Source organism: Halomonas sp. 3H, from assembly GCF_024206005.1.
Classification (GTDB): Bacteria; Pseudomonadota; Gammaproteobacteria; order Pseudomonadales; family Halomonadaceae; genus Halomonas; species Halomonas campaniensis.
In genome coordinates, this window is sequence record NZ_CP100360.1 from 1 (window position 1) to 55,984 (window position 55,984).

The window sequence follows — 55,984 nt, forward strand, 5'->3', positions numbered from 1 at the left end:
TTTTTAAATGTGAAACAAGTGGTTGTATTCAGTGAAAATCGGTGGAGAAGTGGCGTGAAAGGCGTGTCAAAGCTGTTTGCGACCGGTGGACCCTATCGGCAGCGATCCACAGGCCCCAGATATCCCCAGGGCTGGGGGGCGGCTGTCCTGCCGTAAGGCGCAGAGTTTTCCACAGCCACCAAGGTCGTGGGCAAGCGTGTGGATAACCCGTGCCGTCAACGATACAATATGCGGTCGTTTTCCAACCGATGGTGAGGTCGCGTGTCGCTAGCTCTCTGGCAACAGTGTCTGGACACCCTGCAGGATGAATTGAGCTCCCAGCAGTTCAACACCTGGATTCGCCCGTTGCAGGCGGAGGAGGGAGAGTCGAACGAGCTGTGTCTGCTGGCACCCAACCGCTTCGTGCGGGACTGGGTCAGCGACAAGTATGCCAAGCGCATCGGGGAGCTGATGCGTGAGCTCTCGCCGGCCAAGCCCCCCAAGGTGGTGCTGTCGGTGGGCAGCCGCCGCACGGCCCCCAGGCCCCAGCCACGAGAGCTGGGCAACCCGGTATCGGCGAGCCCCAGGCGCCCTGCAGCCCCGGCGGTGCAGGTGCCGCCGCGAGGTGACGTGGGGGACGAACGCGAGATCGAGGCGCTGCGCGAGGAAGGGGCAGCCAGCCGGCGCGCCGGCGGCGAGCGTCAGGTGCAGGTCGAGGGTAGCCTCAAGCACAACAGTGGCCTCAACCCCAACTTCACCTTCGAGACCTTCGTCGAGGGCAAGTCCAACCAGCTGGCCCGGGCGGCCTCTCGGCAGGTCTCCGAGAACCCCGGGGGGGCCTACAACCCCCTGTTCCTCTATGGCGGCGTCGGTCTCGGCAAGACCCACCTCATGCACGCCGTGGGTAACGCCCTGGCCGGGCGTCGCGAGAACGCCCGGGTCGTCTACCTGCACTCCGAACGCTTTGTGGCCGACATGGTCAAGGCGCTGCAGCTCAATGCCATCAACGACTTCAAGCGCTTCTACCGAAGCGTCGATGCGCTGCTGATCGATGACATCCAGTTCTTCGCCGGCAAGGAGCGCTCCCAGGAGGAGTTCTTCCACACCTTCAATGCTCTGCTGGAGGGTGGCCAGCAGATGATCCTCACCTCGGATCGCTATCCGAAGGAGATCAGCGGCGTAGAGGAGCGGTTGAAGTCGAGGTTCGGCTGGGGGTTGACCGTGGCCATCGAGCCACCCGAACTCGAGACGCGGGTGGCGATCCTGATGAAGAAGGCCGATCAGGCCAAGGTCGAGCTGCCCCATGATGCCGCCTTCTTCATCGCCCAGAAGATTCGCTCCAACGTGCGTGAGCTCGAGGGCGCGCTGAAGAAGGTGATTGCCGACTCTCACTTCATGGGCAAGCCGATCACCCAGGACTTCATTCGAGAATCCCTGAAGGACCTGCTGGCCCTTCAGGACAAGCAGGTGGGCGTCGACAACATCCAGCGCACCGTGGCCGAGTACTACAAGATCAAGCTCTCCGACCTGCTCTCCAAGCGTCGCTCGCGCTCGGTGGCGCGGCCACGCCAGGTAGCCATGGCCCTGGCCAAGGAGCTGACCAACCATAGCCTGCCGGAGATCGGTGATGCCTTCGGCGGTCGTGACCACACCACGGTGCTGCACGCCTGCCGCAAGGTCCAGGCCCTGCAGGAGGAGAGCGCGGATATCCGCGAGGACTACAAGAACCTCCTCCGACTTCTGACCAGCTAGCGCTGCGAGCGTAGCCACCTGCCCCTGTTCCTGCTCGCCTGTGTTTAAATAACCGCCATGCCGTTCGGCCAGAGCCGCGCCGGCTGCAACCCTTCAGGACAAGACGTGGAGCCGACATGAAATTTTCCATCTCCCGCGAAGCTCTGCTGCGACCGCTGGCGCTGGTCGCCGGCGTCGTCGAGCGGCGCCAGACCCTGCCGGTCCTCTCCAACGTGCTGATCCAGGTGGACCAGGACCAGCTGGCACTGACCGGAACCGACCTGGAGGTCGAGCTGATCGGTCGGACCGTGGCCAGCCAGGTCGACGAGCCGGGTGCCGCCACGGTACCGGCGCGCAAGCTGATGGATATCTGCAAGTCCCTTCCCGACCAGGCCGAGATCCAGCTCTCCCTGGAGGAGGGCAGGGCGGTGCTGCGCAGCGGTCGTTCGCGCTTCACGCTCTCGACCCTGCCGGTGGCGGAGTTCCCCAACATCGAGGACAGCCAGGGCAGCGTCGAGCTGAGCCTGCCGCGGGGAGTCCTCAAGCAGCTCATCGATGCCACCTCCTTCGCCATGGCCCAGCAGGACGTGCGCTATTACCTCAACGGGATGCTGCTGGAGATACGCTCGAACCTGGTGCGCGCGGTGGCCACCGATGGCCATCGCCTGGCGGTCAGCTCGCGCCCGGCCGAGGTGCAGGTCGAGCCCGCCCAGAAGCTCATCGTCCCCCGCAAGGGCATCCTCGAGTTGGTGCGCCTGCTCGATGACGGCGAGGAGCCGGTCAGCCTGACCCTGGGGGCGAGCCATGTGCGCGCCCACACGGGCGACTTCACCTTCACCTCCAAGCTGGTGGACGGCAAGTTTCCCGACTACGAGCGGGTGGTGCCGCGGGGTGGCGACAAGGTATTCATCGCCGACCGTGCGGAACTGCGCCAGGTGCTGTCGCGAACCGCGATCCTCTCCAACGAGAAGTATCGTGGCGTCAGGCTCAACCTGGAGGAGGGCAACCTGAGGGTCATGGCCAACAACCCCGAGCAGGAGGAGGCCGAGGAGAATATCGCCATCGAGTACAGCGGTCCCGCCATGGAGATCGGCTTCAATGTGGGCTATCTGGTCGACGTGCTCAATGCCATCGATGAGGACCGCGTGCAGATGACCCTGGCGGACCCCAACAGCAGCGCGCTGATGGAGGAGCCGGGTGGCGGCGACGCCCTCTATGTCGTCATGCCGATGCGCCTCTGAGGCCCGGGTGGCACCCTGCGGGGTGCTGTTCCCCTGTGAACATGCCTCTAGACCGTCTCGTCTTCCAGGGCCTGAGGAATCTACAAGCCATTGATTTTGAACCCGGATCCCGGATCAACCTGATCAGTGGCGCCAACGGCAGCGGCAAGACCAGCCTGCTGGAAGGCATCCATATCCTCGGCATGGGCCGTTCGTTCCGCACCCGCAACATGCGCCATGTCATTGCCCATGACGGCGATGGCATGGTGCTTCACGGTCGTCTGGGCGGTGAGCCCCCGATACCCTTCGGCGTGCGCCGCCTGCGCAGCGAGAGCGAACTCGAGATGCGGCTGGCCGGGGAACGTATCACCCGTGTCTCCCGCCTGGTCGAGACCCTCCCCCTGCAGTTGATCAACCCCGATGCCTTTCGCCTCCTGGAGGGGGCGCCGGCCGGTCGGCGCGAGTTTCTCGACTGGGGTGTGTTTCACGTGAAACACGACTTTCTCGACGCCTGGCAGCGTGCCCGACGGGCACTGAAACATCGGAATGCCCTGCTCAGGCATGGTAGAATGGACGATGCTTCCCTGTCGGCCTGGGAGCAGGAGCTGGTGCAGTGGAGCGAGCGGATCGACGCCCTGCGCAGCGCCTGGGTCGAGGCCTTCCTTCCGGTCTTCGAGGAGACGCTGGATGGCCTGCTGCCGATCAGCGGGCTGCGGTTGCGCTACTCGCGCGGCTGGGACAAGCGCCGTGATCTCGCCGAGATCCTGCGCCAGGGGAGGGAGACCGACAGGCAGATGGGGTTTACCCAGCAGGGGCCTCAGCGGGCGGACCTCGCGATACGACTCGATCGGCGACCCGCGGTGGAAGTGCTCTCCCGCGGCCAGCAGAAGCTCGTGGTCAGCGCCCTCAAGCTGGCCCAGGGACGACTCCTGGAGGCCATCACCGGACGTACCTGCATCTACCTGATCGATGATCTCCCGGCGGAGCTGGACAGCGCACATCGACGCGTGTTCTGTCACTGGCTGGAAAGCATGCACTGCCAGGTGTTCATCACCAGCGTCGACCACGATGCCCTGGCAGATCTGTGGCAACCCGATACGCCTATCTCGGTGTTTCACGTGAAACGTTCGAGTGACGGGGCGGGGCACCTGGAGCCACTGGAACGACAGACTTCATGACGGAGCAGTCAATGAGCGAACAGGCCTACGATTCATCGAGCATCAAGGTACTCAAGGGGCTGGATGCCGTACGCAAGCGTCCCGGCATGTACATCGGTGATACCGATGACGGCACGGGCCTGCACCACATGGTGTTCGAACTGGTGGACAACTCCATCGATGAAGCGCTGGCCGGTCACTGCAGCGAGATCCGGGTGGTGATCCATCCCGATGAATCGGTCACCGTCAGCGACAATGGACGTGGCATTCCCACCGATATCCACGAGGAGGAGGGCGTGTCGGCGGCCGAGGTGATCATGACGGTCCTGCATGCCGGCGGCAAGTTCGATGACAACTCCTACAAGGTCTCGGGTGGCCTTCACGGCGTCGGTGTCTCGGTGGTCAACGCCCTCTCCGAGGAGCTCAAGCTCACCATCTGGCGGGCCGGCGAGGTCTTCGAGCAGGTCTATCATCATGGCGTTCCGGCGGCGCCGCTGGCGGTCGTGGGCAAGACCGAGAACAGCGGAACTCGCGTGCACTTCCGCCCCTCGCCGGAGACCTTCGCCAACATCGAGTTCCACTACGATATCCTCGCCAAGCGCCTGCGCGAGCTCTCCTTCCTCAACTCCGGTGTCGCCATCCGCCTGATCGACGAGCGTAGCGGCAAGGAGGAGCTCTTCCACTACGAGGGTGGCCTGGAGGCCTTCGTTCACCACCTCAATACCAACAAGGCGGTGCTCAACCCGGTGTTCCACTTCAACGCGGAGCGTGAGGATGGGGTGAGCGTCGAGGTGGCGATGCAGTGGAACGACTCCTTCTCGGAGAACATCTTCTGCTATACCAACAATATCCCCCAGCGAGACGGCGGCACCCACCTGGCGGGGTTCCGGGCCGCGCTGACCCGGACGCTGAACGGCTACATCGAGTCCGAGGGGCTGCTCAAGAAGTCCAAGGTGAACACCTCCGGCGATGATGCCCGGGAGGGCCTGGTCGCGATCATCTCGGTCAAGGTTCCCGACCCGAAGTTCTCCTCGCAGACCAAGGAGAAGCTGGTTTCCTCCGAGGTGAAGACGGCGGTCGAGCAGGAGATGGGGCGCCTGTTCTCCGAGTACCTGGTGGAGAAGCCCAACGAGGCGAAGGCGATCGTCAATAAGATGCTCGACGCCGCCCGAGCCCGGGAAGCTGCCCGCAAGGCACGTGACATGACCCGTCGCAAGGGTGCCCTTGATATCGCCGGTCTGCCTGGCAAGCTGGCCGACTGCCAGGAGAAGGACCCGAGCCTCTCCGAGCTCTTCCTGGTCGAGGGTGACTCGGCGGGTGGTAGTGCCAAGCAGGGGCGTGATCGGCGCACCCAGGCGATTCTGCCGCTGAAGGGCAAGATCCTCAACGTCGAGAAGGCACGATTCGACAAGATGCTGTCGTCTGCCGAGGTGGGTACGCTGATCACCGCGCTGGGCTGCGGTATCGGCCGCGAGGAGTTCAATCCGGACAAGCTGCGCTACCACTCGATCATCATCATGACCGATGCCGATGTCGACGGTTCCCACATCCGCACGCTGCTGCTGACCTTCTTCTTCCGCCAGATGTCACAGCTGATCGAGCGCGGCCATGTGTTCATCGCCCAGCCGCCGCTCTACAAGATCAAGCGCGGCAAGCAGGAGCTCTACCTGAAGGACGAGCAGGCGATGATCGACTACCTGACCACCACGGCGCTGGATGGCGCCCGCCTGCATGTCAATGCCGATGCGCCCGGCATTGCCGGCTCCCAGCTCGAGGCGCTGGTCAACGAGTATCGTGACGTCATGCGGCGCATCGATCGGTTGTCTCGCGTCTATCCCAATGAGGTGCTGCGCAAGGTGGTGCATGCGGCTCGCCTGGAAGGGGAGGCGAGCCTGCGCGACCGGGTCACCATGCAGCACTGGATCGACCAGCTGCAGGGCGAGATGGATGACCTGGTGGCCTACGAGGGCGGTCCGCGCTATACCTTCCGGCTGGAAGAGGACGCGGAGCGCAGCCTGTGGCTGCCTGCCGTGACCCTGGCGGCCCATGGTGTGACCACCGACTATGTCTGGGGGCTCGATTTTTTCACCAGCGCGGATTATCGCGCCATTGCCGGTCTCGGCGAGACCCTCGATGGCCTGCTGGAAGAGGGAGCCTACGTGGGGCGTGGCGAACGCAAGAAGCGGGTCACCACCTTCTACGAGGCCCTGGAGTGGCTGATGAGCGAGGCCCAGCGCGGACTTTCCCTGCAGCGCTACAAGGGGCTGGGTGAGATGAATCCGGATCAGCTATGGGAGACCACCATGAATCCGGACACCCGCCGCATGCTGCGGGTGACGATCGAGGATGCGGTCGCCGCCGACATGATGTTCAACACCCTGATGGGTGACGAGGTCGAGCCACGCCGTGACTTCATCGAGCGTAACGCCCTGGTGGCCAACCTCGACGTGTGATTCCGTGTTTCACGTGAAACACCACTGAGCGCCAAGCGCCAAGCGCCAAGCGCCAAGCAAAAGCCCGCCATCGTTGCCGATGGCGGGCTTTTGCTTGGCTGGCAGGTGAGGTCACAATCCTGCTGCAGCTTGCAGCTTGCAGCTTGCAGCTTGCAGCTTGCAGCTTGCAGCTTGCAGCTTATCCCTTCTCCTCGAGCAGCCAGTCGACGAAGCCCTCCAGGTCATCAAAGACCCGCGTCTCGGTGTGAGGTGAAGCCAGTTCGGGGTGCTTGGCCAGGGTGCGCTCACCCTTGCCGGTTCGGACCAGCACCGGATGGCAGCCCAGGGCATCACCGGCCTGGAGATCGCGAAGGCTATCACCCACCATCCAGCTCCCCTCGAGGTCTTCGAGGTCCAGGGCGTCACGAATCTGCACCAGCAGGCCCGGGAGCGGCTTGCGGCAGTCGCAGCCGTCATCGGGACCATGCGGGCACCAGGCGATGTGGGCAATCTCGCCGCCCGCTTCATGCACCAGGCGGTCCAGCGCGGCATGCATCTCGGCGAGCGCAGCCTCGTCATAGTAGCCCCGGGCAATCCCGGACTGGTTGGTGGCGATGGCCACCGTCCAGCCCGCACGCGTCAGCCTGGCGATGGCAAGGATGGCGGAGGGGTAGGGGATCCATTCGTCGATGGACTTCACGTAGTCATCGGAATCCCGGTTGATGACACCGTCTCGGTCGAGGATCACCAGGCGTTCGGCTGAGGACATGGGGAAGGGGTCTCCGGGTATCGGTGCATGACAAAACAGAGTGTTTCACGTGGAACACGCCACGCCAAGCGGCGAGGAGATCATGAGGAAGGAAGGTCAGCGACTGTCGGGGCAGGGCGAGTCCTGCCAAGGAGGGCTCGACTCCGGGCGGCGATGTTCCACGTGAAACAGTAGGTGGACAGGCGCGCATGAAAAAGGCCGGCAACGTTGGCTGCCGGCCTCGTGACACCGCAGGGCGGTTACTGCTGGAGCTGGGCGATATCCGCCACCTCGAGGAACAGCGCCCTCAGGCTGGCCAGGAGGGCGAGTCGGTTGTTGCGAACGGCCGTGTCATCGGCCATCACCATGACCTGGTCGAAGAAGGCATCGACCGGCTCGCGCAGGCTGGCCAGGGCGTCCAGCGCCTCAGCGTAGCGCCCCTCGGCGAACAGCGGCATGACGCCTTCGCGGCGGGAGCTGACGGCCTCGTACAGGGCCTTCTCGGCGGGATCCTGGAGACGTGCGACGTCCACCTCCTCGCCGACCGGACCCTCCTGCTTGGCGAGGATGTTGGAGACACGCTTGTTGGCGGCGGCGAGGGCGGCGGCCTCCTCACGGCTGGCGAAGGCGTGTACGGCGCGCAGTCGCCGTGCGAAGTCCAGCGGCCGGTTGACCGGGCGGGCACGTACGGCCAGGTAGACCTCGGCCTCGATGCCCTCGTCCTGCCCCCAGGCTCGGAAGCGGTCGAGCATGTAACCTAGCACTTCCTCCACCAGCCCTTCGGCATAGGGGAGCTCCTGGTGCTGGGCGGCGGAAAGCTCGAGGAGCTCGCGAAGGTCCAGGTCAAGCTCGCCCTTGATCAGGATGTTGAGCACCCCGATGGCGGCGCGGCGCAGGGCAAAGGGGTCCTTGGTGCCGGTGGGGCGGGCCCCGATGCCGAAGATTCCGGTCAGGGTGTCGAGGCGGTCGGCGAGGGCCAGGGCCATGCCGGTACGAGTCGAGGGGATAGCATCGGTCGCGAAGCGCGGCAGGTATTGCTCCTCGAGCGCCTGGGCGACCTCCCGGGGTTCGCCGTCATGCTCGGCGTAGTAGCGGCCCATGACGCCCTGCAGCTCGGGGAACTCCAGCACCATCTCGGTGACCAGGTCACACTTGGCCAGCTCGGCCGCGCGCCGTGCCTGGGCCACATCGCCATCGATGCGCCCGGCGATGAAGGCGGCCACGGCGGCGTTGCGGTGGGCCTTGTCGGCCAGGGTACCGAGCTGCTTCTGGAACACGACACCGGCGAGTTCCTCGATCCGCGAGGCCAGCGTGCGCTTGCGGTCGGTGTCGTAGAAGAAGGCGGCATCGGCGAGGCGGGGACGGATGACCTTCTCGTTGCCTTCGATGACCTGGCGCGGATCCTGGCTGTCGATGTTGGCAACGGTGATGAAGAGCGGCTTGAGACGACCCTCGCCATCCAGCAGGTGGAAGTACTTCTGGTTGGCCTTCATGGAGGAGATCAGGCACTCGGCCGGCACCTCGAGGAAGCGTTCGTCGAAGCTGCCGGTCAGCGCCACGGGCCACTCCACCAGACCGCTGACCTCGACGAGCAGATCCTCGTCGATCACCGCCGTGGCCTCCTGCACCTCGGCCTCGGACAGCACCTGCTCGCGGATGCGCTCGCGTCGCACATCGCGGTCGGCCAGCACCCAGGCGCCCTCCAGGGCCGCGAGATAGCCGTCCGCACCGGCCAGCTCGAGGGGCTCCGGGGCATGGAAACGGTGGCCACGGGTGGTCCGTCCGGCCTTGAGGCCCAGCGCCTCGGCCTCGATCACCTCGCTGCCGTAGAGCATCACCAGCCAGTGAGCCGGACGCGAGAACTCGACCCGGGAAGCGCCCCAACGCATGTTCTTCGGTACCGGCAGGCCAGCGATCGCCTTGTCGACGATGCCGGGCAGCAGGGTGGTGGTGGCCTCGCCCTGCTGCTGTTCGCGATAGCCGAGCCAGGTGCCCTTGTCGGTCTCGAGGTGGATCAGGTCGCTGACCTGGACGCCGCAGGAGCGAGCGAAGCCTTCGGCGGCCCGTGTCGGTTGGCCATCCTTGAAGGCGGCGGCCAGTGCCGGACCGCGGCGCTCCACCTCGCGATCGGGCTGCTTGTCCTCCAGCGCCTCGATCTGCACGGCGAGCCGCCGGGGGGTGGCATAGGCGCGCACTGGCCCATGGGCAACGCCGGCCTCGGCCAGGCCGCGCTGGATGCCCGTGGCCAGGGCGTCGGAGAGCGGGTCGATGGCGCTCGGGGGCAGCTCCTCGACGCCCAGTTCAACCAGTAGGGTGTTGGCAGCCATCACGCGTCTCCCTGTTCGGCAATCGATTCTTTGTCCAGCAGTTCGCGGCGCAGGGCCTCGGGGGCCAGCGGGAAGCCGGCGGCCTTGCGCGAGTCGTAGTAGGCGTGGGCCACGTCGCGGGCCATGGTGCGTACCCGCAGGATGAAGCGCTGCCGCTCGGTGACGGAGATGGCGTGGCGGGCATCCAGCAGGTTGAAGGTATGGGAGGCCTTGAGCACCTGCTCATAGGCAGGCAGGGGCAGGCCGGCTTCCAGCAGCTTGGTGCACTCACGCTCCTGGTGGTCGAAGGCCGCAAATAGGGCGGGCACGTCGGCATGCTCGAAGTTGTAGGCGGACTGCTCTCGCTCGTTCTGCAGATAGACGTCGCCGTAGGTGACTCGGGTGCCATCCGGTGCCACGGTCCAGACCAGGTCATAGACGCTGTCGACGTCCTGCAGGTACATGGCGATCCGCTCGAGGCCGTAGGTCAGCTCGCCGGTGACCGGGAAGCACTCCAGGCCGCCGGCCTGCTGGAAGTAGGTGAACTGGGTCACCTCCATGCCGTTGAGCCAGACTTCCCAGCCCAGCCCCCAGGCGCCCAGGGTGGGCGATTCCCAGTTGTCCTCGACGAAGCGGATGTCGTGGGTCAGCGGGTCGAGGCCCAGTCGCTTGAGCGAGCCCAGGTAGAGCTCCTGGATCTCGGCAGGGGAGGGCTTCATCACCACCTGGAACTGGTAGTAGTGCTGCAGGCGGTTGGGGTTCTCGCCGTAGCGGCCGTCGGTGGGACGGCGGGAGGGCTGCACGTAGGCCGCGTTCCAGGTCTCGGGTCCGATGGAGCGCAGGAAGGTGGCCGGATGGAAGGTGCCGGCTCCGACCTCCATGTCCAGGGGCTGCAGGATCACGCAGCCCTGTTCGGCCCAGTACTGCTGCAGGGCGAGGATCAGCCCCTGGAAGGTTGCCACGTCTGGCGTCGACTGTGTCATTGCGGAAGCACCGTTGGCCATGAATTCACGAGGCGTCAAGTATACAATCACAGGCAGATCGGTTATAGGCGCACGCCCCGAGACAGAGGAATCCTCCATGATCGTAGTGACAGGCGGAGCCGGCTTCATCGGCTCGAATCTGGTCAAGGCACTCAATGCCCGCGGCCACCATGACGTCCTGGTGGTCGATGACCTGAGTGACGGCACCAAGTTCGTCAACCTGGCCGACTGTACCCTCGGCGACTATCTGGACAAGGACGACTTCCTTGCCCGGATCAAGTCGGCACTGAACGGGCAGCCGTCCCACCTGCCGCCCATCGAGGCGATCTTCCACCAGGGGGCCTGTTCCGACACCACCGAGTGGGATGGGCGGTTCATGCTCGAGAACAACTTCGAGTACTCCAAGGTGCTGCTGCACTTCTGCCAGCGTGAGGGAATTCCCTTCCTCTACGCCTCGTCGGCGGCCACCTATGGGGGCAGCGAGGTGTTCTTCGAGGAGCCCGAGCACGAGAAGCCCCTCAACGTCTACGGCTACTCCAAGCTGCTCTTCGACCAGTACGTTCGCGCCCGGCATGACGACTTCACCAGCCAGGTGGTCGGCTTCCGCTACTTCAATGTCTATGGCCCCCGGGAGCAGCACAAGGGCAAGATGGCCAGCGTCGCCTACCACCACCATACCCAGATCAGCGCCGGCCAGAACGTGAAGCTCTTCGGCGCCTGGGAGGGCTACGACGCCGGCATGCAGAGCCGCGACTTCGTCTACGTGGGCGACGTGGTGGACGTGAACCTGTGGTTCCTCGACCACCCCGATGCCTCAGGCATCTTCAACCTGGGTACCGGCCGTGCCGAGCCATTCAGGGCGATCGGCGAGGCGGTGATCGATTTCCACGGCAGAGGCGAGATCGAGTACATCGACTTCCCCGACGAGCTGAAGGGGCGCTACCAGAGCTACACGCGCGCGGACATCACGCGGCTGCGGGAGGCGGGCTACGATCGCGAGTTCCGCACCGTGGCTGAGGGGGTGCGCGAGTATCTGGAGTGGTTGAATGGCTGAGGCCCTGGCCGCCCGCGGCGAGCGCTTCCTGGTGGTCGGCCCCTCCTGGGTGGGCGACATGGTCATGGCCCAGAGCCTGTTCATCACCCTGAAGATGCATCATCCCGGCTGCCGGATCGGGGTGGTCGCGCCCGCCTGGTCACAGCCGATCCTGGCGCGAATGGCGGAGGTGGACGAGGCGATTCCCCTGGAGGTGGGCCACGGCGAGCTCGGCTGGGCGGCGCGGCGAGCCCTCGGCGCCGCGCTGCGTGGCCGCTTCGACCGTGCCATCGTGCTGCCACGCTCCTGGAAGTCGGCGCTGGTGCCCTTCCTCGCGGGCATTCCCCACCGCATCGGCTTCACCGGTGAGCAGCGCTACCTCCTGCTCAATGAGCGGCGTCGACTCGACAAGGGTGTCCTCGACCAGACCGTCAAGCGCTTCGTGGCCCTGGGCCTGCCGGAGGCGCAGGTGGCGTCCGGTGACTTCCCCCTGCCGTATCCCCGGCTCGCCGTGGATACGGCCAACCAGGCGCGGCTGCGCGAGGCCCATGGCCTCTCGTCGCTGCCCGCCATCGGCATGATGCCCGGCGCCGAGTATGGTCCCGCCAAGCAGTGGCCGCTGGCCCACTACCGTGAGCTCGCCCGCGGGCTCGTCGCCGAGGGGTTCGAGGTGAGGGTGCTGGGTGGCCCCGGGGACCAGGCCGCCGGCGATACCATCAGCGAGGGGCTCGACGGGGTGCACAACCTGTGCGGCAGGACGCGACTGGCCGATGCCGTCGACCTGCTGGCGGACTGCGCGCAGGTGGTCACCAACGACTCGGGGCTGATGCACGTGGCCGCGGCCGTGGGGACCCGGGTGCAGGCCATCTATGGCTCCTCGTCACCGGCCTACACGCCGCCGATGACCGACCAGGCCGAGATCCACTACCTCGGCATCGACTGCTCGCCCTGCTTCCAGCGCCACTGCCCCCTGGGCCATACCCGCTGCCTCACGGAGATCCCGCCCGAGCGTCTGCTGGCTGCCGTGCTGGCGAGCCGCTCGGCGACCCTCGCCCGGGGCTGAGGCCCCCGACGCCGTCACTGCACCTCGGCGGGCGCCTCGCCGGTTGCGTCCTCGGGGGCTTCCACGACCTGCTCCTGAGGGGCGGGTTCCTCCTCACGACGCTCCGGCACCAGCCCCTCCCACAGGCGCTGCTGCAGTGCCGTCTCCTCGTGCATGCGGGCTGCCAGGTCGGCCTGGCCGTGGGACTCGAGCAGGGTGGGAGCCGGGGACAGCAGCGAGACCCCCAGGCCGGCGCGATGCTCGTCGATGACAAAGCCCATGGCCTCCAGGAGTGTCGGGAAGAGGTCGACCATGGAGGATTCACGGCGGGTGCGGGTGCCGGTCGCGATACCGGGGCCGAGCAGCATGAAGGTATTGTCACGCTCGCCTTGGGTCAGCTCGTCCCAGACGGAAACGCGCATGGTCAGGTGGTCGCTGGCGATCGCTACCAGGGTGTTGTCCAGCAGCCCGTCCGCGTCCAGTCGCTCGATCAGGTCGCGTGCCAGCCAGGCCGAACACTCCACCGAGTAGAGGATGTCCTGGCCGTCGAACTCCCCCTGGCGCTCTCGGCAAGCCTGGGACGGATAGCCGTTGGGCGCGTGGCCGGCGAGGCTCAGGTTGACCACGCCCCAGGGACCGTCGCCCTCGGCCTCCAGGCGCCTGATCTCCTCGACGGTAAAGTCGTAGAGGCTGTCGTCATAGAGTCCCCAGTTGTTGACGTAGTCGGGGTCCTCGAGCCGGGGGGCGAGCTCCTCCCGGCCCAGTACCGTCTCGAAACCATGGTCCTCATAGAAGATCCCCTTGCCGGCGAAGGCCTTGCTGGCACCGCCCAGGTAGGCGAGGCGATAGCCCTGCCCGGCCAGCACGTCGCCGAGGCAGTCAACGCCGGGGACGACGCGGCCCAGCGGCTCGAACTGGCTGTCGTGGAGCAGGCCGGCAGGCATCAGTGGCGTACCGCACTGGCTGGCGATCATCCCGGCCATGGTCCAGCCGGTGTTCTCGATCTGGCGGACCGCCTCGAAGACCCGACCCCGTTCACCGATGGCGTCCAGGTGGGCGTAGGCATCGCCGAAGCGCTCGCGGTCCGCGTAGGTGCGTTCGATGCTCTCCAGGTAGAGCAGCAGCAGGTTGGGGGGAGCGTCTGGGGCCTCGCGGATCGCCGGCGGGACATAGCGGCGATCCAGCCAGGCGCCGTCATCGGTGACGATGGCCGCACCGCGCTGGGTCATTCCGTAGAACAGCGGGTTGCTGGCCAGCAGCACCAGGGCCAGCAGCCGCTCACCCAGCCGCCAGCGGTGGTCGCGGCGGACCAGCCAGGTGAAGGACGCCAGCAGGGCCGCCATCGACAGGGTATAGAGGACCGCGGCCAGCAGGCGGTCGGTGCCGCCGTGGTCCGACATGCCCGCCTGCAGGTGGAAGAAGATCGCCCCCAGATCGACGATCCCGAAGCTGTCGGCCAGGTAGACGTAGAGCCCCCAGAGCGCGATGGGCAACAGCGACCAGGGCCAGACCCTGGCGGGCCGGCGGGAATGCCGTGGAGCGCCCCAGCGCAGCAGCCAGCCCAGCCCGAGCCAGGCGGCGGCGACCGGTACCAGGCCCCAGGGCGGCAGTCGGGTGACGGCCACGGTGGCATGGCCGATGCAGAGTCCGATGACGAGCAGGGCCCACCAGCGTGGCTGGCGAAGGGGTGTGGTCAGGAGGCGGCTGGTCATGAGGGGATCATCGGATGGGTTTACCCCAGCTTAACAAGGACGGCAGGCGGAAAGGAGGGGAGCTTACTCCTTCTGATGCGGGGACGCCGGAGCCTCATCTTCAGCATGCCTTTCAGCCTCATGGAGCTCGTTGAGCTTCGCGTACTTCATGTAGGCATGAAATGCCGTGGTCATGGCGACGGTGAATCCATCGGTGCCCTGGAATACGCCTCCCTTGAGGACCAGCTTGCGGAAGGTGGCACTCAAGGCATGCAGCGCCGGTCTTGCGAAAGAGGGAGAAACGCCGCGCTCTTTCATGGCCCAGGCGTCGCGGGTAGATAGCTGGTCGATTCGCTGGATCCAGTGAGAGAGACTCTCGTAGGTGAAGTGCCGGATATGGGCGTCAGTGCGCTTGACCTTCGGGGCCTGCACCGAGGCGTGTCCCTTCTTGGGCAGATAACCCGACATTGTCCGGTTGTAGAGCCTTACCACGTCATCGGGGTAGAAACCCGCGGCCTTGATCCAATGGTGGCCACAGAAATTGCGCCGCCTGAAGCTGTAAGCCACTGATGGATCATCCAGCGAAAGAGTGCGAATAGCCTCTATGGCATCCTCGTCCAGCCGTTCGTCAGCATCCAGGGCGAGGATCCAGTCGTTATTGGCACGGGGGACTCCAAACGCCTTCTGTGGTCCGTCACCCAAGTATTCCTGCAGCAGCACAGTGGCCCCTTTGCTCTCCGCGATGCTTACCGTGCCATCCTGGCTGAGGGAGTCGACGACAATGACTTCGTCGCACACTTCCCACAGGGAGTCGATGCAGTCACCGATACGCTTCTCTTCATTCAGGGTAATAACGATGCCGGTAATCGGGGTCATGTTGATGCCTCGCGGCGGAGTTTGGATGTGAGAAGAGCGGCTATCTGCGCCGCAGCGGCGTCAATGTCGATGCTCCCCATGTCCTGCTCCCCGGCCTGCTCCGGCGGGCTGAAGGCCAGCCGGTGCTTCTCGGCGTTGCAGGTCTGCCAGCGTAGCGGCGTCGCCGAACGACGGGCCGGATAGAAGCCTGCGGTGGGCAGGTCGAGGCAGCCGGCGATATGCAGGGGGCCGGTGGAGCCGGCGATGAACAGGTCGGCCGCCGAGAGGCTTCGGGCGAAGGCGTCGAGGCCGCTTCGCGACGGCAGCCGCTCGGCCGTGTGGCCCGCCGAGACGATACTCTCGCGGATCGCCTCGGCCACCCCTTCCTCCCCCGGCCCGGCGGTGAGCAGCCATACCGGCGCCGACGCCCCGTCGAGATGCGACTCGATGCGGCAGGCCAGCTCGGCGTACTGCGCAGGGGAGAGGTTGACGGCAGAGCCGCCGCTGCCTCCGTGCAGGAAGCACCAGGGGCGGTGGCTGTCGATCCCGAGTTCCTCGGCAATCCGCCGGCGCTCGGCCTTTCGCTCGGCGTCGGGAAGTGGCCAGAAGGGGGGCGTCGGTGGCGATGGCAGGGCGAGGCCCAGTTCGTCCAGCAACGCTTCGGCCAGCGCCAGGTTGTAGCGATACTCCGGCTTTTCCGAACGCGACCTGCGCTGGACGAGGCGTCGGTTGTAGAATAGCTGCGCCCACTTGGTGGCCGGGGCGAACCGCAGGGGAATCCTGGCCCGCCAGCCCAGCCAGCCGATGCGCGGGGTGGAGAACAGCGTGAGGAGGGCATCGAAGCGCTCTCCCTTTACCTCGGCGAGCAGCCGCCGGCGCTCGCGGCGGTCGGCATCCTCGCCCGGGTCGATCAGCACCCGGTCGACCCAGGGGCAGAGTCGCGCCATGGGCGCCGTGTAGGCGGGCACCAGCACGCTGACATGGGGCTGCGGTTCGGCCGCCTTGAGGCAGGCCAGCGCCGGCCAGGCCAGCATGAAGTCGCCGAGCTTGTCGTTGCGCACCACCAGCAGGCGCGGAGGCGTCCTGCGGGCGGCGGCGGAAGTTGAAGTCATCCGGGCTCCCGAGCCCCGCTACCGGAAAGGAGACCCCCTTGTCGCGCAAGGTCCTGCATATCTGCCTCTCGAACGGCTGGGGCGGACTGGAAATGTATCCGTCACGAATTATACCCGAGCTGGCTCGCCAGGGGTGGCAGGCCCATGGGCTGGCGCTGGCCGGCTCCCGGGTCGCGGAGAGCTTCCGCGAGGCTGGCGTCACGCCGCTCACCGTGCCGTCGAAGGGGCGGGCGCTGCTGGCCGCCCGCCGCCTGCTCGGCTACCTGAAGGCGCACGATATCGGCGTGATCCACTGCCACAAGTCCAGCGACCTGCGCCTGGGGGCGCTGCTGGCAACGCTGCGGCCGTCGCTCAGGCTCTTCTTCACCGACCACATGGGCGTCACCCGGCCCAAGAAGGACCCCTATCACCGCTGGGCCTATGGGCGCGTGACCCGGCTCCTCTCCATCAGCGAGACGACCCGACAGCGCAACCTGGCGGCCTTCCCGCTGCCGGCCGAGCGGATTCGCCGGCTCTACCTGGGTATCGACCCCGAACCCTACGCGCCGCGCCTCGATGATCGGGAGCGTGCCGCGCTGCGCCGCGAGCTGGGGGTGCCCGAGGACGCCGTGGCCATCGGTCTGCCGGGTCGGCTGACGCCGGGCAAGGGGCAGGGGGTCTGGATCGAGGCCCTGGCCCGCCTGGACGAGACGGCGCCGGCCTGGCACGGGGTGCTGATCGGCGGCCTGAGGGCCGAGGAGGGCAGCGACGAGGCCTACGTGGCACGGCTGAGGACCCGCCTGGCCGAGCTGGGACTCGCGTCCCGGGTCACCCTGGCCGGTTTTCGCCGTGACCTGCCGCGACTCTTCGAGGCGCTGGACATCGTCTGCGTGCCCTCGCGCAACGAGGCCTTCGGATTGACGGTGATCGAGGCCATGGCCGCCGGCAAGGCGGTCATCGGCAGCGACAGCGGGGCGATTCCCGAGCTGCTCGATGCCGGAACCGGGCGCCTGGCGGCCCCCGAGGACGCCGATGCCTGGTCCGCGGCGATGGCCGAACTGGCGGGCGATGCGGCGGTGCGCGCGCGGCTCGGCAAGGCGGCGCGCCAGCGAGTGCTGGCAGACTTCACCCTGGCGGCGCATGTGGCGGGCTTGATCGAGGAGTACTCCGCTACCCGCTTGGGCTAGCTGTTCCCATAGCCCCGCCGGATCGGCGCCATGGCCTCCGGGGCGCCGAACTTTGCCAGCGACCGTGCCAGCCGCTCGAGGTTGCGGGCCTTCCAGGCACCGTCACGGCGCAGCCGGCAGCGGTCCAGGTCGATCAGCCAGACCTTTTTATCCCGATCGATCAGCAAGTTGCGGGCGTTGAGGTCGACATGGTCGAGGCCGGCATCGTGGAAGCGGCGGATGGTGGCGCCGACGCGCTTCAGCAGGTCGTCATCGGTTTCATCGCCTTCCAGCAGGCTAGCCAGGGCGCGGGCCTCGGCAATCCTGCATGTGACGAGGGCGGCCTCGTAGATCGGGCCATGGCGGGTCACGCCGGCAGCGACGGGGCGAGGCACCGGCAGGCCGCGGTCATGCAGGTCGGCGGTCAGGCGAAGTTCCCGGAAGGCGCGGGTGCGCTCGAGGCCGGTCCACAGGTAGCGGCTCGCATTGAGCCGGGCCACCAGGCCACCGCGGCGGTAGGGGCGCAGCACCCATTCGCCACCGGCGCCGGCGTCGAGGAACAGGCTGGCGCCCCGGCCGGGGGCCTCGCCGATGACGCGGCCGGCGTGACGCCAGTGGTCGGGGTCGACCAGGTGCGGGCCGATTTGTGGCGCCTCCCCGGCGTCACATAAACTGTCCGCATCATATAGAATGGATGTCTTTCCCGTCCGAAATGTTGCCAAGCGCATGAAGCATCCTCTGCCCGCCCAACCCCGGCACATCGGCGTGCTGCGACTCTCCGCCCTGGGCGATGTGTGCAACCTGGTGCCGACGGTTCGTGCCCTGCAGCGCCAGTGGCCCGAGGCGCGCATCACCTGGATCATCGGCAAGGGCGAGCACAGTCTACTGGCCGGCCTCTCCGGGGTCGAGTTCGTGGTCTACGACAAGGGCTCGGGGCTTTCCGGCATGCGCGCGCTGTGGCGCGAGCTGGCCGATACGCGCTTCGACGTGCTGCTGCACATGCAGCAGGCGCTGCGGGCCAGCGTGCTGTCGCTGGGGCTCAAGGCCGATGTGCGGGTCGGCTACGACAAGGCGCGGGCCAAGGATGCCCAGCACTGGTTCACCCACCGCCAGCTGGCCCCCCATCCACGGGCCCACGTGCTGGAGTCCTTCCTGGACTTCGCCCGGCTGCTCGGCGTGGAGGACCTGACGCCCCGGTGGGACCTGTCGATCCCGCCCTCGGCCCATGACGAGGCCGCCTCCCTCACCGGCGAATCGCCCTACCTGCTGACGAGCCCCTGTGCCAATCCGCGCCTGCGCAACTTCCGCAACTGGTCCGCCGAGGGCTATGCGGCGGTGATCGAGCACGCCTGGACCCAGCACGGCTTCCGGACGGTGCTGACCGGCGGCGGCAGCACCCAGGAACGCGAGATGGGCGAGCGCATCCAGGCGCTCTGCCAGCCCGAGGCGGTGATCGACGCCATCGGCGGAACCTCGCTGAAGGGGCTGCTGGCGCTGATCGCCCGGGCCCGGGCGGTGATCGGCCCCGATTCGGGGCCGGTGCACATGGCCAATGCCCTGGGCGCCCCGGTGGTCGGCCTCTATGCCACCACCAATCCCGATCGCGCCGGCCCCTACTGCTGGCGAGACTTCGTGGTCGACCGCTACCCGGATGCCGTGCGGAGCTACCTGCACAAGGATCTCGAGGAGGTCCCGTGGGGACAGCGGGTTCGCCACCCCGATGCCATGTCGCTGATCCATGCCGAGGATGTGATCGAGCGGCTCGAGGCCGTGCTGCGGCACGTCCAGGCCCACAAGGAGAGGGAGTTCCCCGCCGATGAAACTTGACCTGACCGCCCTGGAACACTCGCGCCTGCTGGTGGTGGGCGACGTGATGCTCGACCGCTACTGGCACGGTGGCACCTCGCGGATCTCCCCCGAGGCGCCGGTGCCGGTGGTGCGGGTCGAGGAGTCCGAGGATCGCCCCGGCGGTGCGGCCAACGTGGCGCTGAACATCGCCTCGCTGGGCGGCCATGCCGCCCTGGCCGGCCTGGTCGGTGCCGACGACAATGCCGACCGCCTGGTGGCCCGACTGGAGAGCGCCGGAGTGAGCACTCACTTCGATCGCAGCCCAGGAATTCCCACCATCACCAAGCTCCGGGTGATGAGCCGCAACCAGCAGCTGATTCGCCTGGACTTCGAGGAGGGGCTTGGCGAGGTCGACACCTCGGGCCTGCTGGCCCGGGTCGAGGCGGCCCTGCCGGCCTGTGACCTGGTGATCCTCTCCGACTACGGCAAGGGCACCCTGAATCGGGTCGAGGCGCTGATCCGCCTGGTGCGGGCCAGCGGCAAGCGGGTGCTGGTGGACCCCAAGGGGAGCGACTTCACCCGCTACCGCGGGGCCAGCGTGATCACCCCCAACCTGACCGAGTTCGAGGCGGTGGTGGGCCACTGCCGCGACGATGCCGAGCTGGCCGCGCGCGGCGAGGCGCTGCGCGCCGAGCTGGAGCTCGAGGCGCTGCTGATCACCCGCAGCGAGAAGGGCATGACCCTGATCCGCGAGGGACACGAGCCGCTGCACCTGCCGACCCGGGCCCGGGAGGTCTATGACGTCACCGGCGCCGGCGATACCGTGATCGGCGTGCTGGGCCTGGCCCTGGCGGCCGGCCATGGCTTCCCTGAGGCGATGACCCTGGCCAACCTGGCCGCCGGCCTGGTGGTGGCCAAGCCGGGCACCGCCACTCTCTCCATCGCCGAGCTCTACACCGCCCTGCAGGGCGACAAGCTGGCCGAGTTCGGGGTGATCGAGGAGCCGGCGCTGATCGAGGCGGTGCGCGCCGCCCAGGCCCGGGGCGAGCGGGTGGTGATGACCAACGGCTGCTTCGATATTCTCCATGCCGGCCATGTCGCCTACCTGGAGCAGGCCCGCAAGCTGGGCGACCGCCTGATCGTGGCGGTCAACGACGACGCCTCCATTGTGCGCCTCAAGGGGCCCAAGCGGCCTATCAACCCCCTGGCCCGGCGCATGCAGGTGCTGGCTGGCCTGGGGGCGGTGGACTGGGTGGTGCCCTTCGCCGAGGACACCCCCCAGCGGCTGATCGAGGCGGTGCTGCCCGACGTGCTGGTCAAGGGGGGCGACTATCGCCCCGAGCAGATCGCCGGCGGTGAGGCGGTGCGCGAGGCCGGCGGCGAGGTCCGGGTGCTGGGCTTCGAGGACGGCGTCTCCACCACGGCGATGATCTCCACCATCCTCGATCGCGAGACCTGATGGGCTGGGCCCGGGACCTCTATTCGGCGGCATTGCACCTGGTCGCGCCGCTCGCATGGCGGCGCCTGCGCCGTGAGCATGCACTCACCAACCCCCGTGAGTTGCGCCTGGGACAGGTTCCCGAGACGCCAGCCGGCGAGCGCATGCTGTGGCTCCACTGCGCCTCGGTGGGGGAGGTGCAGGCGGCCCGCCCGCTGATCGAGGCGCTGCTCGACCGCTATCCCCGGCACCGCCTCACCCTCACCACCATGACCGCCACCGGCGCCGAGCGCGCCCTGGCCCTGGCGGAGGCCCGCCGCGACGGGCGGCTGGTCCACCGCTTCGTGCCCCTGGACTTCCCCGCCGCGGCGGCGCGCTTCGTCGAGCGCCTGCGCCCCGAACTGGCGCTGTTCTTCGAGACCGAGCTGTGGCCCAACCTGCTTCACGCCTGTCACTGTTGCGGCGTGCCGGTGGCGGTGGTCAACGGGCGCCTCTCACCGCGGGCCTTCCGCGGCTATCGACGGCTGCGCCCGCTGATGCGCGAGGCCCTGGCCGGCGTCGACTGGCTGGCCGCCAAGTCCACCGCCGACGCCGAGCGATTCGCGGCGCTGGGCATGGCGCCCGAGCGTACCTCGGTGGTGGGCTCGCTCAAGTTCGATATCACCTGCGATGACGAGGCGCGCGAGGTAAGTGAGCGCTTGCGCACTCGGCTGGGCGAGCGCCCGGTGTGGGTGGCCGGCTCCACCCACGAGGGCGAGGAGGCGCTGCTGCTGGCCGCTCATGCCCGGCTCCGGGAGACCCTCCCCGAGGCGCTGCTGGTGCTGGTGCCCCGTCACCCCCAGCGCTTCGAGGCCGTGGCGGCGCTGTGCCGGCAGGCGGGAATGCCAGCGGCGCGCCGTTCCCGCGACGAGTGGCCGGCGGCCACCGCGGCGGTCTACCTGGGCGATACCATGGGGGAGCTGCTGGCGCTGTATGGCGCGGCGGATCTCGCCTTCGTGGGCGGCAGCCTGGTGCCGATCGGCGGTCACAACCTGCTGGAACCGGCGGCGCTGGGGGTGCCGGTGCTCACCGGCCATGAGCTTGCCAACTTCGTGGAGGTGGCGGAGGTGCTGCGGGAGGCCGATGCCCTGGTGGAGGTGGCCGACGAGGCCGCGCTGGCCGCCGCCCTGGCTCGGCTGTTCGCCGACGAGGCGGAGCGGCGCCGGCTGGGGGAGGCGGGCCGCGCCGTGGTGGCGGCCAACCGCGGAGCGCTGGAGCGCACCCTGGAGGGCCTGGCGCGCCTTCTTCCTGCGAAGTGAGCGCTCACTATAGCGGCGCCCACCCCCCTGGGGCGTCAGGCGGGCGTGAGGCGAGTCACGCCGCTCTCGGCGCCCAGCAGCAGCACATCGGCGCCCCGGGCGGCGAACAGGCCGTTGGTGACCACGCCGACGATGGCGTTGATCCTGGCTTCCATGGCCACCGGGTCGTCGATCATGAAGTCGAAGCAGTCGAGGATCTGGTTGCCGTTGTCGGTGACTACCCCTTCGCGGTAGACCGGGTCGGCGCCGAGCCTGACCAGTTCACGGGCCACGTAGGAGCGCGCCATGGGGATCACCTCCACCGGGAGCGGGAACTCACCCAGCCGCTCGACCTTCTTGGAGGCGTCGGCGATGCAGATGAAACGCTCGGCGCAGGCGGCGACGATCTTCTCCCGGGTCAGGGCCGCGCCGCCGCCCTTGATCATGTGCAGGTGAGCGTTCACTTCGTCGGCGCCGTCGATGTAGAAGGGGACGGTGCCCACGCTGTTGAGCTCGAACACCTCGATGCCGTGGCCGCGCAGCCGCTCGGCACTGGCCTCGGAGCTGGCCACGGCGCCCTTGAAGTCGTCACGCAGCCTGGCGAGCCGGTCGATGAACCGGTTGGCGGTGGAGCCGGTGCCGATGCCGAGTACGGTATCGCGCTCGAGCCAGGGCGTGATCTCGTCGATGGCGGCCGCGGCGACGGCGTCCTTCAGTTCGTCCTGGGTCATGGGGCGCGCTCCTTGGGTGGGGTGAATCGGCGGAATGGATGGGGCAGGAAGCCGGGCGCCATTATAGGCCAGCCGGACCCATCTGCCGATGAGGCTCGATCCTGAACGGCTGGAAACTCGAGGCTGATCCGGCGACAGGCCTGCGAGGGGGCGCTGTGAACCCCTCCCTGGGCGCTACCGATGCCCTGCGGCGCTCTCGCATCCTGCGCCGCTTGCAGGGCCGGTGCGGGCCATCCATGGCCCGCCCGTTCGGAGCAGTGCTCCTCACCCCTGGCATAGGACCCCCTCTTCGGCCTGTCCCCTGCGCCTCTCGCTTCGAGGAGCGCAGTGGATGCGCTGGACGCCATGTGGGCCGGGATGCTACCAATAGGGGTTCTCTGCAGTGCAGCAACCGTCTGCCGCCCCGCGTCACGCCTCTGGGATATCAGGATGCTCGAAGCTACCGTCAAGAAGATTCTCCAGGCCCGGGTCTACGAAGCCGCCCGGGAAACGCCGATCTCCCCGGCCCCCTTTCTTTCCCGCCGCTTCCACAACACCATCCTGATCAAGCGCGAGGACCTGCAGCCGGTCTACTCCTTCAAGATTCGCGGGGCCTACAACAAGATGGCCCAGCTCAGCGAGGAGCAGAAGGCCAGGGGCGTGATTGCGGCCTCTGCCGGCAACCATGCCCAGGGCCTGGCGATGGCGGCCAAGCTGATGGGCGTCAAGGCGGTGATCGTGATGCCGCGGATCACGCCGGAGATCAAGGTCCAGGCGGTGCGCGCCCGCGGGGCTAAGGTGGTGCTCAAGGGGGACGCCTTCGCCGCGGCCGCCGAGCATGCCCAGGAGCTGATCGCCGAGCACGGCTACACCTATATCCCGCCCTTCGACGACATCGACGTGATTGCCGGCCAGGGCACCGTGGCCGTGGAGATCCTGCGCCAGCACGCCGGCCCGCTGGATGCCATCTTCGTGCCGGTGGGCGGCGGCGGCCTGATCGCCGGCGTGGCCGCCTACGTCAAGTACCTGCGTCCGGACATCAAGGTGATCGGCGTCGAGTCCGAGGACAGCGCCTGCCTCAAGGCCGCCATGGCGGCCGGCAAGCGGGTCACCCTCGACCAGGTGGGGGTCTTCGCCGAGGGGGTCGCCGTGGCCCAGGTCGGCAAGGTGCCCTTCTCCATCGTCCGCGACCTGATCGACGACGTCATCACCGTCAATACCGACGAGATGTGCGCCGCGGTGAAGGACATCTTCGAGGATACCCGCGCGGTCGCCGAGACCTCCGGGGCCCTGTCGCTGGCGGGCCTCAAGAAGTACATCCAGCAGACCGGCGCCGAGGGGCAGACCCTGCTGTGCATCAACTCCGGCGCCAACACCAACTTCGACCGCCTGCAGCATATCGCCGAGCGCACCGAACTGGGCGAGCAGCGCGAGGCGATCCTGGCGGTGACCATCCCGGAGCAGCCGGGCAGCTTCAAGAAGTTCTGCCGGACCATCGGCAAGCGCATGGTGACCGAGTTCAACTACCGCTATGCGGACCCGGAGAGCGCCCATATCTTCGTCGGCGTCCAGGTCAAGCCCGGCGGCGAAGACCGCCAGGCGGTAATCGACCGGCTGCGCGAGGCGGGCTACCCGGTGGAGGACCTCACCGACAACGAGCTGGCCAAGCTGCACATCCGCCACCTGGGCGGCGGCCGCCCGAAGGAGCAGTTCGACGAGGAGGTCTACCGCTTCGAGTTTCCCGAACGCCCCGGGGCGCTGATGAACTTCCTCACCCACCTGCCCCACGACTGGAACATCTCGCTGTTCCACTACCGCAACCACGGGGCCGCCTATGGCCGCGTGCTGGTGGGCATGCAGATCCCCAACGGCGACCGCTCCCACGTCGAGGAGCACTTCGACGAGATCGGCTATCGCTACTGGAAGGAGAGCGACAACGCCGCCTATCGCCTGTTCATGGCATGAGCGAGCCTCCAGCCATGGCGAGGTGAGCACTGACTCGCGCCGCAGCCCCGGCCAACCGTGTGTTTAGATATGTAACACCGTTGAAACGGCAGTTGTCATACCCGGGGGACTGGCCCTATAGTCGTTGCGACGCCGCTCCCCCTTCGGGCGCGGGTGGCATGTGGTAACCCTTCCCTCCTGGAGTCGACGATGAAGCGCAAGCCCGATCTGGTCATGGCACTGGTGCTGGTATTCGGCATTGGCGTCGTGGCGACCGGTTATGCCCAGGCGCTGGTGGGCAACTGAGCCTGAATCCGGCCGGCAGCGCCATGACCAGAGCACGCCCCGCGGGGGCCGATGCCACCGGCATCGGCCCCCGCGTCGTTGGGGTCACCGCCTGGCTCGGGGGCGAACGACCCGGGCATCGCTGGCGATGAGATCCAGCGGCACGTCCCAGGGGGCCACCGGCAGGCGCTCGACACGCTGGCAGTCGTGGGCCAGGCCGATCAGGCGTGGCCGGGGGCCCGGCCGGCGGGTGAAGGCCAGGGTGCGGTCGTAGAAGCCGCCGCCCATGCCCATCCGCTGGCCGGCATCGTCGAACCCCACCAGCGGCAGCAGGATCAGGTCCAGGGCCCAGGCGGGCAGGCGCCTGGCGCGATGGGCGCCATGGCGGGCCTGGGGCTCGGGGATGCCGAAGCGGTTGGTCACCATGGGAGTGCCGGCGTGGTAGTGCACGAACCACAGGTGGTTGCGCGAGAGCGGGCGGAGCACCGGCAGGTAGACACGGGCGCGGCGCTGCTCCAGCCAGTCGATCAGTGGCGTGGGATCGATCTCGCCGTCGTTGGGCAGGTAGAGGGCGACGCGCCGGGCGCGCTGGACTTCCGGCAGGCGCCTCAGGCGGCGACACAGTCGCCGGCTGGCCAGCCGGCGCTGCTCGCGCGTCAGGCGGCGGCGTCGATGGCGGAGTTCACGGCGCAGGGCCTGGCGTGACCCATCGAAGGCGTCGAGGGAGAGGGGTGCGGCAGGTGTCGTCATGAGGTGGGTCATGGCAGACGAGGTTCCCCAGAGTGCCGCTGTCGTTCTGGCCCTTGAACCCAGTGGTTCAAGGTGGGTGGCCGCAGCCGAACCGTCAGGCTTTCCGACGCGCGGACATGCACACGGGTCCGGCTAGCATGTGGCCCCCTGGGTACTGCGCATAGGCTCGAGGGACGATAACGACTGGCAAACACCCCAGGGAACGACTTCATCGTACCAGAGCCGGAATGGGCCGGCCAACGGAATCCGGCGGCGATCAGCGGCGCGGCGTATCGGCGAGGGCCTGCTCGAGGCGCGCGCTGAGCGCATCCAGGCTCTGTTCGCCGGCGCGCTGGGTATCCAGGGTCTCGAGCAGCTCGTGGGCGATGTTGAGGGCCGCCATGATGGCGATCCGCTCGGTGCCCAGCAGGTTGTTCTGGGCATGGATGCCGCTCATGGCGCGGTCCAGGTAGCGGGCGGCCCGCTCCAGTTTCTCCTGTTCGTCGGGCGGGCAGGCAATGACGTAGCTGCGTCCCAGCAGGGTGATGTCGGTGGTCGGCCGCGTGGCATCGGTCATTGGGGGGCTCCGGCTCGGCCCGGCGGGCGGGGCAATGGCCGCGCGTCCCGGGGGTCCGATGCGTTAACATCCATGGGGAGAATCGATTCGCACCCCACTATAAGAGAGCCCTTCTCGGGCGGTCAACGCGGGCTCGGCCCGGCGCATCCCCCGCGGCTCTCCCCATGCACGACGCCAGTACGGATTCCCCATGTCACTGATCAACGAACGCCAGGACTTCTCGACCATCGCCGACCTCTTCCTGTTGCATGGCAGCATGCAGTCGCCGGCCTTCCTCGACGGCCGGCTCTGCGCGGGGCTGGCCCTGAATGACCTGCCCCCCGACGCCTGGCTGGAGCAGGTCTGCCTGACCCTCGGGGTCGAGCAGCCGCGCGATGAGCCGAGCGCCGAGCGCTTCCTGGCCTGGCGGCGCCAGACCCTGGAGGCCCTCTCCGCGGCGGAGCTCGGCTACGAGCCGCTGCTGCCCGACGAGCTCTTCTCCCTGGCCGAGCGCGCCCAGGCGCTCAAGGAGTGGACGCTGGGCTTCCTGGAGGTCGTGGAGGACGCCGGTGACGCCCCGCGCCAGGGCTGGTCGTCGGCGCTGCGCGAGGCACTGGAGGACCTCGCGGGGCTCGCCGGGATGGAAACCGACCTGGAGGAGAGCCCCGAGAACGAGGGTGACCTCTTCGCCCTGACCGAGCATGTGCGCATGGCCGCCATGCTGCTCTACACCGAGCAGCACCCCGGCAAGCCCCAGGTCGAGAGCGCCGAGGCCCCGACCCGCCACTGAGGGCGCCCACTGCCCCTATACTGATCCCGATACCGACAGGAGCCGCGATGCTGCCCGAGATCCTGCCCCGCCCCGCCCCGATCACCCTCGACGAGTTCCGTGCCCGGCGCCGCTCGCTGATGGCGTCCCTGCCCGCCGACAGCGCGGTGCTGCTGCCGGGGGCTTCCCTGGTGACCCGTTCCCGCGACAGCGAGTACCCCTTCCGGCAGGACAGCGACTTCCACTACCTGACCGGCTTTCCCGAGCCGGACGCCCTGCTGCTGCTGCTGCCGGGCCGCGAGGAGGGCGAGAGCGTACTCTTCTGCCAGGACCGCAACCCGCTGATGGAGGCCTGGACGGGCATCCGCCTGGGGGCCGACGGCGCGGTGCGCGAACATGGCGGGGACCAGGCCTTCGAGAATGCCGAGCGGGACGAGCGCCTCGCGGCGCTGCTCGACGGTCGCCGGACCCTCTACCTGCCGCTGGCCGACGGCGAGGCCATGGCCCTGGCCGACGAGGTGCGCAGCGAGCTGGCGGCGCGGGTGCGTCACGGGGCGCGCCCTCCCGAGGCGCTGGCCGACGTGTCACCGCTGCTCCACGAGGCCCGGCTGATCAAGAGCGAGGCGGAGCTGGCGCTGCTGCGCCACGCCGCCGAGATCTCCGCCCGGGCCCACCGGCGGGCCATGCACACGGCGCGTCCGGGCCTCACCGAGTACCAGCTGCAGGCGGAGCTGGAGCACGAGTTCCGCTGGCAGGGCGGTAGCGGCCCGGCCTACGCGAGCATCGTCGGCAGCGGCGCCAATGCCTGTGTGCTGCACTACATCGAGAACCGCGACGCGCTGGGCGACGGCGAACTGGTGCTGATCGACGCCGGCGCCGAGTTCGACCTCTACGCCGGCGACATCACCCGCACCTTCCCCGTCTCCGGCCGCTTCGGCGATGCCCAGCGGGCGCTCTATGAGGTCGTGCTGGCGGTTCAGGAGCGTGCCGTGGCCGCCGTGCGCCCCGGCGTCACCCTGGCCGCGATCCACGAGGGCGTGGTGCGTGGCCTCACCGAGGGGCTGATCGGGGTGGGCCTGCTCGAGGGAGAGGTGCAGGCGCGGATCGACGACGAGAGCTACCGGCGCTTCTACCTCCACTCCACCTCCCACTGGCTGGGGCTCGACGTGCACGACGTGGGCGGCTACCGCCGCGACGGCGAGCCGCGACCCCTGGCGCCGGGCATGGTGCTGACCGTGGAGCCAGGCCTCTACGTGCCCGTCGAGGACGATATTCCCGAGGCCTTCCGCGGCATCGGGATCCGCATCGAGGACGACGTGGCGGTCACGGCCGACGGCCACGAGGTGCTGACCGCCGGGGTGCCCAAGCGGGTGGATGAGATCGAGGCCCTGATGCGCAAGGCGTGATCACCCCGGAAGGTCTTGAGCATGACATTATGTAATGTACGTTACGATATCGGGAGGCGCGGTACGCCATGACCAGAGCCCAGGCGGCCCATGAGACAGAAGAGCGGCGGGTGGATATCGCCATCATCGGCGGCGGCCTGGTGGGGGCCAGTTTGGGCTGTGCCCTGGTGCCGTTGATCGAGCGATCGGGCCTCTCGGTGGCGGTGATCGAGGCCGCTCCGCTGCTCGACCAGGTGGCGGCGCCCTGGCAGCCCAGCTTCGATGCCCGGGCCAGCGCCATCGCCCGCGGCTCCGCCCTGCACTTCGCGGCGATAGGGCTGTGGCCGGCCATGGCCGAGCAGGCTGCCGCGATCCGCCAGATCCATGTCAGCGAGCAGGGGCGCTTCGGCGCGACCCGGCTGCGCAGCGATGATCTGGGCGTCGAGGCACTGGGCCACGTGATTCCCAATGCCTGGATGGGCCGGGTGCTGCACCGTCGGCTGGCCGAGGTGCCGCTGGCGTGGCACTGCCCGGCCCGGGTCGAGTCGATCCGGCCGAGCGATGCGGGATATCGGCTGCGGCTCTCCGACGGCGGCCGTCTCCATGCCGGGCTGACGGTGCTGGCCGATGGCGGCCGCTCCGGCCTCAAGGAGCAGCTGGGCATCGAGAGCGATGCCCAGCCCTACGACCAGGTCGCGCTGATCGCCAGCGTCGAGATGAGCGAGCCGCACCGCGGCATGGCCTGGGAGCGCTTCACGCCCGAGGGCCCGATCGCGCTGCTGCCGCTGCGGGGCCAGGCCATGGAGCTGGTCTGGACCCATGCCGCCGGGCAGGAGGCCCGGCGGCTGGCGCTCTCCGAGGGAGACTTCCTGGCCGAGCTGCAGCGCGCCTTCGGCGACCGCGCCGGCCGCTTCCGTCGCGTGGGGACCCGCCATGCCTATCCTCTGTCGCTGGTCACCGCGCGGGAGACGGTGCGCCCTGGGCTCGCCGTGCTGGGCAATGCGGCCCATGCCCTGCATCCGGTGGCCGGCCAGGGCTTCAACCTGGCCCTGCGTGGCGTCATGGATCTGGTGGCGGCCATCGAGGCGGGGCAGGCCGAGGGCGATGCGCCCGGCAGCGTCGAGGTGATGGAGGCCTTCGAGGCGCGGCGGGGGGGAGATCGCGACAGCGTGATCCGCTTCAGTGACGGCCTGATCCGGCTGTTCGGCATCGACAGCGCGCTGCTCTCCCATGCCCGGGCCGCGGGGCTGGTCGGCCTGAACCTGGCCGGCCCCCTGCGGCGCGGGCTGGCCCGCCGGGCCATGGGGCTGGAGCGCTGATGCCCGAGGTGATTCAGGACAACCGCGGCAGCCGGGCGTGGAGCGCCATGGCCGCCAGCAGCGAGGAGAGGCAATGAAGCACAGTGACAGCCAGGCATTCGAGGCGGTGATCGTCGGCGGGGGCATGGTCGGAGCGGCCCTGGCCTGCCTGCTCGGCGAGGCGGGCAGGCGGGTCGCCCTCGTCGATGCCCGTCCGGCACCCCTGGAGGCCGAGTCCGTGGGGAGGGGGAATCCCGCCCTGCGTGTCAGCGCCCTGACCCCGGTGTCGCAGCGGCTGCTGGAGCGGCTGGGCGCCTGGGAGTGGATGGCGGCGCGGCGCGTCAGCCCCTACTGCGGCATGCAGGTGTGGGACGGCCAGGGCAGCGGGTCGGTGAGCTTCTCGGCCGACCAGGCCGGAGTGCCGCTGCTGGGCCATATCGTCGAGAACGACGTGACCCTGGCGGCCCTCGAGGCCCGGCTGGCCGACCTGGCGACGGTGCGCGTCTTCCTGGGCGCTCGGGTGGCCGGGCTCGAGGCGCGACGCGGCGGTCAAGGCGAGGGCCGCGAGGTGATCCTCGAGGACGGGCGGCACCTGGCGGCGCCGCTGGTGGTGGCCGCCGATGGCGCCCGTTCGCCGCTGCGCGAGATGGCGGGCATCGCGGTGAGCGCCCGGGAGACGGGCCATATGGCGGTGGTCACCACGGTGAGGACCGCCCGGCCCCACGGCGAGGTGGCGCGACAGGCCTTCCTCCCCACCGGACCGCTGGCCTTCCTGCCGCTGCGGGTAGGCGGCGAGCGGCAGCACTGCTCCATCGTCTGGTCGACCTCGCCCGCGGAAGCCGAGCGCCTGGTGGCCCTGGCGCCGGAGGCGCTGGGCCGCGAGCTCGCCGCCGCCATCGACGGGCGCCTGGGCGAGGTGACCGTGGTGGACCAGGCCCTGGCGGTGCCGCTGACCCAGCGCCACGCCGAACGCTATGTGCTGCCCGGTTTCGCTCTGGTGGGAGATGCCGCCCACAGCATCCACCCCCTGGCGGGCCAGGGGGTGAACCTGGGGCTGATGGACGCGGCGGTACTGGCCGAGGAGCTGCTGCTGGCCATGGGGCGCGGGGTGTCGCCCGGCGATGAACGCATCCTGGCACGCTATGCCCGCCGCCGCCGGGGCGACAACGCCGGCATGCTGGCGCTGATGGATGGCTTCCGGCTGCTGTTCGGGGCTCGCCATCCGGCGCTGACCCTGGCGCGCAACCTGGGCATGAACGGCGTCGACCGGCTGGGCCCCCTCAAGCACCTGCTGATGCAGCAGGCGATCGGCCAGCGGGGGCGCCTGCCGGCCAGCTGCCGGCAGGGTGGCGCTAGCGTTCCCGCTGGCTCAGGACATTGAGCGCCTTGAGCAGGTTGAGGGCCTCGCCGAGCTGGTAGTCCTCGCGCAGGCGCTCGCTGAGCTCGCTGCGTTCCCGCGGCGCGTCGCGGGAACGCAGGTGCCCTTCCAGGTCCGCCTCGCGCACCTGGCGGCTGCTCTCGGTGACCTCGACACGCCCGCGCACCACCTCCACGTCCGGGGCGATGCCCTGGGCCTGGATGGAGCGGCCGCCGGGCGTGAAGTAGAGCGCCGTGGTCAGCTTCAGCCCCTCGCCGTTGCCCAGCGGCATGATCTGCTGCACGGAGCCCTTGCCGAAGCTCTCGGTGCCCATCACCACGCCGCGGCGCTGGTCCTGCAGGGCGCCGGCGACGATCTCCGCCGCCGAGGCGCTGCCGCCATTGATCAGCACCACCAGGGGCACGTCGGGCGCGGCGGTCTGGGAAGCGGCGCTGAAGCGCATCTCGGTGTCCGGCAATCGACCTTCCGTGTAGACGATCAGGCCGCCGTCGAGGAAGGCGTCGGCCACCGCCACGGCGGCCTGCAGCACGCCCCCCGGGTTGTTGCGCAGGTCGAGCACCAGCCCGCTGAGCGGCGCCTCGCGCTCCAGGCGGCGAATGTGCTCTCCGACCTGGTCGCCGGTCCGGGTCTGGAACTGGCTGATGCGCAGGTAGCCGTAGCCCGGCTCCAGCAGTTCGCTGCGCACGCTCTCGGTACGGATCACCTCGCGGGTCAGGGTGACCGTGCGGGGCGAACTCTCGCCGCGGCGCAGGATCGTCAGCTCGATCGCCGTCCCCGGCTCGCCGCGCATCAGGTTGACCGCCTCCTGCAGCGAGAGCCGCTCGGTGGGGGCATCGTCGATGCGCAGGATCTGGTCGCGGGCCTGGAGCCCGGCCCGGGAGGCGGGGGTGTCGTCGATGGGGGTGATCACCGTCAGCTGGCCATCCTCCAGGCCGACCTCGATGCCGATGCCGCCGAACTCCCCCTGGGTGGACTCGCGCAGGCTCTGGAACTCCTCCCGGTCGAGATAGGCGGAGTGGGGGTCGAGCTCGCTGAGCATGCCGCGCATGGCATTGCGCAGCAGGGTGCCGTCATCGACCTCCTCCACATAGCCCCGCTTGATGCGCTCGAACACCTCGGCAAAGGTCTGGATCTCCTCCACCGGCAGGTCGTCGGTCGCCGCGGTTGCCGGTGCCGACAGGAGCAGGGCCAGCAGGCCAACGGACAGCAGGGGGGCCAGCAGGCGCCTCGGCGAGAGGGCGCGGCGGGTCCTGCCAGGCAAGGGAAGCGCTGGGGTCATGCGATCTCCGCTGTTCCGGGACGGTGAGCGACCAGCATAGCCCGGCCGGCCCGGGCAGGGAAACACCCGCTCAGCGCGAGGCGATCCAGGACTGGGGGTCGATGGGGTCGCCGCCGCGGCGCACCTCGAAGTAGAGGGCCGGGCGGCCATGGCCGCCGGTCGCCCCCACGCCGCCCAGGGTATCGCCCCGGGCGACCGCCTGGCCCACCGCGACACCGAAGTGCTGCAGGTGGGCGTGAAGGGTCATGACCTGGTCGCCGTGGTCGACGATCAGCAGGTTGCCGAAGCCGCGCATCCAGTCGGCGAAGACCACCCGGCCGGCATGCACGGCCCGCACCGGGGTGCCCTCGGCAGCCTGGATCAGGATGCCGTTGCGGTGCACGCCGTCCCCGGCCCGGAAGCGCGATGCCACGTTGCCCTGCACCGGCCAGGGCAGGTCGCCCCGGGTCTGCTCGATGGCGGTGGAGGGCGGTGGACGCTCGAGGCGGGCGAGCTCCTCCTGCACCTGGCGCAGCACCCGTTCGGCATGGGCGCGGTCCTGCTCGAGCTCGACCAGCCGGGCCTCCTCGGTGGCGTGGCGGGCGTCCAGGTCGGCCACCAGCGCGGCGCGCTCGCGCATCTGGGCGGCCAGGTCGCTGCTGCGGCTCGCCAGCTCTCCGGCCAGCGCCTCGAGGCGCTGGCCGCGGGCCTCGAGTTCGCGCCGGTTGTCGGCCAGGGCGTCGTCCAGCCGGGCGAGGGCGTCGAGGCGCTCATTGCGGGCCCTGGCCAGGCGGTTGAGGTAGTGCTGCAGGCGATCCAGGCGGGCGGGATCGTCCTGGTTGAGCAGCAGCTTGAGCTGGGGGGTGAGGCCCAGGCGGTAGAGGGCGTCGAGCTGGGCATTGAGCGCCGCCACCTGCTCGGCCCGCTCCGCCTCCAGGGCATCGCGCTGTGCTTCCAGGCGGGTGACCTGTTCGTCGAGCTCGCGGCGCTCCGCCTGGAGGGCGTCGAGGCGACGGTGGGTCTCGGCCAGGGCCGTCTCCACCTCGCGCAGCTCCCGGGCGGCATCGTCCCGGGCGTCCCGGGTGGCGCCGAGCCGCTGCGACATGCCCTGGATCTCCTCGCCGAGGGCGTCGAGCCGCTCCCGGGCCTGGCGCTCGCTGGGCTGGGCGGCCAGCGGGGCGGCCAGGCAGAGGGCCAGCAGCAGCATGCCCAGCGTCGCGACTGCCCTTGCCATCCGCTGGCCTCCCTGCCCCGGTGCCATCCGCTCAGTCGAAGTCGATCAGCACGCGGCCGGTCATCTCCTCCGGGATCGGCTGGTCCATCAGGGTCAGCAGGGTCGGGGCGATGTCGCACAGGCTGCCGTCGGCCTTCAGCCGCGCCGGGCGCCGGCCCACATAGATCAGCGGCACGTCGAAGGTGGTGTGGGCGGTCTGGGGGTTGCCGGTCTCGGGGTTGACCATCTGCTCGGCGTTGCCGTGGTCGGCGGTGACCAGGCAGGCGCCACCCGCCTTCTCGATGGCCTCGACCACCCGGCCGACGCAGGCGTCCACCGCCTCGATGGCCTTCACCGCGGCGTCGAACTTGCCGGTGTGACCCACCATGTCGCCGTTGGCGTAGTTGCAGACGATCAGGTCGTAGTCGCCGGACTCGATGGCGGCCACCAGCCGGTCGGTCACCTCGGCCGCGCTCATCTCGGGCTTCTCGTCGTAGGTCCTGACCTCCTGGGGGGAGGGCACCAGCACCCGGGTCTCGCCCCGATACTCGGCCTCACGCCCCCCCGAGAAGAAGAAGGTGACGTGGGCGTACTTCTCGGTCTCGGCGATGCGCAGCTGGGTCAGGCCGCGCTGCTCCATCACCTCGCCCAGGGTGTTGTGCAGGTCAGCCGGGGGGAAGGCCGCCGGGGCGGGAATGTCGGCGGCGTACTGGGTCAGCATCACCAGGCCATCGGCGGCGAGCCGGGGCCACACGCGGCGCTCGAAGCCGTCGAAGGCCTCCTCGACGAAGGCGCGGGTCAGCTCCCGGGCGCGGTCGGCGCGGAAGTTCATGAAGATGGCCGCATCGCCCTCCTCGAGCACCACCGGGGTGCCGCCCGGGCGGACGCTGGTGGCGCTGACGAACTCGTCGGTCTCGTCGCGCTCGTAGGCGGCGCGCAGCCCCTCCTCGGCGCTGACGGCCTCGAACTCGCCGACCCCCTCGGTGAGCAGGCGATAGGCCTTCTCGACCCGATCCCAGCGGTTGTCGCGATCCATGGCGTAGTAGCGGCCGATGATCGAGGCGACGAAGCCATTGTCGGCGCCCACCAGCTCGGCCAGGCGAGCGTTGACGCGCTCCAGCGAGGCCAGGGCGCTCTTGGGCGGCATGTCGCGGCCGTCCAGGAAGCCGTGGACATAGAGGCGCCGGGCGCCGCGGCGGGCGGCCAGCTCGGCCATGGCAAGGAAGTGGTCCTCATGGCTGTGCACGCCGCCCGGCGAGAGCAGCCCCAGCAGGTGCACCGCCTTGCCCGCCGCCACGGCGGCATCGATGGGGGCGGTCAGGGCGGCGATGGTGTCCAGGTCGCCGTCCTCCACCGCCTTGGTGATCCGGGTGAAGTCCTGGTACACCACGCGCCCGGCCCCCAGGTTCATGTGGCCGACCTCGGAGTTGCCCATCTGGCCGTCCGGCAGCCCCACGTGGCGGCCGTCGGTGTGGATCAGGGTGGCGGGGTGCTCCTGCTGGAGGCGATCCATCACCGGGGTGCGGGCCGCCAGCACGGCGTTGTCGGCAGCGTCGGGGTTGTGGCCGTAGCCGTCCAGGATGATCAGCGCCACCGGGCGCGGGGTGGAAGTCGTGTCGGTCATGGGGAGGGCCTCGTTGTCGTGGGCGACCCGCTGTCGACACGGCGCGGTCATCGGGGTCGCGACTTGCATCTGCTTGCGGCATCATATCGCACGGCACTGCCGGGCGTCATGGCCGGGGCCTCCGGGCCCGCGGCCCGTCGACGCATCGTGTATACTGGCTGCCGTTCGATGGCGGCCCCGGCGGCGCCGGCCATCATCCTTCGTGCACCGAGACAAGAGTTACCCGGACCCATGATCGATCAGCTGTTTGAATTCGTGCAGAATCACCCGCTGCTGGTGGGCGCCTTCCTCCTGGTGCTGACTGCCTGGATCGCCTACGAAGTCCGCAACAGCGCCGCCAGCGGCGTGACCTCCAGCGAGGCCACCCAGCTGATCAACCGCGAGGATGCGGTGGTGCTGGATACCCGCGAGGCCGGGGACTTCAAGGCCGGCCACATCGCCGGCGCCCGCAACATTCCCCAGAGCCGCATCGACGAGCGCCTGGGCGAGCTCGACAAGGTCAAGGAGAAGCCGATCATCGTGGTCTGCAAGTCCGGCCAGTCGTCGGGCGTCACCGTGGCCAAGCTGGCCAAGGCCGGCTTCCCCCGTGCGCTCAAGCTCAAGGGCGGCATGATGCAGTGGCAGGCCGACGGCCTGCCGGTCGTCAAGAAGTAACCTCCGTTCACCGATTCAAAGGACCTTTCCCATGGCGGAAGAGAACAACCAGAATGCCGGCAGCGGCAACCAGGCCGCCGGCCAGCAGGACAAGCCCCAGCTGCAGTTCGCCCTGCAGCGCATCTACGTGAAGGACATCTCCTTCGAGGCGCCCAACTCCCCGGCGGTGTTCCAGCAGCCGTTCAAGCCCAAGGTCGGCCTGGACCTCAACACCTCCAGCCAGCAGGTGGGCGAAGGCCTCTACGAGGTGGTGGTCAAGGTGACCGCCCAGGTGACCCACAGCGAGGAGGGCACCACCTCCTTCCTGGCCGAGATCGAGCAGGCCGGCCTGTTCCGCATCGGTGGCCTCGAGGGCGCCCAGCTCGACCACACCCTGGGGGCCTTCTGTCCCAACGTGCTGTTCCCCTATGCCCGCGAGTGCATCGACAACCTGGTCAACCGCGGTGGCTTCCCGCCCCTGATGCTGGCGCCGGTCAACTTCGAGGCGATCTACGCCCAGAAGAAGAAGCGCGAGGCCGAGCAGGCCCAGCAGCAGGGTGCCCAGACCACCCAGTAACGGATTGCCGATGGTCATGAAGGCTCCGCGCATCCACGTCGCCGCCGACTTCCTCGTCGGCGGCGACGTCGTTCTGCCCGAGGGGCCGGCCCGGCACGTGGCCCGGGTGCTGCGCCTGGGCGAGGGCGCCCCGCTGCGCCTGTTCGACGGCATGGGGCTCGAGGCCGATGCCGTGCTGGTGGAGGCGAGCCGCAAGCGGGTGGTGGCACGCATCGCGTCCGTCGAGACGGGCGGCGGCGAGTCGCCGCTGGCCGTGCACCTCGGCCAGGCGATCTCCAAGGGGGACCGCATGGACTACGCCATCCAGAAGGCCGTGGAACTGGGGGTGGCAGCGATCACCCCGCTCGTCACCGAGCACGGCGACGTGCGCCTCAAGGGCGAGCGCGAGGCGAAGAAGCTCGCCCACTGGCAGGCGGTGGCCGCGAGCGCCTGCGAGCAGTGCGGTCGCGCTCGGGTGCCGCCGGTGCATCCCCCCCTGGCGCTGGCCGAGTGGCTGGCCGGGCGCGACGAGGCCCTGCGCCTGGTGCTGCACCCGGCCACCGGTGCCGAGCCGCGGGGGGCGCTGGACCGCGAGGCCGCCCCGGCCGACGCGGCGCTGCTGATCGGCCCCGAAGGGGGGCTCGCCGAAACCGAGGTGGCAGCCGCCCGCGCCGCCGGCTTCGCGCCGCTCTCGCTGGGTCCGCGCATCCTGCGCACCGAGACCGCCCCGGTGGTGGCGCTGAGTCTTCTCCAGTATCGCTTCGGCGATCTGTAAGCGCTCACTCTCGTCCTTATTCCCACTGTTCAGGGAGCCCTCCATGTCCGATTCACGTGACCCGCGCACCCCACGCCCCGCCGCTGGCCGGCGCTACCGTGCCCCGAAGTGTGCGGTGGGCGAGGTGGCCTACCTGGAGGTGGTCACCGTCAACGAGACCGGCGCCTTCCTCGACTGGGGGCATCCCAAGGACCTGCTGCTGCCCTACGGCGAGCAGCGCTTCCGGCCCAGCGTGGGCAAGCGGGTGCTGGTGAGGATCTACGAGGACCAGCAGGGGCGGCCGGTGGCCTCCCAGAAGCTCGATCGCTTCGTCTCCGACGAGGCCCCTGGGCTCGCGGCGGGGGACGAGGTGACCCTGGTGATCGCCGAGCAGACCGACCTGGGGTTCAAGGCGGTGGTCGACCATCGCTGCTGGGGGCTGCTCTATCGCGACGACGTCACCCGGCCGCTGCGCCGCGGCCAGCGCCTGACCGGCTACGTGAAGCGCCGGCGCGAGGATGGCCGCCTGGACCTTTCGCTGCTGCCCCCGGGCGCGGCGCGCCTTGACGTGGTGGGCGAGGCGGTACTCAAGGCGCTGCGCGAGAGCGGCGGCTACCTGCCGCTGGGGGACAAGAGCGAGGCCGCCGAGATCAAGGCGCGGCTGGGGGTGAGCAAGAACGCCTTCAAGCAGGCCATCGGCCGGCTCTACAAGCAGCGCCTGATCACCCTGGAACCCACCGGCATCCGGCTGGCGCCCGGCGGCGAGTAGCCGGCATACTGGCGCCATCCATTCTCTCGACCGGAACCCCGAGCCCATGAGCGAACGCGCCCTGAAGATCGGTGTAGTGATGGACCCCATCGCCGACATCGCCTACAAGAAGGACACCACCCTGGCCATGCTGTGGGCCGCCCGGGACCGTGGCTGGTCGCTTCACTACCTGGAGCAGGGGGATCTCTTCCTGCGCGACGGTCGCGCCTTCGGCCGCCTGCGCGACCTCGAGGTGTACCGCGACCCGGCCCACTGGTACGACCTGGGCGAGCCCGAGGCGCGCCCCCTGGCCGAGCTGGACGTGATCCTGATGCGCAAGGATCCACCGGTGGACGCCCACTTCCTCAACGCCGTGCACCTGCTGGGCTTCGCCGAGCGTGAGGGCGTGCTGGTGGTCAACCCGACCCGGGCGCTGCTCGAGTGCAACGAGAAGCTCTTCGCCCAGCAGTTCCCCGAGTGCTGCACCCCCACCCTGGTCTCCTGCAGCGAGCCGGTGCTGCGTGCCTTCCACGCCGAGCACCGAGACGTGATCTTCAAGCCCCTGGACGGCATGGGCGGCAGCGGGATCTTCCACGTGCAGCCTGAGGGTCGCAACCTCGGCGCCATCATCGAGACCCTCACCGAGCGAGGCCAGCGCCAGATCATGGCCCAGCGCTACATCCCCGAGATCACCGAGGGTGATACCCGCATCCTGCTGGTGGACGGCGAGCCGGTGCCCTATGGCCTGGCCCGGGTGCCCATGGCCGGCGAGACCCGTGGCAACCTGGCCGCCGGCGGCACCGGGGTCAGCCGCGAGCTCACCGAGCGCGACCACTGGCTGATCCGTCAGGTGCAGCCGATGATCCGCGAGAAGGGGCTGATGTTCGTCGGCCTCGACGTGATCGGTGACTACATCACCGAGATCAACGTGACGAGCCCCACCTGCGTGCGCGAGATCGACGACCAGCGCGGCACCGACATCGCCGGGCTGCTGCTGGACGCCATCGAGCGTCGGCTCGCCGGGCAGCGGGCCTAGCACTCGGAGCCGGGAGGCCGCCCATGAGCGCCACCGTCAGCGATCCCATCCAGTATGCGCCGGTCACCCGGCCGTATCGCCGCTGGCTGGCCTGGTCGGCGGCGCTGCTGCTGCATCTGGCGGTGATCGGCGTGGTGGCGAGCTGGCAGTTCGCCGCCCCGCCCGCCGAGCGCACGAGCCTCGACGTGGTGCTGGTGACTCGCCCGGCGCCGGCGCCCGTGGAGGCTGATGCCATCGCCGAGGCGGATCAGCAGGCCGCCGGCGAACAGCGCGACGAGGCGCCGGCGGAGTCGCTGGCCGCCCCCATGGAGGCGCTGCCGGCGGTGCAGGAGAGCGCCAGCGATGTCGACCCGGCCACCCCGGCGGAGCCGGAGCAGGCCGCCCGGGTCGAGCCCGAGGCGCTGCCCGACGAGGCCGCCCCGCCGGCCGCGGAGGCCCCGCGCGACACCGAGATGCCACCCGAGCCCCGCGAGAGTGCCCCCCAGGCGGCGGATGCCGCGGCGCCGCCCAGCGCCGCGGCGCCTTCCGCCTCGGGGCGTGACCTGCTGGCCCAGGCCACCCAGAGCATCCGCGAGCAGGGGCTGGCGCCCCAGGCGCCCGGCCCTGCCGCCGACAGCCCGCAGCTGGCCGCCCAGCGGGCCGCCGAGGCCCGCTACATCGACGACTGGACGCGACGCGTCGAGGACTACGGCAACCGGGTCCACCCCGCGCCGCGCCACCTGCAGGGCCAGCTGCGCATCCGCGTGGTGATTGGCCGGGACGGCGAGCTTCGCCAGGCGGAGGTGGTACAATCCTCGGGACACGCCGAACTCGACCAGGCCGCGCTGGATACCGTCCATGGCGCCGCGCCCTATCGCCCCTTCGACCGGGGGATGGGTGACCTGGACAGCCTCTCCATCACCCGCGTCTGGCGGTTCGGCCAAGGCAATCACTACGGCGTGCGTTAGGACCGCCGGGGAGTCACATGCAATCAGTGGAAAACTTCGGCCTGAGAGACCACTTCCTGCTGGCCATGCCGCACCTGGAAGATCCCAACTTCGCGGGCAGCCTGAGCTACCTCTGCGACCATGACGAGAAGGGCACCATGGGCGTCATCGTCAACCGGCCGCTGGAGCTGACCCTTGAGGCGCTCTTCGAGCAGCTCGAGCTGGGCGGTGAGGAGAGCCCGCACCGCAACGCGCCGGTCTACTACGGCGGCCCGGTGCACAAGGATCGCGGCTTCATCCTGCATCGCGGCACCAGCGCCGCCTGGGACTCCAGCATCCAGGTGGCCGAGGACATCGCTCTGACCACCTCCATGGACATCCTTCAGGCGCTGGCGGCGGGCGAGGGTCCCGAGCAGTTCCTGATCTGCCTGGGCTGCGCCGGCTGGGAGTCAGGCCAGCTCGAACAGGAGCTGCTGGACAACGCCTGGCTCACCGTGGAGGGGCGTCCCGATATCCTCTTCGACGTGCCACCGGAGCAGCGCCTCAGCGCCGCTGCCGGCATCCTCGGCGTGGATCTCAACCTGATGACCCGCGAGGCGGGGCACTCCTGATGCCGAGGCGTGGGGTGATGGCAGGGCGACGCTGATGGCGCGGGAAGGCGAGCGGCTGGTGCTGGGGTTCGACTTCGGCACCCGGCGCATCGGCGTGGCAGTGGGCAACGAGCTGCTGGCCAGCGCTCGGGAGCTCGACCCGCTGCCGGCCCGAGACGGCATTCCGGACTGGGATCAGGTGGCGCGGCTGGTGGAGTCTTGGCAGCCCGACCTCTTCGTGGTGGGGCTGCCGCTGACCGCGGCGGGCGAGGAGCAGCCGATGAGCACCCGCGCCCGCAAGTTCGGCAAGCGGCTGTTTGGCCGCTTTGGCGTGCCCTGCGAGATGGTCGACGAGCGCGGCTCCACCGGCGAGGCCAAGGTGATCGCCCGCCAGCGTGGCCACCGCGGCAGCTGGCGGGAGGAGGGCGTCGACGGCATCAGCGCCGTGCTGATCGTCGAGCGCTGGTTCGCCGCCCGGGAGGGGCTGCCCGGACGCTGAACGACGGGGTCAGGCCGGGTCGGCCCGGTGAAAGTCGTTCACCGAAATGCCGGTAAACTTCTCCAGGAAGAACACCAGGGTCGCGGGGTGATGGAAGCGCTCCTCGAAGCTCTCCTGCGCTCCTTCGCCGCGCCGGGTGACGCTGGCCCGGTATTCGCCGCCGGCCTTCACCACCCGCACGCTGGCCTCCCTGCCGCCTTCGCGCTTCTGCGCCTCGAGTTGCGGCTGACCCTCCAGCAGCGTCTCCAGCTGCCGCGCGGCCTCGAGTTCCTCCGGCGTTGCCCAGATCGCCTGGTCGCGGTCGCCGTAGCGGTAGAGGATCACCACCAGCAGCGCGGCGAACACCGTGCTGGTGAGCATCCAGGTGGTCAGCGTGCCGGAGAGCGGCATGCTCAGCAGCACGAACAGCTGGAGCACCACCCCCACCGCCAGCGCCGCCGCCAGGGGGCGCCACATGCGGGGCCCCATGAACCCGCGCTTGAGGATGTAGCCCCACAGCCCCACTACCGCCAGCGCACCCACCACCAGGTGCGCCAGCGCCATGGGCGTGCCGCCGCCGGCCAGCAGCGCGATCAGCCCCACCAGCAGCAGGCAGGTGTAGAAGAGGGCAAGCAGGTGATAGGCGCGTCGCAGGCTCATGGGAATCTCTCCTCCTGAAAGGGACAGCGGGGCCGGCTGGCGGCCGAGCCCCTGATCGTCATCAGCATAGGCGAAGCGCGCCGAAGTGCCTCCCGTCAGAGCTCCCGGTCGTCAACGCCCACGCGGGCCGGCACGAACCAGCGCACCGGGCGCAGGTCCTGCTCGATCAGCTCGTCCACCTCCAGCAGGGTGGCGAAGATCGCCATGCGCACCGGGATGCCGTTGTCGGTCTGGCGGAAGATCGCCAGGCGCGGGTCACCGTTGAGGTCCACGTCCAGGTCGTTGGCGTCCGGGCGGCTGTCCCGGGGCAGCGGGTGCATGACCAGGGTGTCGCGGCCGCAGCGGCGGTCCAGGAAGGTGCGGTCCACGGTGAAGTCCCGCGACAGGCTGAATCCCTCGCTCATCTCGGCGGTGAAGCGCTCCTTCTGGATGCGGGTGGTGTAGACCACGTCCACGTCCGCATAGTCCTGGGCCAGGCTGTCGCGCTGCTCCACGCGGTGGCCGCGGGAGGTGACCAGGTCGACCAGGTGGCTCGGCATCTCGAGCCCCGGCGGGGCCACCAGGGTGATGCGCAGCGGCGCGTAGAGGGAGAGCAGCTTGATCAGCGAGTGCACGGTGCGGCCGAACTTGAGGTCGCCGGTCATCAGCACGTGGGCACCGGCCAGCTTCTTGCCCAGCCGGGTGAACTCCTTGTCGATGGTGTAGAAGTCGAGCAGCGCCTGGCTGGGGTGCTCGCCGGGGCCGTCGCCGCCGTTGATCACCGGCACATTGGTGGCGGCGGCGAACTCCGCCACCGAGCCCAGCTCGGGATGACGCATCACGATGGCGTCGCAGTAGCCGCTCATCACCCGGCTGGTGTCGTAGAGCGACTCGCCCTTGGCCATGGAGGAGAAGGTGAAGCCGGTGGTGTCGCAGACGCTGCCGCCCAGCCGGCAGAAGGCGGCGTTGAAGCTGACCCGGGTGCGGGTGCTGGCCTCGAAGAAGAGGTTGCCGAGCACGGCGCCCTCCAGCACGCGGGTGACCTGGCGCCGCTGGGCGATGGGCTCCATGCGGGCGGCGACCCGCATCAGGTGGTCGACATGGTCACGGGTCAGGGAATCGACGGAGAGCAGGTGGGAACTCATCGGCGCGGCCTCGGCTGGCGGGGGAGTGGACGGCCGCTAGTGTACTCCGCCGCGGCGCCGGCTTCACGGGGCCGCGGCGTCGCCGGGGGCCACCAGCGCGGCCAGCGCCCGGGCGGCGGCCATCACCTCGGCGATGGCGGTGTCGCTCTCCAGATCGTCCATGGCCACCACGCCCACGCAGGCCTCCACGCCGCTGCGTCGCGGATCGGCGGGGATCGGGCTGGCCACCCCCACGGCGCCGCGCTGCAGCTGGCCCCGGGTCAGGCTGTAGCCCTCCCGGCGGGCCCGGGTGACGGCCTCGGCCTCGCCCGTCTCGGCGGGGCGCCCGGCGAGGATGGCGATACCCGCCGCGCCCAGGCTGAGCGGATGGCGGCTGCCGACGCGGTAGCCGACCCGCAGCAGCCCGTCGTCGGGCTCCGCCACCAGGATCACCACGGCCTCCTCGCCCTGGGCGACCGAGAGGAAGGCGGTGGCCCGGGTGGCGGCCGCCAGCGCCTTGAGGCGCGGCTGGGCCAGGGCCCGCAGCTGGGGCTCGAAGCGCGACGCCAGCAGGCTGATCCCGGCGCCCAGCCGCAGCAGGCCGTCACGGCCGCGGTTCACCAGGCCGTGCTGTTCCAGGGTGGTGACGATGCGGTAGGCGATGGCGCGGTGGACCGCCAGCCGTTCGGCCAGCTCGGCCACGCTCAGGCCGTCGGCCTGCTCGGCGATGATCGCCAGGGCGTTCAGGCCGCGGTCGAGGGTCTGCAGGGTGGTGGACATGGGCGACCTCCTGGGCGTCGTGAGCGGCCCCGTGCGGCTCCCGGGGCACGGTTGACGTCGCCGGGAAAGGGGCCTATTTTTCGCATTGTGCGTTGATTAGAACAAAGCGTGCGATAAAAGTAAAAGTAAGGCCAGTCACGACAAGGCCAAGAGAAGCAACGTCGCCGCACCGACCCAGACGGAGCCCAGCATGACCTCTGCCCCTTCCCAGCCCGCTGCCGAGGCGGGCGGCTGCCCCTTCCACCGGGTCAACGAGCCGGCCCCCAACGGCTGCCCGGTGTCGCCGCAGGCGGCCGCCTTCGATCCCTTCGACCGCCCCTACCAGCTCGACCCCGCCGAGGCGCTGCGCTGGTCGCGGGACCAGGAGCCGGTGTTCTGGAGCCCGAGGCTCGGCTACTGGGTGGTGAGCCGCTACGACGACATCAAGGCGATCTTCCGTGACAACCTCACCTTCTCGCCCTCCATCGCCCTGGAGAAGATCACGCCGCCCAGCGACGAGGCCCTCGCGGTGCTCAAGCGCTACGACTACGGCATGCACCGCACCCTGGTGAACGAGGACGAGCCGGCCCACATGGCGCGGCGCCGCGAGCTGCTCGATGCCTTCACTCCGGAGGCGCTGGAGGCCCATGCGCCGATGGTGCGGCGGCTGGTGCGCGAGCGGCTGGACGCCATCATCGACCGCGGCCGCGCCGACCTGGTGGCCGAGCTGTTCTGGGAGGTGCCGCTCACCGTCGCCCTGCACTTCCTGGGCGTGCCCGAGGAGGACATGGAGCAGCTCAGGCGCTTCTCGGTGGCCCACACCCTCAACACCTGGGGGCGGCCCTCCCCGGCGCAACAGGTCGAGGTGGCCGAGGGGGTCGGCCGGTTCTGGCAGTACTCCGGCGAGGTGCTGCGCCGGATGCAGGCGCGCCCGGACGGCCACGGCTGGATGTACGACATGATCGCCAAGAACCGCGAGAAGCCGGACGTCGTCACCGACAGCTACCTGCACTCGATGATGATGGCGATCATCGTAGCGGCCCACGAGACCACGGCGCTGGCCACCGCCAACGCCTTCCGTCAGCTGCTCTCCCGGCCCGCGGTGTGGGCCGAGCTGTGTGCCAACCCCGCGCTGATTCCCGCTGCGGCCGAGGAGTGCCTGCGTCACTCCGGCTCGGTGGTGGCCTGGCGCCGCATTGCCACCCGCGAGGTGGCGGTGGGGGGCGTGACCATTCCCGAGGGCGGCAGGATCCTGATGGTCACCGCCTCGGCCAACCATGATCCGCGCCACTTCGAGAATCCCGACGAGCTCGACATCTACCGCGACAACGCCGTGGACCACCTGACCTTCGGCTACGGCAGCCACCAGTGCATGGGCAAGAACCTGGGGCGCCTGGAGATGCGGATCTTCCTCGAGGAGTTCACCCGCCGCCTGCCGCACCTCGAGCTCGAGGAGCAGACCTTCACCTTCCTGCCCAACACCTCCTTCCGCGGCCCGGAGGCGCTCCGGGTCTGCTGGGACCCGGCCCGCAACCCCGAGCGCCGCGACCCGGCGGTGCGCACCGCCCAGCGCGATTTCCCGATCGGCGCCCCCGAGAGCCGCGCCATCGTGCGGCGGGTGAGGGTCACCCGCGCCGTGCCCGAGGCCGAGGGGATCCTCGGCGTGACCCTGGCCGACCCGGCTGGGGGCTGGCTGCCCGCCGGGTCCCCCGGCGCCCACCTGGACCTGGTGCTGCCGAGCGGGGAGACGCGAAAGTACTCCCTTTGCGGCCCGGCCGACAGCGGCGACTGGCGTCTCGCCGTGCTGCGCGAGCCCCAGGGCCGCGGCGGTTCCCGCTGGGTCCACGAGGCGGTGAAGGAGGGGCTTGCGCTGGAGGTGCGCGGCCCGCGCAACCACTTCCGCCTGGACGAGGGCGCCGAGCGCTACCTGCTGATCGCCGGCGGCATCGGTATCACCCCGATCATCGCCATGGCCGACCGGCTCAAGGCGCTGGGCAAGCCCTACGAGCTCCACTATGCCGGGCGCGGCCGCGACACCATGGCCTTCCTGGAGCGCCTGGCGCGCGACCACGGGACGGCCCTGCGCCTCTACCCCGGGGCCGAGGGCGCACGGCTCGACCTCGCGACGCTGCTGGCCGAGCCGCGAGAGGGGAGCCGGATCTACGCCTGCGGCCCCGAGCGACTGCTGGACGCCCTCGCCCAGCAGACCCGCCACTGGCCCGAGGGCAGCCTGCACGTGGAGCACTTCTCCGCCGAGGGCACGGCCCTGGACCCCGAGCGGGAGCATGCCTTCCAGGTCGCCCTGGCCGACTCCGACCTGACCTTGGAGGTGCCCCGGGACCGCACCCTGCTGCAGACCCTGCGCGCCGCGGGTATCGACGTGCCCAGCGACTGCGAGGAGGGGCTGTGCGGCAGCTGCGAGGTGGCGGTCCTCGACGGCGAGGTCGACCACCGCGACAAGGTGCTGACCGCCTCGGAGCGCGAGGGACAGGATCGCCTCATGACCTGCTGCTCCCGCGCCAGGGGCAAGCGACTGGTGCTGGCGCTCTAGCGCCGGCATCCCGATGACCGGTACGCCAACCACACCCACCACAAGGAAATCCAACAATGAAAAAGCTGGTGACCCTGACCGCCGCCTCCGCCCTGCTGGGCCTGGGCGCGCTCTCACTCTCCTCCCAGGCCCTGGCCACCGAGCTCCAGGTCAGCACCTGGGCCGGCCCCAACCACGGCGTCAACACCATCGTCTGGCCCACCTGGGCGAACTGGGTGGAAGAGGCCACCGAGGGGCGCGTGACCGTCAACGTGGTGCATGACATGGGGCCGCCCGGCGCCCAGATGGATCTGATCGCCGACGGGGTGGCCGATGCCACCTGGCTCTTCCACGGCCTGATGCCGGGGCGCTTCGAACTGACCAAGCTGCCGGAGCTGCCCACCTTCGAGGAGTTCTCCTCCGAGGCGGCCTCGGTGGCCTACTGGCGCACTCATCACGAGTATTTCGCCGAGGCGGGGGAGCATCGCGGCGTGGAATTGATCGGCCTGGGGGTGCATGGCCCGGGGACGCTCTTCCTGAGGGAGGGCATCGATGACCTCGATGACCTGGCCAACAAGCGCGTGCGCATCGGCGGCGGCATCATGGCCGACATCTCCGGCGCCCTGTCGCTGAGCGGCGTGGCCCTGCCGCCTGGCGGCACCTACGAGGCCGCCACCCAGGGCGTCATCGATGGCGCCATGCTGACCCTGGAGGGGCTGCGCAGCTTCCGCCTCGCCGAGGTGCTGCCCTACACGGTGGAGATGCCCGGCGGCTTCTATCGGGGCAGCTTCTCCCTGGTGATGAACCCCGACACCTGGGCGTCGCTCTCCGACGAGGACCGGGAGGCCATCGCATCGGTTTCCGGCGAGCGGCTCTCAAGGCTGTTCGGCTACATGATGGACGTCGTGGACGTGCGCGGGGTGGAGTTCGCCCGGGAGCAGGGCAACACCTTCATCGAGCTGCCCGACGCCGAAGTGGAGCGCTTCAAGGCCATGGCCGCCGAGCTGCCCGACCAGTGGGTGGCCGAGGCGGCACGCCGCGACGTGGACGGCAGCGGGGCGCTGGCGCACTTCCGCGAGCAGCTGGAGCGGGCGGCCGAGGAGCCCGGCATGGGGCCGGAGGATGTGGTCGACAATAGCGCCATGTAGTTTCGTTTGAAACTATTTTGACCTCGGTCAAGGCGGCGAGGCTCCCGCGGGTCGATACTGAGGCCAGACACACGATCACCCGACGGGAGCATCACCATGGCCACTGCACAGATCAAGCGTACTAGCTGGTGGGAGCGTCTGACCGAGCGGTGCTATGCCGCCTCCACGCCCCAGCTGGTCCGTGACGTCCAGCACGAGGCGGGCAAGACCTACCAGCGACTGCTGACCGACCTCGACGCCTCCCTGGAGCAGGGCTTCGAACGCGAGATGGCTCGGCAGCTGGGGGCGGGTCAACCGACCAGCTTCGTGCCGGCGAAGACCCTGATGCCGGTGATGATGCAGCGCTTCGGCCTGCAGGATGCCGACCTGGCCGTCCAGCCGGGCTACGGTGCCCTGCGCGACACCTGCAACGCCTGCCCCGTGGTAGGCCACTGCTGGCAGGCCATGCGCGCCGGCGCCGAGGTCGAGGAGTGCCGCGGCTTCTGCCCCAACGCCGAGGCCTTCGAGCGCCGCGCCGCCGAGTGAAGAGAAACCGCCCTGCTTCCGAGAGCCCTGGCCCCGTGCCGGGGCTTCTCGCTTTCGGCGCCACCCTGTCGTGCGCCTACCCCCGCCGACACAGCCCCACCAGCGCCGCCCTGGAGCGCACGCCCAGCTTGGCGTAGGCGCGCTTGCGGTAGGTCTCGGCGGTGGAGAGGGCGACATCGAGTTCGGCGGCGGCGGTCTTGAGGGTGTGGCCGCGCAGCAGGTGGAGGCAGAGCTGGCGCTCCCGCGCGGAGAGCGGTGCCAGCGCCGTGGCCTCCTCGGGGCTTGCGGGCAGGGCGGCGGGGCCTGCCTGGCGGTAGTGGCGGCGAATCAGGCTGGCCAGCAGGGGCATGAGTTCCCCGAGGTGCGCCAGCTCCTCGGGACGAAAGCGCCCCCGGCCGAGGTCCCGGTAGAGGTTGAGGTAGTAGACGACGCTGCCGGCGGGAATCAGCAGCGAGACCTTGTCGGCCAGGTCGGGGAAGGCGAAGAGGTGGCGGCGATAGGCCGGCGACATGGTCTCGGCCTGCATGGGCGCGAGCTCTCCCGCGGACTCGTCGTCCCCCTCCGCCAGCAGGCGGCGCAGCCGGGGATAGTGCGGGTCCTGGCGGAACAGCCCGCCGGCATAGAGGGCGGCGAGGCGCCCGGCGACCTTGGGATAGCGCGAGTTGTCCACCAGCCGGGTCGCCATCCTGTCGCCCTCGGCGTAGGCGAAGAGGATGCACTGCTCGATGCCCACCCCCCGGTGCAGCAGGGCGATCAGCTTCTCCTCGAAGCGCGCGCTGCCCAGGTGGCCCACGCACTCGGCCACGGCCGCCAGCAGCGCCGGCCAGTCCGGGGAGTCGCCTGTCGTGGATGCGGTTGTCAGGGTTGCCACCTTCGTCGCAGGGAGTGGGGCTTCTGTCCCCTCTTTGACGGGACAGGGAGCGGCTCGGCCCGGGGATACGCTGCCTCGACGTCAGACAGCTATCTCATCACACAACAACGCCGACCCCTGACAGGAGAGAGGCCATGCGACCCGCCGGACGCGCCGAGACCGATTCGCTCTACTTCGATTATCCGCATTTCCCCTTCGTTCGTCCTCCCGAGCTCGAGGGCAAGGCGGTGCGTCACCGGGTGGCCATCGTCGGTGCCGGGCCGGTGGGCGTGACCGCCGCCCTGGAGCTGGCCCGCCACGGCATCGCCTCGGTGGTGCTGGACGACAAGGCCACCGTCAACGACGGCTCCCGGGCCATCTGCATCTCCCGCCACAGCCTGGAGCTCCTCCAGCAGCTCGGCGTCGATGCGCCCTTCACGGCGAAGGGGCTGGGCTGGACCCAGGGCCGCACCTACTTCCGCGACCGCGAGATCTATCGCTTTCGCATGCCGCACTCCGACCAGGAGCGCTACGCCCCGATGGTCAACCTGCAGCAGCAGTACATCGAGCAGTTCCTGATCGACAAGGCCCAGGCGAGCGGTCTGATCGAGATGCGCTGGCAGAGCGCGGTCACCGGGGTCGAGCAGGATGCCGACGGCGTGACCCTCCAGGTGACCACCCCCGAGGGGGACTATGCGCTGGCCTGCGACTACCTGCTGGCCGCCGACGGCGGGCGCAGCCGCATCCGTGAGTCGCTGGGGCTCTCCCTGCACGGCCAGGCCTACGAGGGCCGCTACGTGATCGCCGACGTGCGCCTCAAGTCGGATTTTCCCACCGAGCGCCGCGCCTTCTTCCACTCGCAGGCACTGCCCGACGCCACCATCCTGGTGCACAAGCAGCCCGATGACATCTGGCGCATCGACTACCAGCTCGGACCCGACGAGGACCCGGAGCAGGCGGTGGAGGAGGGCAGCATCCGCGAGAAGGTCAGCCTGATCATCCGCGAGGTGATGCACGAGAGCGAGGAGTGGGAGCTGGAGTGGTGGAGCCTCTACAAGGCCTACACCCTGGCGCTGGATGATTATCGACATGGAAGAGTGCTGTTCATCGGCGACAGCGCCCATCTGGTGCCGATCTTCGGCGTGCGTGGCCTCAACAATGGCCTGGCCGATGCCGCCAATGCCGGCTGGAAGCTCGCCTGGGTGCTCAAGGGCCAGGCCCCGGATGCCCTGCTCGACAGCTACAGCCCGGAGCGGCGCGGCGCCACCCTGGACGTCTTCGCCAACGCCGGCAAGAGCACCCGCTTCATGACGCCGCCGACCCGTGGTCATGCGCTGATGCGCGATGCCGCCCTGGCGCTGGCCTTCCACAACGACTACGCCAGCGGCTTCGCCAACCCCCGCCAGGTGACTCCCTACACCTACGCCGAGAGCCCGCTGACCCTGGCCGACGACCCGGCCTTCACCGCCGGCCCGGTGCCCGGGGCGCCGCTGATCAATCGCCGCCTGGGCGATGACGACTTCCTGCTCGACCACCTCGGCACCGGCTTCACCCTGCTGCACTTCAGCGAAGACGGCCGCGTCGAGCCGGCCCTGCGGCAGGGCGTGGAGGCGCTGCAGGCACGGGGCCACGACCTCACCCTGCTGCGGGTGGCGCGCTCGCCGGGGGATGAAGAGACCCTGGTCGACGTGGATGGCAGCCTGTTCGCCGGCTATGGCGCCGAGCCCGGCAGCGCCTACCTGGCGCGCCCCGACCGCCACGTGGCGGCCCGCTGGAAGCGACTCGACCCCGCCGACCTCGAGGCCACCCTCAACGCTGCCCTGAAGACTGCCCTGGGAGGAGACTGATCATGACCGCACCGACGCTGCCCTTTGATGATCTCGAGAAGGTCTACGAGCACCTGGCCACGACCCTGGATGCGCTGCCGGAAGCCGAGGAGAGCCACTTCCTGGCCCAGCTGGCGCTGGCCCTGGCCCACCGCGTGCCCGATGTGGACCAGGTGATGGCCGCCATCGAGGAGGCCCGGCAGGGGGCGACCCTCGACTAGGGCGACCGCGCCTCGGGCTATCGGACCTCGGGCGATTCTTCGCTACCCGGCGCCTCGGCGCCGGGTTTCGTTTGCCAGCGCCGCAGCCGCCAGGCGAACGCGATACCCAGCACCAGCAGCCAGGCGCCGGCCAGCGCCAGCAGCACGCCGCTGCCGGCCAGGCGCAGCACCAGGGCGCCGAGGCTCACCCCCACCGACTGGCCGAGGAACAGGCAGCCGGCGAACACCGCCATGGCCGTGCCACGGGCGGCGGGCGCCATCTGGGTGGCGTTGGTCTGCAGGGTGCTGTGCATCATGTAGAAGCCGAGCCCCGCGGCGAAGGCGCCCCCGGCCGCAAGGCCAGGCCCCGGCGCCAGCGCCAGCAGGCAGAACCCCGCGCCCATCAGGGTGCCGCCAAGGGCGGCCAGCCCCGGCTCGCCCAGGCGATTCACCAGGGGCCTGGCCAGGGCGGCGAAGAGCAGCCCGCCGACCCCGAACAGCGCCACCAGCAGCCCCGCCACGGTCAGCGAGACCCCGAGCCGCTCGTGCAGGTGGCTCGCCGCGAAGGCCAGGGCGCCGAAGGCGGCGATCCCTTCCAGGAACACCAGCGCGAGGATCTGCCGGGCGCGGGGGATGGCCAGCACCCCGGAGAGCCGCGCCAAAAAGGCGATGCCCCCGCTGGCCTCTCCCGGCGGCGCCAGCGCCGGCTCGCGCAGCACCGCGCCGGTCAAGAGGCCCCCGGCGAGCAGGAAGAGCAGCGCCAGCACCAGGAAGGCGGCCTGCCAGCCCAGGGTGTCGGCGAGCAGCCCGCCCATCACCTGGCCGGTGATCAGCCCCATCACCGCTCCCGAGAGCATGTGGGCCAGGGTTACCTGGCGCGCCGCATAGCCGACGTTGTTGCCGACCCAGGCCATGGAGAGCGGGATGATCGCCGCGGCGGTGGCCCCGGTCAGGGTGCGGAACAGCAGCAGGGAAGAGAGCGAGCCGGCCAGCGCCGAGCCGAGGGCGCCGAGCGCGCAGGCGAGGGTGGCCAGGCCGATCACCCGCAGGGTGCCGTAGCGATCCCCCAGCGGGCCATAGCAGAGCTGCATCAGGCCGTAGGCGATGGCGAAGACGGTGATGTTCTGGGCCACGTCCGCCACCGGCCGCTCGAAGGCCCGGGACAGCGCCGGCAGCATGGCATCGGTGACGCGCATGGCGGCCATGCTGGCGAAGCCGGCCAGGGCCAGCAGCAGGATCACGCGGGTGTTCGTGGGGGGCATGGGGTATCCGGGTCAGGGCATGGGGATGGCGGTCTCGTCCTTGATCGCGCGCAGCACGAAGTTGGAGTGGACCTGGGAGATGCCCGGCAGGGTGAAGAGCTTCTCGTTGAGGAAGCGGTCGTAGGCGGCCATGTCCTCGATCACCACCCGCAGCACGAAGTCGGCGTTGCCGGTGGTGGCGTAGCACTGCAGCACCTCCGGGTACCGGGTGACCCGCTCTTCGAAGTCGGTGGTGCTGTCGAGGCTGTGGCGGCGCAGGGTGATCATCACCAGGGCACAGAGCGGCTGGCCGACCCGGGCCGGATCCACCAGGGCGGCGAAGCGCTTGATCACGCCGCTGGCCTCCAGCGCCTTGACCCGTCGCCAGCAGGCCGCGGGGGAGAGGCCGATCTGTTCGGCGAGCTCCTGGTTGGTGATGCGGCCCTGTCGCTGGAGCACCTTCAGGATGCGGCGGTCGTGGCCATCGAGCTGGTCGTCTTGCATGGGGGCATTTCACGTCTTGTCGTTATAGGAAAGATCATTGCGCTACTAGTAATAAAAAGAAAGCCTGTTTCATGAAGAAGTGCTTAACCGATTGATTTCGAAAGCACCTTTATCGCCATCGGGTCTAGACTTCGCAGCATACAACGATAACTAACCCTTGACCGAGGTGGCGACCATGAACGCTCACACCCCCGCCGTCGTCCCGGGCGATGCCCTCGACGGCACGCTCGACGACTATACCCTGGCCGACCGCTATACCCGCGACACCGGGCGCATCTTCCTCACCGGCACCCAGGCGCTGGTGCGCATCACCCTGCGCCAGGCCGCGCTGGACCGCCGCGACGGCCGCCGCACCGCGGGCCTGATCAGCGGCTACCGCGGCTCGCCCCTGGGCGGCGTCGACCAGGCCCTGTGGCAGGCCAGGGAGGCCCTTACCGAGGCCAACATCGAATTCGTGCCGGCCATCAACGAGGACCTGGCGGCCACCATGATGCTCGGCTGCCAGCAGGTGGAGACCGATCCGGACCGGCAGGTCGAGGGAGTCTTCGGCCTCTGGTACGGCAAGGGGCCCGGCGTGGATCGCGCCGGCGACGCCCTGAAGCATGGCAACGCCTACGGCAGCTCCCCCAACGGCGGCGTGCTGGTGGTGGCCGGCGACGACCACGGCTGTGTCTCCTCCTCGATGCCCCACCAGTCCGACGTGGCCTTCATGGCCTGGTTCATGCCGGTCGTGAACCCGGCGTCCCTGGCCGAGTACGAGGCGTTCGGCCTGTGGGGCTTTGCGCTGTCGCGCTTCTCGGGCTGCTGGGTCGGCTTCAAGGCGGTCTCCGAGACGGTGGAGAGCGGGGCCTCCGTGGAGGCCACGCCGCTGCCCGAGTTCGAGCCGCCGGAGTTCACGCCCCCGGCGGATGGCCTCCACTACCGCTGGCCGGACCTGCCCGGGCCCCAGCTGGAGACCCGCATCGAGCACAAGCTGGCGGCGGTGCAGGCCTTCGCCACCGCCAACCCCATCGACCGGCGCCTCTATGCCAACGAGGAGGCGCGCTTCGGCATCGTCACCACCGGCAAGGGGCACCTGGACCTGATGGAGGCGTTGCGGCTGCTGGGGCTCGGTGAGCGGGAGCTGCGTGAGCTGGGGGTGGAGCTCTACAAGGTGGGCATGGTGTGGCCGCTGCATCGCCGCGGCATCCTCGAGTTCGTGCACCCCAAGCAGGAGGTGCTGGTCATCGAGGAGAAGCGCGGCATCATCGAGAGCCAGATCAAGGAGTACATGTCCGAGCCGGACCGCCCCGGCGAGGTGCTGATCACCGGCAAGCAGGACGAGGCGGGCCGCCCGCTGATCCCCTACGTGGGCGAGCTGAGCCCGCGCTTGCTGGCCGGCTACGTGGCCGAGCGGCTGGAGCGCTTCTTCGGCATCGACCTGCAGGAGCGCCTTTCCAAGCTGGACCGCTGCCGCGCCGAGGCCCGCGAGCTGGGCGGCGTGCGCCGCCTGCCCTACTTCTGCTCCGGCTGCCCCCACAACAGCTCCACCCAGGTGCCGGAGGGCAGCAAGGCGCTGGCCGGCATCGGCTGCCACTTCATGGCCTCCTGGATGGGGCGCAACACCGAATCGCTGATCCAGATGGGCGGCGAGGGGGTGAACTGGGTGGGCAAGAGCCGCTTCACCGGCAACGGCCACGTGTTCCAGAACCTGGGCGAGGGCACCTGGTTCCACTCCGGCTCCATGGCGGTCCGCCAGGCGGTGGCCGCCGGGGTCAACATCACCTACAAGGTGCTCTTCAACGACGCCGTGGCCATGACCGGCGGCCAGCCGGTGGACGGCCAGATCACCGTGCCGATGATCGCCCAGAGCTCCGCCGCCGAGGGGGTTAAGCGCATCGCGGTGGTCAGCGACGAGCCCGGGAAGTACCGCGGCCACCGGGGCCAGTTCCCGAAAGGCGTGACCTTCCACCACCGCGACGAGATGGACGCCCTGCAGCGGGAGCTGCGCGAGATCCCCGGCTGCAGCGTGCTGATCTACGACCAGGTGTGCGCCGCCGAGAAGCGCCGCCGCCGCAAGCGCGGCCTGATGGAGGACCCGGCCCGGCGCGTCTTCATCAACCACCACGTCTGCGAGGGGTGCGGCGACTGCTCGGTGCAGTCCAACTGCCTCTCCGTGGTGCCCCGGGAGACCGAGCTCGGCCGCAAGCGCCGGATCGATCAGTCCTCCTGCAACAAGGACATGTCCTGCGTGGGCGGCTTCTGCCCCAGCTTCGTCACCGTGGAAGGCGGCGAGCTGCGCAAGGGCCAGGGGGTGGCCGTCGACGAGGCCTTCTGGCGCCGGGTGAAGGCGCTGCCGCTGCCCCAGGCCCCGCTGCTCACCCGACCCTATGACCTGCTGGTGGGCGGCGTCGGCGGCACCGGCGTGGTCACCGTGGGCCAGCTGATCACCATGGCCGCCCATCTGGAGGGGCGGGGCACCAGCGTGCTGGACTTCATGGGCTTCGCCCAGAAGGGCGGCACCGTGCTGAGCTACGTGCGCCTGGCGCCCAGGCCTGCCGATCTCCACCAGGTGCGTATCGAGGCGGGCCAGGCCGACGCCGTGATCGCCTGCGACATGGTGGTGGCGAGCTCGCGGAAGGCCCTCGACGTGCTGAAGGCCGACACCACCCGGGTGGTGGCCAACCTGGCCGAGCTGGCCACCGCCGACCACGTGCTCTACCGGGACGCCGACATGCAGGCGGACCAGCGCCTGGCGCTGCTGCGCGACGCCGTGGGCGAGGCCAATTTCGCCACCCTGGACGCCAACCGCCTGGCGGAGCAGCTGCTGGGGGACACCGTCTTCTCCAACGTCATGATGCTGGGCTTCGCCTGGCAGCAGGGCCTGCTGCCGGTGAGCGAGGCGGCGCTCAAGCGCGCCATCGAGCTCAACGGCGTGGCCATCGAGAAGAACCAGCGCGCCTTCGCCTGGGGTCGACTGGCCGCGGTGGAGCCCGGTTACCTGCAGCGTCGCCTTGACGATACTCCCCTGACCGGCGATGCCTCCCTGGACGAGGTGATCGCCCGCAACGCGCGGAGGCTTACGCGCTACCAGGACCGCGCCTACGCCGAGCGCTACGTGGCGAAGGTGGCCCGGATGCGCGAAGCGGAGGCCCGTCTCGGCGCCGACGAGTCCCTGACCGAGGCGGTGGCCACCCAGCTCTACCGGCTGATGGCCTGCAAGGACGAATACGAGGTGGCGCGCCTCTACACCGAGAGCGACTTCCTCGCCGAGCTCGAGGCCACCTTCGGCGGCGACTACAAGCTGACCTTTCACCTGGCGCCGCCGCTGCTGGCCGGCCGCAGGGATGCCCGTGGCCACCCGGTGAAGCGCCGCTTCGGGCCCTGGATGCTCAAGGCCATGAAGGGGCTGGCCCGGCTGCGCGGCCTGCGCAACGGCCCCTTCGACCCCTTCCGCTTCAGCGCCGACCGCAAGCTGGATCGCCGGCTGCTGGCGGAGTACGAGGCGCTGCTCGACGAACTGGTGGCGCGCCTCGATGCCGGCACCCACGCCACCGCCCTGGCGCTGGCCAGGCTGCCCGAGGAGATCCGCGGCTTCGGCCCGGTGCGCGAGGCGGCGGCGGAGAAGGCCGCCGAGCGCCGCGCGCGGCTGCTGGAGGAGCTGCGCCAGGGGCGGCCGGTGACCATCGCCGCCGAGGCGGCCTGATCGCCTTGCGCCGGTCACGCAGAAGGCCACGCATTGCGTGGCCTTCTGCATGGTGGCCTTGTGCATTGCGGCCTGTCGGCTCCGCCCCGCCCGGGCGAGGCTAGAGCCCTGTGCCTGCCCTTAGCACTTAGCCCTTAGCCCTTAGC

Annotated in this window: 49 protein-coding genes and 1 other RNA gene (1 of these 50 cut by a window edge); 29 read left to right on the forward strand and 21 right to left on the reverse strand. The window is 69.6% G+C overall.

Features of this window, described 5'->3' with window-relative positions; genetic code table 11:
• The first annotated feature begins 261 nt into the window (after window positions 1–261).
• The 4 genes from dnaA (at window position 262) to gyrB (ending at window position 6,540) form a co-directional block, all read left to right on the forward strand.
• Entirely contained in the window at window positions 262–1,731 is a 1,470-nt protein-coding gene (gene dnaA / locus NFC98_RS00005) for a chromosomal replication initiator protein DnaA (protein WP_183329889.1), read from the forward strand.
• Window positions 1,732–1,847: 116 nt separating this feature from the next.
• On the forward strand, window positions 1,848–2,951 hold the full coding sequence (gene dnaN, locus NFC98_RS00010) for a DNA polymerase III subunit beta (protein WP_254276239.1): 1,104 nt from the start codon (window positions 1,848–1,850) through the stop codon (window positions 2,949–2,951).
• Window positions 2,952–2,992: 41 nt separating this feature from the next.
• The gene (gene recF, locus NFC98_RS00015; protein WP_254277879.1) at window positions 2,993–4,108 is read left to right on the forward strand and encodes a DNA replication/repair protein RecF; all 1,116 of its coding nucleotides are present in this window, start codon (window positions 2,993–2,995) and stop codon (window positions 4,106–4,108) included.
• A gap of 11 nt (window positions 4,109–4,119) precedes the next feature.
• A complete protein-coding gene (gyrB, locus tag NFC98_RS00020; RefSeq protein ID WP_254277880.1) occupies window positions 4,120–6,540 on the forward strand; it encodes a DNA topoisomerase (ATP-hydrolyzing) subunit B in 2,421 nt (806 codons plus the stop codon).
• A gap of 178 nt (window positions 6,541–6,718) precedes the next feature.
• Here gyrB and gmhB read toward each other — a convergent pair whose 3' ends face one another.
• The 3 genes from gmhB to glyQ form a co-directional block, all read right to left on the reverse strand.
• Window positions 6,719–7,288: a D-glycero-beta-D-manno-heptose 1,7-bisphosphate 7-phosphatase gene (gmhB, locus tag NFC98_RS00025; RefSeq protein WP_254276240.1), complete on the reverse strand. Its 570-nt coding sequence runs from the start codon at window positions 7,286–7,288 to the stop codon at window positions 6,719–6,721.
• 239 nt (window positions 7,289–7,527) lie between these two features.
• The gene (gene glyS / locus NFC98_RS00030; protein WP_254276241.1) at window positions 7,528–9,594 is read right to left on the reverse strand and encodes a glycine--tRNA ligase subunit beta; all 2,067 of its coding nucleotides are present in this window, start codon (window positions 9,592–9,594) and stop codon (window positions 7,528–7,530) included.
• Window positions 9,594–10,556, reverse strand: coding sequence for a glycine--tRNA ligase subunit alpha (gene glyQ / locus NFC98_RS00035; RefSeq protein WP_254276242.1), 963 nt, complete (start codon window positions 10,554–10,556; stop codon window positions 9,594–9,596). Before glyQ ends, glyS begins: the two co-directional genes overlap by 1 nt.
• Window positions 10,557–10,653: 97 nt before the next feature.
• Here glyQ and rfaD point away from each other — a divergent pair, with 97 nt between their 5' ends.
• Entirely contained in the window at window positions 10,654–11,610 is a 957-nt protein-coding gene (gene rfaD, locus NFC98_RS00040) for an ADP-glyceromanno-heptose 6-epimerase (RefSeq protein WP_254276243.1), read from the forward strand.
• On the forward strand, window positions 11,603–12,652 hold the full coding sequence (waaF, locus tag NFC98_RS00045; protein ID WP_254276244.1) for a lipopolysaccharide heptosyltransferase II: 1,050 nt from the start codon (window positions 11,603–11,605) through the stop codon (window positions 12,650–12,652). Before rfaD ends, waaF begins: the two co-directional genes overlap by 8 nt.
• Before the next feature lie 14 nt (window positions 12,653–12,666).
• Here waaF and NFC98_RS00050 read toward each other — a convergent pair whose 3' ends face one another.
• The 3 genes from NFC98_RS00050 to NFC98_RS00060 form a co-directional block, all read right to left on the reverse strand.
• On the reverse strand, window positions 12,667–14,343 hold the full coding sequence (locus tag NFC98_RS00050) for a sulfatase-like hydrolase/transferase (protein ID WP_254276245.1): 1,677 nt from the start codon (window positions 14,341–14,343) through the stop codon (window positions 12,667–12,669).
• Between the two features lie 63 nt (window positions 14,344–14,406).
• A complete protein-coding gene (locus NFC98_RS00055; RefSeq protein WP_254276246.1) occupies window positions 14,407–15,198 on the reverse strand; it encodes a glycosyltransferase family 2 protein in 792 nt (263 codons plus the stop codon).
• A complete protein-coding gene (locus tag NFC98_RS00060) occupies window positions 15,195–16,289 on the reverse strand; it encodes a glycosyltransferase family 9 protein (RefSeq protein WP_254276247.1) in 1,095 nt (364 codons plus the stop codon). The genes NFC98_RS00055 and NFC98_RS00060 overlap by 4 nt, the downstream gene beginning before the upstream one ends.
• Before the next feature lie 38 nt (window positions 16,290–16,327).
• On the opposite strand from NFC98_RS00060, the gene NFC98_RS00065 reads away from it, so the two are divergent.
• Entirely contained in the window at window positions 16,328–17,455 is a 1,128-nt protein-coding gene (locus NFC98_RS00065) for a glycosyltransferase family 4 protein (RefSeq protein WP_254276248.1), read from the forward strand.
• Here NFC98_RS00065 and NFC98_RS00070 read toward each other — a convergent pair.
• Window positions 17,452–18,162, reverse strand: coding sequence for a 3-deoxy-D-manno-octulosonic acid kinase (locus tag NFC98_RS00070; RefSeq protein ID WP_254276249.1), 711 nt, complete (start codon window positions 18,160–18,162; stop codon window positions 17,452–17,454). The genes NFC98_RS00065 and NFC98_RS00070 overlap by 4 nt on opposite strands.
• Between NFC98_RS00070 and NFC98_RS00075 the strand changes: the two genes are divergently transcribed.
• The 3 genes from NFC98_RS00075 to waaA are packed head-to-tail and all read left to right on the forward strand — an operon-like array spanning window position 18,161 to window position 21,958.
• Window positions 18,161–19,261 (forward strand): glycosyltransferase family 9 protein, encoded by a 1,101-nt coding sequence (locus tag NFC98_RS00075; protein WP_254276250.1) that lies wholly within the window; start codon window positions 18,161–18,163, stop codon window positions 19,259–19,261. The genes NFC98_RS00070 and NFC98_RS00075 overlap by 2 nt on opposite strands.
• Window positions 19,251–20,681: a bifunctional D-glycero-beta-D-manno-heptose-7-phosphate kinase/D-glycero-beta-D-manno-heptose 1-phosphate adenylyltransferase HldE gene (hldE, locus tag NFC98_RS00080; protein WP_254276251.1), complete on the forward strand. Its 1,431-nt coding sequence runs from the start codon at window positions 19,251–19,253 to the stop codon at window positions 20,679–20,681. Before NFC98_RS00075 ends, hldE begins: the two co-directional genes overlap by 11 nt.
• The gene (gene waaA, locus NFC98_RS00085; RefSeq protein WP_254276252.1) at window positions 20,681–21,958 is read left to right on the forward strand and encodes a lipid IV(A) 3-deoxy-D-manno-octulosonic acid transferase; all 1,278 of its coding nucleotides are present in this window, start codon (window positions 20,681–20,683) and stop codon (window positions 21,956–21,958) included. The genes hldE and waaA overlap by 1 nt, the downstream gene beginning before the upstream one ends.
• A gap of 35 nt (window positions 21,959–21,993) precedes the next feature.
• Here the strand turns inward: waaA and rpiA are convergent, their stop codons facing one another.
• Window positions 21,994–22,668 (reverse strand): ribose-5-phosphate isomerase RpiA, encoded by a 675-nt coding sequence (rpiA, locus tag NFC98_RS00090; protein ID WP_254276253.1) that lies wholly within the window; start codon window positions 22,666–22,668, stop codon window positions 21,994–21,996.
• 429 nt (window positions 22,669–23,097) lie between these two features.
• On the opposite strand from rpiA, the gene ilvA reads away from it, so the two are divergent.
• Window positions 23,098–24,612, forward strand: coding sequence for a threonine ammonia-lyase, biosynthetic (gene ilvA, locus NFC98_RS00095; protein ID WP_254276254.1), 1,515 nt, complete (start codon window positions 23,098–23,100; stop codon window positions 24,610–24,612).
• Between the two features lie 369 nt (window positions 24,613–24,981).
• On the opposite strand, the gene NFC98_RS00100 is transcribed toward ilvA, so the two are convergent.
• The 3 genes from NFC98_RS00100 to NFC98_RS00110 all read right to left on the reverse strand — a co-directional run bounded on the left by NFC98_RS00100 (window position 24,982) and on the right by NFC98_RS00110 (window position 26,182).
• Window positions 24,982–25,626 (reverse strand): 5-formyltetrahydrofolate cyclo-ligase, encoded by a 645-nt coding sequence (locus NFC98_RS00100; RefSeq protein WP_254276255.1) that lies wholly within the window; start codon window positions 25,624–25,626, stop codon window positions 24,982–24,984.
• Window positions 25,627–25,646: 20 nt separating this feature from the next.
• A non-coding RNA gene (gene ssrS, locus NFC98_RS00105) (6S RNA) lies at window positions 25,647–25,831 on the reverse strand.
• A 51-nt stretch (window positions 25,832–25,882) separates the two neighbouring features.
• A complete protein-coding gene (locus NFC98_RS00110; protein ID WP_183329872.1) occupies window positions 25,883–26,182 on the reverse strand; it encodes a cell division protein ZapA in 300 nt (99 codons plus the stop codon).
• 190 nt (window positions 26,183–26,372) lie between these two features.
• On the opposite strand from NFC98_RS00110, the gene NFC98_RS00115 reads away from it, so the two are divergent.
• From NFC98_RS00115 to NFC98_RS00130, 4 genes are all read left to right on the forward strand, one after another.
• Window positions 26,373–26,951: a UPF0149 family protein gene (locus tag NFC98_RS00115; RefSeq protein ID WP_254276256.1), complete on the forward strand. Its 579-nt coding sequence runs from the start codon at window positions 26,373–26,375 to the stop codon at window positions 26,949–26,951.
• Window positions 26,952–26,998: 47 nt separating this feature from the next.
• A complete protein-coding gene (pepP, locus tag NFC98_RS00120; RefSeq protein WP_254276257.1) occupies window positions 26,999–28,336 on the forward strand; it encodes a Xaa-Pro aminopeptidase in 1,338 nt (445 codons plus the stop codon).
• A gap of 68 nt (window positions 28,337–28,404) precedes the next feature.
• On the forward strand, window positions 28,405–29,634 hold the full coding sequence (gene ubiH, locus NFC98_RS00125) for a 2-octaprenyl-6-methoxyphenyl hydroxylase (RefSeq protein WP_254276258.1): 1,230 nt from the start codon (window positions 28,405–28,407) through the stop codon (window positions 29,632–29,634).
• A gap of 73 nt (window positions 29,635–29,707) precedes the next feature.
• The gene (locus tag NFC98_RS00130) at window positions 29,708–30,994 is read left to right on the forward strand and encodes a UbiH/UbiF/VisC/COQ6 family ubiquinone biosynthesis hydroxylase (RefSeq protein WP_254276259.1); all 1,287 of its coding nucleotides are present in this window, start codon (window positions 29,708–29,710) and stop codon (window positions 30,992–30,994) included.
• Here the strand turns inward: NFC98_RS00130 and NFC98_RS00135 are convergent.
• From NFC98_RS00135 to gpmI, 3 genes are all read right to left on the reverse strand, one after another.
• Complete coding sequence (locus NFC98_RS00135; RefSeq protein WP_254276260.1) at window positions 30,966–32,270, reverse strand: S41 family peptidase; 1,305 nt, start codon at window positions 32,268–32,270, stop codon at window positions 30,966–30,968. The two genes, NFC98_RS00130 and NFC98_RS00135, sit on opposite strands and share 29 nt — an antisense overlap.
• 70 nt (window positions 32,271–32,340) lie before the next feature.
• Window positions 32,341–33,456: a murein hydrolase activator EnvC gene (locus NFC98_RS00140; RefSeq protein ID WP_254277751.1), complete on the reverse strand. Its 1,116-nt coding sequence runs from the start codon at window positions 33,454–33,456 to the stop codon at window positions 32,341–32,343.
• Window positions 33,457–33,514: 58 nt separating this feature from the next.
• Entirely contained in the window at window positions 33,515–35,086 is a 1,572-nt protein-coding gene (gpmI, locus tag NFC98_RS00145) for a 2,3-bisphosphoglycerate-independent phosphoglycerate mutase (protein WP_254276261.1), read from the reverse strand.
• 231 nt (window positions 35,087–35,317) lie between these two features.
• On the opposite strand from gpmI, the gene NFC98_RS00150 reads away from it, so the two are divergent.
• Genes NFC98_RS00150 through ruvX form a run of 8 tightly spaced genes read left to right on the forward strand, consistent with a single transcriptional unit; the run spans window position 35,318 to window position 40,828 of the window.
• Complete coding sequence (locus NFC98_RS00150; protein WP_183329864.1) at window positions 35,318–35,740, forward strand: rhodanese-like domain-containing protein; 423 nt, start codon at window positions 35,318–35,320, stop codon at window positions 35,738–35,740.
• A gap of 31 nt (window positions 35,741–35,771) precedes the next feature.
• Window positions 35,772–36,296 carry a protein-export chaperone SecB gene (secB, locus tag NFC98_RS00155; protein ID WP_183329863.1) on the forward strand — a complete coding sequence of 175 codons (525 nt, stop codon included), beginning with the start codon at window positions 35,772–35,774 and terminating at the stop codon, window positions 36,294–36,296.
• 10 nt (window positions 36,297–36,306) lie between these two features.
• Window positions 36,307–37,050 carry a 16S rRNA (uracil(1498)-N(3))-methyltransferase gene (locus NFC98_RS00160; RefSeq protein ID WP_254276262.1) on the forward strand — a complete coding sequence of 248 codons (744 nt, stop codon included), beginning with the start codon at window positions 36,307–36,309 and terminating at the stop codon, window positions 37,048–37,050.
• Window positions 37,051–37,093: 43 nt separating this feature from the next.
• Window positions 37,094–37,798, forward strand: a complete 705-nt coding sequence (locus NFC98_RS00165) for a S1 RNA-binding domain-containing protein (RefSeq protein WP_254276263.1) — start codon at window positions 37,094–37,096, stop codon at window positions 37,796–37,798.
• A gap of 46 nt (window positions 37,799–37,844) precedes the next feature.
• Window positions 37,845–38,813 (forward strand): glutathione synthase, encoded by a 969-nt coding sequence (gshB, locus tag NFC98_RS00170; protein ID WP_254276264.1) that lies wholly within the window; start codon window positions 37,845–37,847, stop codon window positions 38,811–38,813.
• 23 nt (window positions 38,814–38,836) lie between these two features.
• Entirely contained in the window at window positions 38,837–39,760 is a 924-nt protein-coding gene (locus tag NFC98_RS00175) for a TonB family protein (RefSeq protein ID WP_254276265.1), read from the forward strand.
• A 17-nt stretch (window positions 39,761–39,777) separates the two neighbouring features.
• Window positions 39,778–40,350, forward strand: a complete 573-nt coding sequence (locus tag NFC98_RS00180) for a YqgE/AlgH family protein (protein WP_183329858.1) — start codon at window positions 39,778–39,780, stop codon at window positions 40,348–40,350.
• A 34-nt stretch (window positions 40,351–40,384) separates the two neighbouring features.
• Window positions 40,385–40,828: a Holliday junction resolvase RuvX gene (ruvX, locus tag NFC98_RS00185; protein ID WP_254276266.1), complete on the forward strand. Its 444-nt coding sequence runs from the start codon at window positions 40,385–40,387 to the stop codon at window positions 40,826–40,828.
• Between the two features lie 9 nt (window positions 40,829–40,837).
• On the opposite strand, the gene NFC98_RS00190 is transcribed toward ruvX, so the two are convergent.
• The 3 genes from NFC98_RS00190 to NFC98_RS00200 form a co-directional block, all read right to left on the reverse strand.
• Entirely contained in the window at window positions 40,838–41,467 is a 630-nt protein-coding gene (locus tag NFC98_RS00190) for a hypothetical protein (RefSeq protein WP_254276267.1), read from the reverse strand.
• 95 nt (window positions 41,468–41,562) lie between these two features.
• Complete coding sequence (gene pyrB, locus NFC98_RS00195; protein ID WP_254276268.1) at window positions 41,563–42,591, reverse strand: aspartate carbamoyltransferase; 1,029 nt, start codon at window positions 42,589–42,591, stop codon at window positions 41,563–41,565.
• 63 nt (window positions 42,592–42,654) lie between these two features.
• Window positions 42,655–43,350 (reverse strand): IclR family transcriptional regulator, encoded by a 696-nt coding sequence (locus NFC98_RS00200; RefSeq protein WP_254276269.1) that lies wholly within the window; start codon window positions 43,348–43,350, stop codon window positions 42,655–42,657.
• A 190-nt stretch (window positions 43,351–43,540) separates the two neighbouring features.
• Here NFC98_RS00200 and NFC98_RS00205 point away from each other — a divergent pair, with 190 nt between their 5' ends.
• The 3 genes from NFC98_RS00205 to NFC98_RS00215 all read left to right on the forward strand — a co-directional run bounded on the left by NFC98_RS00205 (window position 43,541) and on the right by NFC98_RS00215 (window position 47,532).
• On the forward strand, window positions 43,541–45,880 hold the full coding sequence (locus NFC98_RS00205; protein WP_254276270.1) for a cytochrome P450/oxidoreductase: 2,340 nt from the start codon (window positions 43,541–43,543) through the stop codon (window positions 45,878–45,880).
• A 56-nt stretch (window positions 45,881–45,936) separates the two neighbouring features.
• The gene (locus NFC98_RS00210; protein ID WP_254276271.1) at window positions 45,937–47,007 is read left to right on the forward strand and encodes a TRAP transporter substrate-binding protein; all 1,071 of its coding nucleotides are present in this window, start codon (window positions 45,937–45,939) and stop codon (window positions 47,005–47,007) included.
• Between the two features lie 96 nt (window positions 47,008–47,103).
• On the forward strand, window positions 47,104–47,532 hold the full coding sequence (locus tag NFC98_RS00215; protein ID WP_254276272.1) for a hypothetical protein: 429 nt from the start codon (window positions 47,104–47,106) through the stop codon (window positions 47,530–47,532).
• 76 nt (window positions 47,533–47,608) lie between these two features.
• Here the strand turns inward: NFC98_RS00215 and NFC98_RS00220 are convergent, their stop codons facing one another.
• A complete protein-coding gene (locus tag NFC98_RS00220; RefSeq protein WP_254276273.1) occupies window positions 47,609–48,403 on the reverse strand; it encodes a LuxR family transcriptional regulator in 795 nt (264 codons plus the stop codon).
• A gap of 134 nt (window positions 48,404–48,537) precedes the next feature.
• Here NFC98_RS00220 and NFC98_RS00225 point away from each other — a divergent pair, with 134 nt between their 5' ends.
• Both NFC98_RS00225 and NFC98_RS00230 read left to right on the forward strand, forming a co-directional pair.
• Complete coding sequence (locus NFC98_RS00225; protein WP_254276274.1) at window positions 48,538–50,229, forward strand: FAD-dependent monooxygenase; 1,692 nt, start codon at window positions 48,538–48,540, stop codon at window positions 50,227–50,229.
• A 2-nt stretch (window positions 50,230–50,231) separates the two neighbouring features.
• On the forward strand, window positions 50,232–50,429 hold the full coding sequence (locus NFC98_RS00230) for a hypothetical protein (RefSeq protein WP_254276275.1): 198 nt from the start codon (window positions 50,232–50,234) through the stop codon (window positions 50,427–50,429).
• 17 nt (window positions 50,430–50,446) lie between these two features.
• On the opposite strand, the gene NFC98_RS00235 is transcribed toward NFC98_RS00230, so the two are convergent.
• Window positions 50,447–51,670 carry an MFS transporter gene (locus tag NFC98_RS00235; protein ID WP_254276276.1) on the reverse strand — a complete coding sequence of 408 codons (1,224 nt, stop codon included), beginning with the start codon at window positions 51,668–51,670 and terminating at the stop codon, window positions 50,447–50,449.
• Window positions 51,671–51,682: 12 nt separating this feature from the next.
• A complete protein-coding gene (locus tag NFC98_RS00240; protein ID WP_183329847.1) occupies window positions 51,683–52,153 on the reverse strand; it encodes an Lrp/AsnC family transcriptional regulator in 471 nt (156 codons plus the stop codon).
• 175 nt (window positions 52,154–52,328) lie between these two features.
• On the opposite strand from NFC98_RS00240, the gene NFC98_RS00245 reads away from it, so the two are divergent.
• The gene (locus NFC98_RS00245) at window positions 52,329–55,838 is read left to right on the forward strand and encodes an indolepyruvate ferredoxin oxidoreductase family protein (protein WP_254276277.1); all 3,510 of its coding nucleotides are present in this window, start codon (window positions 52,329–52,331) and stop codon (window positions 55,836–55,838) included.
• Between the two features lie 141 nt (window positions 55,839–55,979).
• On the opposite strand, the gene NFC98_RS00250 is transcribed toward NFC98_RS00245, so the two are convergent.
• Window positions 55,980–55,984: the 3' portion of a multidrug effflux MFS transporter gene (locus tag NFC98_RS00250; RefSeq protein WP_254276278.1), read on the reverse strand. The gene runs 1,213 nt beyond the window's last position; 5 of the gene's 1,218 nt are visible here — the last part of the coding sequence; its start codon lies beyond the right edge, outside the window; the stop codon is at window positions 55,980–55,982.

Bases quoted from the DNA above. Each gene is read 5' to 3' on its own strand.
- dnaN (WP_254276239.1), top strand. From the start codon at position 1,848: ATGAAATTTTCCATCTCCCGCGAAGCTCTGCTGCGACCGCTGGCGCTG.
- recF (WP_254277879.1), top strand. From the start codon at position 2,993: ATGCCTCTAGACCGTCTCGTCTTCCAGGGCCTGAGGAATCTACAAGCC.
- gyrB (WP_254277880.1), top strand. From the start codon at position 4,120: ATGAGCGAACAGGCCTACGATTCATCGAGCATCAAGGTACTCAAGGGG.
- gmhB (WP_254276240.1), bottom strand. From the start codon at position 7,288: ATGTCCTCAGCCGAACGCCTGGTGATCCTCGACCGAGACGGTGTCATC.
- glyS (WP_254276241.1), bottom strand. From the start codon at position 9,594: ATGGCTGCCAACACCCTACTGGTTGAACTGGGCGTCGAGGAGCTGCCC.
- glyQ (WP_254276242.1), bottom strand. From the start codon at position 10,556: ATGACACAGTCGACGCCAGACGTGGCAACCTTCCAGGGGCTGATCCTC.
- rfaD (WP_254276243.1), top strand. From the start codon at position 10,654: ATGATCGTAGTGACAGGCGGAGCCGGCTTCATCGGCTCGAATCTGGTC.
- waaF (WP_254276244.1), top strand. From the start codon at position 11,603: ATGGCTGAGGCCCTGGCCGCCCGCGGCGAGCGCTTCCTGGTGGTCGGC.
- NFC98_RS00050 (WP_254276245.1), bottom strand. From the start codon at position 14,343: ATGACCAGCCGCCTCCTGACCACACCCCTTCGCCAGCCACGCTGGTGG.
- NFC98_RS00055 (WP_254276246.1), bottom strand. From the start codon at position 15,198: ATGACCCCGATTACCGGCATCGTTATTACCCTGAATGAAGAGAAGCGT.
- NFC98_RS00060 (WP_254276247.1), bottom strand. From the start codon at position 16,289: ATGACTTCAACTTCCGCCGCCGCCCGCAGGACGCCTCCGCGCCTGCTG.
- NFC98_RS00075 (WP_254276250.1), top strand. From the start codon at position 18,161: ATGAAGCATCCTCTGCCCGCCCAACCCCGGCACATCGGCGTGCTGCGA.
- NFC98_RS00070 (WP_254276249.1), bottom strand. From the start codon at position 18,162: ATGCGCTTGGCAACATTTCGGACGGGAAAGACATCCATTCTATATGAT.
- hldE (WP_254276251.1), top strand. From the start codon at position 19,251: ATGAAACTTGACCTGACCGCCCTGGAACACTCGCGCCTGCTGGTGGTG.
- waaA (WP_254276252.1), top strand. From the start codon at position 20,681: ATGGGCTGGGCCCGGGACCTCTATTCGGCGGCATTGCACCTGGTCGCG.
- rpiA (WP_254276253.1), bottom strand. From the start codon at position 22,668: ATGACCCAGGACGAACTGAAGGACGCCGTCGCCGCGGCCGCCATCGAC.
- ilvA (WP_254276254.1), top strand. From the start codon at position 23,098: ATGCTCGAAGCTACCGTCAAGAAGATTCTCCAGGCCCGGGTCTACGAA.
- NFC98_RS00100 (WP_254276255.1), bottom strand. From the start codon at position 25,626: ATGACGACACCTGCCGCACCCCTCTCCCTCGACGCCTTCGATGGGTCA.
- NFC98_RS00110 (WP_183329872.1), bottom strand. From the start codon at position 26,182: ATGACCGATGCCACGCGGCCGACCACCGACATCACCCTGCTGGGACGC.
- NFC98_RS00115 (WP_254276256.1), top strand. From the start codon at position 26,373: ATGTCACTGATCAACGAACGCCAGGACTTCTCGACCATCGCCGACCTC.
- pepP (WP_254276257.1), top strand. From the start codon at position 26,999: ATGCTGCCCGAGATCCTGCCCCGCCCCGCCCCGATCACCCTCGACGAG.
- ubiH (WP_254276258.1), top strand. From the start codon at position 28,405: ATGACCAGAGCCCAGGCGGCCCATGAGACAGAAGAGCGGCGGGTGGAT.
- NFC98_RS00130 (WP_254276259.1), top strand. From the start codon at position 29,708: ATGAAGCACAGTGACAGCCAGGCATTCGAGGCGGTGATCGTCGGCGGG.
- NFC98_RS00135 (WP_254276260.1), bottom strand. From the start codon at position 32,270: ATGACCCCAGCGCTTCCCTTGCCTGGCAGGACCCGCCGCGCCCTCTCG.
- NFC98_RS00140 (WP_254277751.1), bottom strand. From the start codon at position 33,456: ATGCTGCTGCTGGCCCTCTGCCTGGCCGCCCCGCTGGCCGCCCAGCCC.
- gpmI (WP_254276261.1), bottom strand. From the start codon at position 35,086: ATGACCGACACGACTTCCACCCCGCGCCCGGTGGCGCTGATCATCCTG.
- NFC98_RS00150 (WP_183329864.1), top strand. From the start codon at position 35,318: ATGATCGATCAGCTGTTTGAATTCGTGCAGAATCACCCGCTGCTGGTG.
- secB (WP_183329863.1), top strand. From the start codon at position 35,772: ATGGCGGAAGAGAACAACCAGAATGCCGGCAGCGGCAACCAGGCCGCC.
- NFC98_RS00160 (WP_254276262.1), top strand. From the start codon at position 36,307: ATGGTCATGAAGGCTCCGCGCATCCACGTCGCCGCCGACTTCCTCGTC.
- NFC98_RS00165 (WP_254276263.1), top strand. From the start codon at position 37,094: ATGTCCGATTCACGTGACCCGCGCACCCCACGCCCCGCCGCTGGCCGG.
- gshB (WP_254276264.1), top strand. From the start codon at position 37,845: ATGAGCGAACGCGCCCTGAAGATCGGTGTAGTGATGGACCCCATCGCC.
- NFC98_RS00175 (WP_254276265.1), top strand. From the start codon at position 38,837: ATGAGCGCCACCGTCAGCGATCCCATCCAGTATGCGCCGGTCACCCGG.
- NFC98_RS00180 (WP_183329858.1), top strand. From the start codon at position 39,778: ATGCAATCAGTGGAAAACTTCGGCCTGAGAGACCACTTCCTGCTGGCC.
- ruvX (WP_254276266.1), top strand. From the start codon at position 40,385: ATGGCGCGGGAAGGCGAGCGGCTGGTGCTGGGGTTCGACTTCGGCACC.
- NFC98_RS00190 (WP_254276267.1), bottom strand. From the start codon at position 41,467: ATGAGCCTGCGACGCGCCTATCACCTGCTTGCCCTCTTCTACACCTGC.
- pyrB (WP_254276268.1), bottom strand. From the start codon at position 42,591: ATGAGTTCCCACCTGCTCTCCGTCGATTCCCTGACCCGTGACCATGTC.
- NFC98_RS00200 (WP_254276269.1), bottom strand. From the start codon at position 43,350: ATGTCCACCACCCTGCAGACCCTCGACCGCGGCCTGAACGCCCTGGCG.
- NFC98_RS00205 (WP_254276270.1), top strand. From the start codon at position 43,541: ATGACCTCTGCCCCTTCCCAGCCCGCTGCCGAGGCGGGCGGCTGCCCC.
- NFC98_RS00210 (WP_254276271.1), top strand. From the start codon at position 45,937: ATGAAAAAGCTGGTGACCCTGACCGCCGCCTCCGCCCTGCTGGGCCTG.
- NFC98_RS00215 (WP_254276272.1), top strand. From the start codon at position 47,104: ATGGCCACTGCACAGATCAAGCGTACTAGCTGGTGGGAGCGTCTGACC.
- NFC98_RS00225 (WP_254276274.1), top strand. From the start codon at position 48,538: ATGCGACCCGCCGGACGCGCCGAGACCGATTCGCTCTACTTCGATTAT.
- NFC98_RS00230 (WP_254276275.1), top strand. From the start codon at position 50,232: ATGACCGCACCGACGCTGCCCTTTGATGATCTCGAGAAGGTCTACGAG.
- NFC98_RS00235 (WP_254276276.1), bottom strand. From the start codon at position 51,670: ATGCCCCCCACGAACACCCGCGTGATCCTGCTGCTGGCCCTGGCCGGC.
- NFC98_RS00240 (WP_183329847.1), bottom strand. From the start codon at position 52,153: ATGCAAGACGACCAGCTCGATGGCCACGACCGCCGCATCCTGAAGGTG.
- NFC98_RS00245 (WP_254276277.1), top strand. From the start codon at position 52,329: ATGAACGCTCACACCCCCGCCGTCGTCCCGGGCGATGCCCTCGACGGC.